This window comes from Mesorhizobium sp. M0751, assembly GCF_040320265.1.
In the GTDB taxonomy this organism is placed as follows: domain Bacteria; phylum Pseudomonadota; class Alphaproteobacteria; order Rhizobiales; family Rhizobiaceae; genus Mesorhizobium.
Genome location: NZ_JAMYPH010000033.1, coordinates 1 through 42222, shown reverse-complemented (window position 1 = coordinate 42222; position 42222 = coordinate 1). Strand labels below are relative to the sequence as shown.

General features: G+C 59.9%; 36 protein-coding genes, 4 pseudogenes and 1 riboswitch. Of the genes and pseudogenes, 17 read left to right on the top strand and 23 right to left on the bottom strand.

The annotated features are described in order from the left end of the window. Positions 1–428 precede the first annotated feature (428 nt). The 4 genes and pseudogenes from NKI19_RS32940 to NKI19_RS30535 all read right to left on the bottom strand — a co-directional run bounded on the left by NKI19_RS32940 (position 429) and on the right by NKI19_RS30535 (position 1818). Complete coding sequence (locus NKI19_RS32940; protein ID WP_502899359.1) at positions 429–569, bottom strand: hypothetical protein; 141 nt, start codon at positions 567–569, stop codon at positions 429–431. Between the two features lie 4 nt (positions 570–573). Continuing rightward, positions 574–693, bottom strand: a pseudogene (locus tag NKI19_RS32935) (DUF1403 family protein); the annotation flags it as partial. Between the two features lie 248 nt (positions 694–941). Next, complete coding sequence (locus NKI19_RS30540; protein ID WP_352567334.1) at positions 942–1532, bottom strand: type II toxin-antitoxin system VapC family toxin; 591 nt, start codon at positions 1530–1532, stop codon at positions 942–944. After that, on the bottom strand, positions 1522–1818 hold the full coding sequence (locus NKI19_RS30535; protein ID WP_352567332.1) for a hypothetical protein: 297 nt from the start codon (positions 1816–1818) through the stop codon (positions 1522–1524). Before NKI19_RS30535 ends, NKI19_RS30540 begins: the two co-directional genes overlap by 11 nt. A gap of 358 nt (positions 1819–2176) precedes the next feature. Here NKI19_RS30535 and NKI19_RS30530 point away from each other — a divergent pair. From NKI19_RS30530 to NKI19_RS30510, 5 genes and pseudogenes are all read left to right on the top strand, one after another. Continuing rightward, a pseudogene (locus NKI19_RS30530) lies at positions 2177–3219 on the top strand (site-specific integrase). A gap of 998 nt (positions 3220–4217) precedes the next feature. Next, positions 4218–5399: a plasmid partitioning protein RepA gene (repA, locus tag NKI19_RS30525; protein WP_024927411.1), complete on the top strand. Its 1182-nt coding sequence runs from the start codon at positions 4218–4220 to the stop codon at positions 5397–5399. Then, positions 5396–6430 carry a plasmid partitioning protein RepB gene (repB, locus tag NKI19_RS30520; protein ID WP_352567330.1) on the top strand — a complete coding sequence of 345 codons (1035 nt, stop codon included), beginning with the start codon at positions 5396–5398 and terminating at the stop codon, positions 6428–6430. The genes repA and repB overlap by 4 nt, the downstream gene beginning before the upstream one ends. Before the next feature lie 154 nt (positions 6431–6584). Continuing rightward, entirely contained in the window at positions 6585–7928 is a 1344-nt protein-coding gene (gene repC / locus NKI19_RS30515) for a plasmid replication protein RepC (protein WP_352567328.1), read from the top strand. Positions 7929–8006: 78 nt separating this feature from the next. Beyond that, positions 8007–8192, top strand: a complete 186-nt coding sequence (locus tag NKI19_RS30510; RefSeq protein ID WP_352567326.1) for a hypothetical protein — start codon at positions 8007–8009, stop codon at positions 8190–8192. A 25-nt stretch (positions 8193–8217) separates the two neighbouring features. Here NKI19_RS30510 and NKI19_RS30505 read toward each other — a convergent pair whose 3' ends face one another. Then, on the bottom strand, positions 8218–9150 hold the full coding sequence (locus tag NKI19_RS30505; protein ID WP_352567324.1) for a recombinase family protein: 933 nt from the start codon (positions 9148–9150) through the stop codon (positions 8218–8220). A 284-nt stretch (positions 9151–9434) separates the two neighbouring features. Between NKI19_RS30505 and NKI19_RS30500 the strand changes: the two genes are divergently transcribed. Continuing rightward, complete coding sequence (locus NKI19_RS30500; RefSeq protein WP_352567322.1) at positions 9435–10628, top strand: RHE_PE00001 family protein; 1194 nt, start codon at positions 9435–9437, stop codon at positions 10626–10628. A 351-nt stretch (positions 10629–10979) separates the two neighbouring features. On the opposite strand, the gene NKI19_RS30495 is transcribed toward NKI19_RS30500, so the two are convergent. Further along, the gene (locus tag NKI19_RS30495) at positions 10980–11387 is read right to left on the bottom strand and encodes a very short patch repair endonuclease (RefSeq protein ID WP_352951271.1); all 408 of its coding nucleotides are present in this window, start codon (positions 11385–11387) and stop codon (positions 10980–10982) included. A 96-nt stretch (positions 11388–11483) separates the two neighbouring features. Here NKI19_RS30495 and NKI19_RS30490 point away from each other — a divergent pair, with 96 nt between their 5' ends. Together NKI19_RS30490 and NKI19_RS30485 are read left to right on the top strand one after the other, a co-directional pair. Then, positions 11484–12683, top strand: a complete 1200-nt coding sequence (locus tag NKI19_RS30490) for a DNA cytosine methyltransferase (protein WP_352567319.1) — start codon at positions 11484–11486, stop codon at positions 12681–12683. Further along, a complete protein-coding gene (locus NKI19_RS30485; protein WP_352567318.1) occupies positions 12613–13365 on the top strand; it encodes a GIY-YIG nuclease family protein in 753 nt (250 codons plus the stop codon). Before NKI19_RS30490 ends, NKI19_RS30485 begins: the two co-directional genes overlap by 71 nt. A gap of 512 nt (positions 13366–13877) precedes the next feature. Here the strand turns inward: NKI19_RS30485 and NKI19_RS30480 are convergent. Both NKI19_RS30480 and NKI19_RS30475 read right to left on the bottom strand, forming a co-directional pair. Further along, positions 13878–16217 carry a Z1 domain-containing protein gene (locus tag NKI19_RS30480; RefSeq protein WP_352567316.1) on the bottom strand — a complete coding sequence of 780 codons (2340 nt, stop codon included), beginning with the start codon at positions 16215–16217 and terminating at the stop codon, positions 13878–13880. Between the two features lie 292 nt (positions 16218–16509). Then, a pseudogene (locus tag NKI19_RS30475) lies at positions 16510–17229 on the bottom strand (IS5 family transposase); the annotation flags it as partial. Positions 17230–17958: 729 nt separating this feature from the next. Here NKI19_RS30475 and NKI19_RS30470 point away from each other — a divergent pair. The 7 genes from NKI19_RS30470 (at position 17959) to NKI19_RS30440 (ending at position 24223) form a co-directional block, all read left to right on the top strand. After that, entirely contained in the window at positions 17959–18816 is an 858-nt protein-coding gene (locus tag NKI19_RS30470) for a hypothetical protein (protein WP_352567314.1), read from the top strand. 308 nt (positions 18817–19124) lie between these two features. Next, on the top strand, positions 19125–19361 hold the full coding sequence (locus NKI19_RS30465) for a multiubiquitin domain-containing protein (protein ID WP_023750596.1): 237 nt from the start codon (positions 19125–19127) through the stop codon (positions 19359–19361). Next, complete coding sequence (locus NKI19_RS30460) at positions 19361–19738, top strand: E2/UBC family protein (protein ID WP_031245464.1); 378 nt, start codon at positions 19361–19363, stop codon at positions 19736–19738. The genes NKI19_RS30465 and NKI19_RS30460 overlap by 1 nt, the downstream gene beginning before the upstream one ends. Beyond that, complete coding sequence (locus NKI19_RS30455; RefSeq protein WP_352567312.1) at positions 19735–21090, top strand: ThiF family adenylyltransferase; 1356 nt, start codon at positions 19735–19737, stop codon at positions 21088–21090. Before NKI19_RS30460 ends, NKI19_RS30455 begins: the two co-directional genes overlap by 4 nt. 10 nt (positions 21091–21100) lie before the next feature. Continuing rightward, positions 21101–22582, top strand: a complete 1482-nt coding sequence (locus NKI19_RS30450; RefSeq protein WP_352567311.1) for a phosphotransferase — start codon at positions 21101–21103, stop codon at positions 22580–22582. 18 nt (positions 22583–22600) lie between these two features. Further along, positions 22601–23122, top strand: coding sequence for a ubiquitination-like system serine protease family protein (locus NKI19_RS30445; RefSeq protein WP_352567309.1), 522 nt, complete (start codon positions 22601–22603; stop codon positions 23120–23122). 6 nt (positions 23123–23128) lie between these two features. Beyond that, a complete protein-coding gene (locus NKI19_RS30440) occupies positions 23129–24223 on the top strand; it encodes a hypothetical protein (RefSeq protein ID WP_352567307.1) in 1095 nt (364 codons plus the stop codon). Between the two features lie 1056 nt (positions 24224–25279). On the opposite strand, the gene NKI19_RS30435 is transcribed toward NKI19_RS30440, so the two are convergent. The 10 genes from NKI19_RS30435 to pmtA all read right to left on the bottom strand — a co-directional run bounded on the left by NKI19_RS30435 (position 25280) and on the right by pmtA (position 36132). Then, a complete protein-coding gene (locus NKI19_RS30435; RefSeq protein ID WP_352567305.1) occupies positions 25280–26974 on the bottom strand; it encodes a hypothetical protein in 1695 nt (564 codons plus the stop codon). Positions 26975–27031: 57 nt separating this feature from the next. Then, positions 27032–28099 carry a dsDNA nuclease domain-containing protein gene (locus NKI19_RS30430; RefSeq protein ID WP_352567303.1) on the bottom strand — a complete coding sequence of 356 codons (1068 nt, stop codon included), beginning with the start codon at positions 28097–28099 and terminating at the stop codon, positions 27032–27034. 336 nt (positions 28100–28435) lie between these two features. Beyond that, positions 28436–29551 carry an alanine dehydrogenase gene (gene ald / locus NKI19_RS30425; protein WP_352567301.1) on the bottom strand — a complete coding sequence of 372 codons (1116 nt, stop codon included), beginning with the start codon at positions 29549–29551 and terminating at the stop codon, positions 28436–28438. A gap of 455 nt (positions 29552–30006) precedes the next feature. Next, positions 30007–30765, bottom strand: coding sequence for a hydroxymethylpyrimidine/phosphomethylpyrimidine kinase (locus NKI19_RS30420; RefSeq protein WP_352567299.1), 759 nt, complete (start codon positions 30763–30765; stop codon positions 30007–30009). Then, positions 30756–31361, bottom strand: coding sequence for a thiamine phosphate synthase (locus tag NKI19_RS30415; protein WP_352567297.1), 606 nt, complete (start codon positions 31359–31361; stop codon positions 30756–30758). Before NKI19_RS30415 ends, NKI19_RS30420 begins: the two co-directional genes overlap by 10 nt. Continuing rightward, positions 31358–32131, bottom strand: coding sequence for a thiazole synthase (locus NKI19_RS30410; protein ID WP_352567295.1), 774 nt, complete (start codon positions 32129–32131; stop codon positions 31358–31360). Before NKI19_RS30410 ends, NKI19_RS30415 begins: the two co-directional genes overlap by 4 nt. Positions 32132–32134: 3 nt before the next feature. Beyond that, positions 32135–32332, bottom strand: a complete 198-nt coding sequence (thiS, locus tag NKI19_RS30405; RefSeq protein WP_352567293.1) for a sulfur carrier protein ThiS — start codon at positions 32330–32332, stop codon at positions 32135–32137. After that, positions 32301–33302 (bottom strand): glycine oxidase ThiO, encoded by a 1002-nt coding sequence (gene thiO / locus NKI19_RS30400; protein ID WP_352567291.1) that lies wholly within the window; start codon positions 33300–33302, stop codon positions 32301–32303. The genes thiS and thiO overlap by 32 nt, the downstream gene beginning before the upstream one ends. Then, positions 33299–35134 carry a phosphomethylpyrimidine synthase ThiC gene (thiC, locus tag NKI19_RS30395; RefSeq protein ID WP_352567289.1) on the bottom strand — a complete coding sequence of 612 codons (1836 nt, stop codon included), beginning with the start codon at positions 35132–35134 and terminating at the stop codon, positions 33299–33301. The genes thiO and thiC overlap by 4 nt, the downstream gene beginning before the upstream one ends. A gap of 103 nt (positions 35135–35237) precedes the next feature. Then, a riboswitch (TPP riboswitch) is annotated at positions 35238–35354 on the bottom strand. A gap of 181 nt (positions 35355–35535) precedes the next feature. Beyond that, positions 35536–36132, bottom strand: a complete 597-nt coding sequence (gene pmtA, locus NKI19_RS30390) for a phospholipid N-methyltransferase PmtA (RefSeq protein ID WP_352567287.1) — start codon at positions 36130–36132, stop codon at positions 35536–35538. A 158-nt stretch (positions 36133–36290) separates the two neighbouring features. Here pmtA and NKI19_RS30385 point away from each other — a divergent pair, with 158 nt between their 5' ends. Beyond that, positions 36291–36830: a DUF309 domain-containing protein gene (locus tag NKI19_RS30385; RefSeq protein WP_352567285.1), complete on the top strand. Its 540-nt coding sequence runs from the start codon at positions 36291–36293 to the stop codon at positions 36828–36830. Positions 36831–37044: 214 nt separating this feature from the next. Here NKI19_RS30385 and NKI19_RS30380 read toward each other — a convergent pair whose 3' ends face one another. Then, positions 37045–38700: an MFS transporter gene (locus NKI19_RS30380; protein ID WP_352951270.1), complete on the bottom strand. Its 1656-nt coding sequence runs from the start codon at positions 38698–38700 to the stop codon at positions 37045–37047. A gap of 336 nt (positions 38701–39036) precedes the next feature. On the opposite strand from NKI19_RS30380, the gene NKI19_RS30375 reads away from it, so the two are divergent. After that, positions 39037–39309, top strand: coding sequence for a hypothetical protein (locus tag NKI19_RS30375; protein ID WP_023762395.1), 273 nt, complete (start codon positions 39037–39039; stop codon positions 39307–39309). A gap of 216 nt (positions 39310–39525) precedes the next feature. On the opposite strand, the gene NKI19_RS30370 is transcribed toward NKI19_RS30375, so the two are convergent. From NKI19_RS30370 to NKI19_RS30355, 4 genes and pseudogenes are all read right to left on the bottom strand, one after another. Beyond that, positions 39526–41001 (bottom strand): NAD-dependent succinate-semialdehyde dehydrogenase, encoded by a 1476-nt coding sequence (locus tag NKI19_RS30370; RefSeq protein WP_352567281.1) that lies wholly within the window; start codon positions 40999–41001, stop codon positions 39526–39528. A 243-nt stretch (positions 41002–41244) separates the two neighbouring features. After that, entirely contained in the window at positions 41245–41445 is a 201-nt protein-coding gene (locus NKI19_RS30365; RefSeq protein WP_352567279.1) for a hypothetical protein, read from the bottom strand. 48 nt (positions 41446–41493) lie between these two features. Further along, positions 41494–42129 (bottom strand): annotated as a pseudogene (nadC, locus tag NKI19_RS30360) (carboxylating nicotinate-nucleotide diphosphorylase); the annotation flags it as partial. Further along, positions 42116–42187, bottom strand: coding sequence for a hypothetical protein (locus NKI19_RS30355; RefSeq protein ID WP_352951272.1), 72 nt, complete (start codon positions 42185–42187; stop codon positions 42116–42118). The pseudogene nadC and the gene NKI19_RS30355, both read right to left, overlap by 14 nt. Positions 42188–42222 lie beyond the last annotated feature (35 nt).

Here is a 42222-nt window from a genome sequence, read left to right as displayed (position 1 = left end):
GGGCCTTGCCGTGCGCCAAGCAGCCAGGGGGTGAGGCATCCCATGGGGCATTCAGGATCGTGACTGCAACCGAGAGCATCAGCACGGTAGCGAGGCCGCGCTCTTAAGGCATCTCTACGAGCGCAGTTAGCAGCACATCATGAGGCATCTGATTTTTGACCGGGTCAGAGCGGCGGCAGCGTTGGACGGAGAGGATCATGCCGAATGGTGGCTGCGGCATTCGTGCTCGGGGTGAACGGTGGCGTCGGTCCGATGTCGCGATGTCGCGACTAGCCTGATATATAAATGGCAGCCCACGTTGAGAGCCCACTGGCGTCCTTGCCGAAGTTGTAGTGCTTCCCGACCTCTCGAGGCCGGCGGCGGGCGGCTGCAGCGCCGCCAAAATCGCGCCGGCGGGTCCCGGGTTGGCCCCGGCCTGGCGCAGATACCTACCAAGCGTCGCGCAAGGCGGCCGCGTCTTCGGCCCGGCCGGCGAGCCGCATCGATGCGTCGGCGGATTTGAGCGCCAGCCGCTGCCGGCCAGGCGCCTGCCCAGGCAGGCTGCGGCCGGGCGAGTGTGTCGAGGACACCTAGGGCGGCGCCGGCCCGGAAGGCGGCGTCGCCGTCGCTCGGCGCGCCGGCGTTTGTGATCGCCCACGCCGGAACGGAGGGCGGCGCAGAGGAGCTGGCCGTCGCGGGATTGAGGCGAATCATGATTTGGAGAGTAAAGCGCGGGTGCGCTTTTTGCCATGATTTTTACGCCAAAACGCACACCCTGTCGGATGCATACAACGAATGATAATGTTGCATTATCGGTCGTTGTTGTCCTTACGTTAGAAATGGCCGTTGTCGCCCGCGTTTCAACGCTCGCAGGAGAGTGTCAGCGACCTTTTTGAAGACGTGCTGGTCATTGAAGAAGGTTGGACGATCACGGTGCACGGGCATATCTGCCACAGACGCTTTCAACCCTGGCGCAAATCTGTCACCGGCCGGTAGAAGATCACACGTGCCGACGGAACAAGCTGGTTGAGGTAATCGAAATCCCGAATATTGCCGGTCAGGACCGTCGCGCCCAGCAGACCGGCCTGGTGAAAGATCAGCGCATTGTTGAGGAAGCGGCGTTCATGCCCCTCCCCTTTCGGCAGGCGACTCAGCCGGAACAGGAGGCCGGCAAGCATGCCGGCGCGTCCCCAGGCGGTGGCGTCGGGTGCGTGCAGCCGGTGCGGTGGAATATCTTCGATCGTGCCTGCAACCACTTTCAGGACCGAACTCGTCGTGGGGTGCGCTGGGTCGAGCCGGCCGAACAGGTGGCTGAGCTCGGCAAGGCAGACGGCCGAGTGCTGACAGAGCCGATAGGTCAAAAGGTCATCGACCACTTCAGGCGTGCGGCCCTGAAGGACATCCAGATAGACGCTCGTGTCGAGAAGCAATGCACCGCCGACAGGCGGCTGATCCCCTGCCCAGGACAGAGCGGAATCCGGCCGCCGTTCCAGCCCTCCGGCACGCCGCTGTGGTTTGAGGGAACGCAGTGCGCTCCCGAGATCAAACGTCAAGATCAAGGTCCGCGGAGATGCTGCCCTTGCGGCCGACGAGCCGGGCGCCAAAGTCGTCCTCGAGGGCTAGCCGCGACAATGCGAGCTCAAGCAGCTCAGTGTCGGAGGTCACATGAGCGCGCTTCTTTGCCGCCTCGATCAATTCCGACGGCACCCTGCCGGAAAGGCGTGTGTTCTTGGCCGCGCCGAGAAGGCCGACCGCCCTCGCCTGCTCAAGCACCAGACGGTTCCGGGTGTGGGCGATCCGCTCCTCGCTTTCGGCTGCCGTTGCGCCACGTTCGCTCATCCTGGATTCTCCTGTTGAACGAAACATAAGGGATGTTGAACATGATGGCAAGGATCGGCACTGAGAAAGAGGGCCTTAGGAGGGTCAACACTGGATCGGACATGGTCCGTCGCCCGGGCATGCTATAGCACGACCCAGCGTGTGGTCGTACGTGACCGGCGCAAATCTCGGGAGCTATTGGGCAAGCACCTCGCGGTGGACAATTGGGCGCTTTGGTCGCACGTTGGGCCCTCAGAATAGCACCACTGTGACATTCAAATGATCGAGAGTTTCGATGGGCAGTCCCCGTAATTTCATGACGCCCATCGACGCGGTCGACACGAGCGACCTGCCTGACATTGTCCACGTCGTCATGGAAATGGGTCACCCGGATGAGGCTCCCTCCCCTCCCACGCAGGTCCTCGACTCGCGACAAGCATCACTGCCTGCGCATCTCGAAAAGCTGGCCGACCGCGCGCGCGATTACGTCGAGGCGGCGAGTTCGGCAAACACCCGTCGCGCCTATGCCGCCGACTGGAAGCATTTTTGCGCCTGGTGCCGGCGCTAGGCGTTTGATCCGCTGCCGCCAGATCCACAAGTCGTCGGCCTCTACATCACGGCCCAGGCCTCAGGATCGGAACGGGACAAAAAGTCTGTGTCGACCATTGAGCGCCGCCTGTCGTCGTTGACCTGGAACTATACGCAACGCGGTCAACCGCTCGAACGGAAGGACCGGCATATCGCCACCGTGCTCGCCGGTATCCGCAATAAACACGCCTCCCCTCCCCGTCAAAAGGAAGCCATCCTGCGCGACGATCTTGTCGCCATGCTGGAAACGCTCGATCGCGGCACGCTGCGCGGTCTGCGCGGCCGCGCCATGTTGCTTTTGGGCTTCGCCGGCGGCTTGCGCCGCTCCGAAATCGTGGGCCTCGATGTTGCGCGCGATCAAACCGAGGACGGCTGTGGCTGGATTGAATTTTTCCCCGACAAGGGCGTGCTGGTTACGCTGCGAGGCAAGACCGGCTGGCGCGAGGTCGAGATTGGCCGCGGCTCGTCCGATGCCACCTCCCCGATCGTCGCCCTGCAGACCTGGCTGAAGCTGGCCCGCATCGCGCATGGCCCCCCTCTTCCGCCGCGTCACGGGGCAGGGCAAAGCTGTGGGCGCTGAGCGGCTCAACGATCAGGAGGTGGCGCGGCTGGTCAAACGCGCGGCCTTGGCCGCCGGCGTGCGCGGATTCCGAGGGCGAGCGCGGCCAAAAGTTTTCGGGCCACTCGCTGCGTGCCGGCCTCGCGTCCTCTGCCGAGGTTGACGAGCGCTACGTGCAGAAGCACCTTGGCCACGCCTCGGCAGAGATGACACGCAAATACCAGCGCCGGCGCGATCGCTTCCGCGTCAATCTAACTAAGGCGTCAGGATTGTAGAGTGCGGTACGCCCCCCAGCCACAGGTGACTCTGGATGCGCCAATCCTCCCCAGCGCCACAGATCCAACCATCAAGTTGATGGGTTTCTAAGGTTTATTGGTGCCGCGCAAGCCTCCAACTTGAAGAGCTGTTCCCAGCTGGGAACTTAGAGTACGGGTTGTGGGGGAAGTTGCTTCTTGATGAGTTCTCCAGGATCCTTCGCCGACACTTGGACTAGCCCCCGAGGGAAGTTGACTGGCGACTGCATGAGCCTCTTGCTCGACGCTGGAGGAAAGTGCGCGTGGACAGGACGCCCACGTGCCAAACTGCTGATTGCTGTCAAATCGCGTGGGACGCCTGGCGACAGATCCTAGCCGCTGAGTTGCCATTTCGCGAGAGTCGCTCGGCCAGGAAGAATGCCTCATTGCAGGGTAGGGGCCGTGGGGCGTCTAACTGATCAGCCTGGGGGGGGGGCGATCACCGGAGTGACATCGGAAGCGGCGCGGCATGGCTGCATCACAAACACAACACCATCGTCCATGACGCAAAGGATGGTGACTCCCCTAGGACTGCGCGAGCTCAGTGCCTCCATCACAACGGCAATTTCGCCGCCGCGCCAATGTGGGGGTATTTGTCCATGCGCCGAAACCTACCTGCGCTTTTGTAGGTCGCTCGCCGCTGTACCAGAAGCCAGAGGCCAACCGGTACACCAACGTCGACTATCTATGAGAACAAAACGGGCAACGGGGCCCGCCCGTGCCCCACCCATGCTACGTGACCAACTTCATAGCTGTCTTTTTCAATGCCTGATGCTTTGACGGCATAGGGAAGCCAGCGCTAGCGAACAGTTCCCAGCTGGGAACTGCCCATGTCCATTTGCTCGAATTCTCCGAATCGGGCATACCTCCAGTAACGGAAAAACCGCGTAATTCGAAAAGTTGGCGTAGTTGGCGTGGCGTTAACAGCTTGTTAACCACAGTCGCTATCAATAGGCGCTGGGTGCAAGAGGAGAATCTGGGTGACGCGGCATCTAAGTAGCCTTCAGTTCATGAATACCTTTTCGACGAAACTCGAGAAGGCACTCAACAATCTTTCGCTGGCTCAGTATCCTCCTGATGCGATTCGTACGATGCGCAAATTCACTTCGACGGAAGTGGCGGCATTGCTAGGAGTGACCGAAGCTTACATACGGCAGGTCTCCTTAAAGGGCCAGGGACCTGAGCCAGAGACAACGACCACCGGAAAGCGCCTATATTCTGTGGAGCAGGTGCTGGACCTTCGGATGCACTTGGCGGAAAAGGCACGGAAGAAATGGATCAATCCTCGTCGTGTTAAAGGCGAGGATTGCCAGATCATCGCGATCACGAACTTCAAAGGTGGATCGTCCAAGACAGCGACCACTATTCACTTGGGTCATTGGTTGGCACTACGTGGATATCGCGTTCTCGCAGTCGACATGGATCCCCAGGCATCGTTAACAAGTCTGCAAGGAGCGTTACCCGGATTTGACTACCGAGAAGGTGACACCCTTTACTCAGCGATTCGGTTTGATGATCCGGTGCCAACGGAAAAGATTATTCATCAGACGCATATCATCGGATTCGACGTCATCTGCGCCGGTCTTGAGCTGACAGAATTCGAAACGGCCGTTACCCTTGAGATGCGCAAGAGCGGTGGAACCAGTTTTCTGCTTCGAGTGTCACAGGCCCTCGAACAGATCGTCGATAGCTACGACATCGTTCTTCTCGACTGTGCGCCGTCACTCAATTTCCTGACACTTTCGTCGCTCACTGCCGCTACCGGAGTCCTAATCCCAGTTCCAGCGCACATGCTCGATGTCGACTCCACAGGGAAGTTTTTGGAGCTGGCCGCATCTTATATGCAAATCCTGGATGAGGCTGGTGCAGGCGCACGTTGGGATTTCGCCAAATTCCTCATCACAAAGTTTGAGGCCAACGACCACCCGCAAGCCAACATGCAGGCCCTAATGCGCCAAGTGTTTGGCGAGGATTTACTTCTGAATTCAGTCTCCAAATCCACTGCGGTTGCGGACGCTCTCACTTGGAAGCAGAGCCTCTATGAAGTGCAACGATCGAGGTTTTCGGCACCTAAAACTTATGATCGTGCAATCGAATCGATCAACGCCGCGAACGCGGAAATAGAAAGCCTCATCACAATGGCATGGAGGCGTGAACAGTGAGCCGTAAAGATTCTAAGGGCATGTTTGCTGCTGTATTGGGGCAACTCGGGGAGGACAATTCGGAGGAGGGCGTCGGCCGCCGCACGTCATCGCCGCACCTGATGAAGGTGGCGGCTGGTGTTCGCCAAATGCAAGAGCGTAGCGATATCGCCGACAAGTTACTGAAGTCAGGCGAACAGATCATTGAACTCGATCCCGACAAAATACGGCCGTCGTCTATCACCGATCGATATGATGACGCCTACGAAATTTCCGCCATTGCTGAGATCACTGAATCCATGCGGGAGCGCGGTCAAATTGTGCCTGGATTGGTTCGGCCAGTACAAGGCAAGGATGGCGAGTTTCAAATCGTCTATGGTCGCAGAAGATTAGCGGCAGCTAAGCAGCTTGGGATCGGATTCAAAGCGGCCGTCCGCGAGTTAACTGATGAACAAGCAGTCATTTTCCAAGGCGAAGAAAACACCGCTCGAGAGGATCTTTCATACATTGAAAAGTGCGCTTTTGCGCTTGCGCAGCAGGAAGCGGGATACAAACGGGACACGATCTGCGCTTCGCTGTCGACAGGAAAATCGCATGTCTCCGAGATGATCAAAATCGCCTCATCGGTCGACAAGGAGATACTGCAATCGATTGGCAAAGCTCCCGGGATTGGTCGGGGACGATGGCAGGAATTCTCGAACCGCTATTCCATAGGCGGCTCACTCGCAAAAGCTTTCGATCTTGTTCGCAAAAACAAATTCCGCGAGGCAACGTCCGACGACAGATTCATTATTCTGCTTGAGACGCTTCCATCGGATCATAATACGATCAAAGAACCTGCGGGTCCGGCCAAGCCATCAAAGCCCAAGATTGCTATGAAATCCTGGGCTGCTCCAGACAAAACAGTCAGCGTCAGCCTCAAAGACAACGGAAAAACTACCATGATTGCCGTGGGAGAGGCTGAAGGATCGCGTTTCGCAGCGTTTATCGCCGGACAACTGGACGACCTGTTTGAGGCCTTTCGGAAGTCCATCACGAAACAAGGAGTCTGAAACCGCAAAAGAAAAAGGCCCCCGAACGGCAAGCCGTGGAAGCCTCTCTCTGAACTAAGCACTCTGAGAATCGCATCTCCACGAATCACTGTCAAGAGCCATTGGCGTCGTTTTGGCGAGCAGGTTTCTTTTGCCTAATCGAGGGTGAAAGAAAATGGAGACGAATATTGCGACGACGCCCTTTGGGCGGCGGCCGATGACGCTTGGCATGATTTCAAGCCAAGTCACCGCAAGGGCCGTGCCGAAGGACGTGACCGTCCACAAATGGCATGTCTTCCAAGATATCAAGGACGCCAGGATCGCTCTGGGCGCCACTGATCGCGCTTTGGCTATTCTCGACGCGCTGTTGTCGTTCCATCCGGACACGGCGCTTTATGGCGACAGCGAACTGGTTGTATGGCCATCCAACGAGCAGCTGATCCGCCGCGCCAATGGCATGCCCCCAACGACCTTACGGCGACACCTGGCCGTTCTGGTCGAGTGTGGATTGATTATCCGTCGGGACAGCCCAAACGGCAAGCGCTTCGCCCGGAAAGGACAGGGGGGCGAGATCGAGCAAGCCTATGGCTTCGACATCTCGCCGATCGTCGCGCGCGCTGAGGAGTTCAAGAATCTTGCGGAAGCGGTCAGATCTGAGAAGAAGGCCTTTCGTCTCGTAAAAGAGCGGCTAACCATATGCCGCCGTGACATCGTCAAGATGATCGACGCCGGTATTGAGGAAGGCGTGCCGGCGAACTGGGGCAGGGTTCAGCAGGCCTACCAGGCGATTGTTGGTCAGATACCTCGCACCGCACCTAGGCAGACTCTCGAGGCGATTGCCGAGGAGCTTGAAGGCCTTTGGGCCGAAGTGCGTGAAGCACTGGAATCATTTGTAAAAACACAGAAAATGGATGCCAATGAGTCCCGAAATGGGCGCCACATACAGAATTCAAAACCAGACTCTAAATTTGAATCTGAAAGCGGCTCAGGAAATAAGGATGAAGCGGGCGGCAACGTTGCGGACACCGACAACGTACGGAGCCTACCGAAACGCGAACTGCCGCTAGGGATCGTGCTGGATGCCTGCCCGAACATGCTTTGGCTGGTGAAGGGCGGCGGCGGAATCAGCAACTGGCGTGAATTTCTGGCCGCGGCCGATGTTGCCCGACCGTCCATGGGCGTCAGCCCGAGCGCCTGGGAGGAAGCGCGAACGGCAATGGGTGAGCAGCAGGCGGCGATTACCATTGCCGCGATCTACCAGCGGCAGGACCAGATCAACAGCGCCGGCGGCTATTTGCGCAGCCTGACAGATCGAGCAAAGGTCGGAAAGTTCTCGGTCTGGCCGATGGTGATGGCCTTGTTGCGGGCCAAGCTTGACGCGTCGAAGACGACCGGAACCGGAGCTGAAGCCGCTGCCGTCGACTTGGAGGCGGCAGGCAAGGTTGTGCGCAGCGAATCCCGGCTGGAAATCAGCGATGCGTTGCGCCGCAGCCTCGAAAAGCCAGGGCGCGGATCATGATCAGCCGGGCGGGTTTCGATCCGTGGACGGTGGCTGCAGCGCTTGTCGGGACGAGCGTCCTATGAGAGCATCCAAGGCATGAAAAACGAACACGACCCGGAACCGACGCCCGATGAAACCGCCGGGATGGTGTGGTGGAATTCGCTTACCGAATCCGATCGAGCGGCTTGGCTGACGCGGGCCGGCAGCGCTGTTCCAGCTGATGCCTGGGCCGCGTACAAGCGGCTCGGGAATGTCGAGCGTCAGCCACAGACTGTAACCTGAGGACTGTTGTGCAGCGGGATGACGGTCAGCTCGCGGGTAGTTCGGCCACGAGTCCAAGCCGGCGGGCTCGATCGAGTAGGTTCTTGACTGAGGAGGCAGACCATTTTGCGCTTCCTCGTGGGGTTCGCTCATGCAGGCGCTCGAGCTGGGCAGCGATGTCGCGGAGCGACAGGTCTGGGTTAGACTGCGAAATCCCTGCCACAAGAGTCATCAGGCGATCTTCGGGAGGCAGAGGAGACGCCCGCTTTAGCAGTGTGGATTCGGCCAGGTGCTCGGTGACGAGCCACCTCACTGCCCGCCGCAGTCGTTCAGGCGTCCAGTCGAGGCCGCGCTGCTTCAGGACCCGAGCGATGTCGTCCCAGTTATGGTCTGGTCGCATCCGGCGGACCGTCGGAAGCCACTGGTTCAGAGTTGATTGTAGCCGTCGGCCATAGGATGCCTTTTGCACCGCGGTCATCTTCGCCAGGGCTTCGGGCCTGCGCTCCCGGATACCAGGATTGCCTGGCAGTCGCCCCTTCGATCGCGCAGCGATGATGCCGGCCTTTGTCCGCTCCGAAATAAGCGCACGCTCGAGCTGGGCAACGGCACCGAGTACCTGTAGCGAAAACATGCCCTGTGGCGTCGACGTGTCGATTGGATCTCGCAGAGATCGGAAATGCGCGCCCTTCTCAGTCAGCTCCTCGATCACCTGAAGAAGATGGCTGACCGAGCGCGCAAGGCGATCGAGACGCACGACGACCAGGACATCGCCGGCGCGGATGTCGCTCATCAACCGCAGTAGGGCCGGGCGAGCCCTCGCCGCACCGGATCCATGTTCCTGAACGACGACGTCACAACCTGCCGATCGCAGCTCAATCTCCTGCGCTTCCGTCGCTTGTTCGTCCGTCGACACGCGCGCGTAGCCGACTTGCCGGCCTCTTGGTCGTCCGGAGCGTCGATCTTGCGCTTCACGGGCCATTTGCGGCGTCTCTCAGCATGGGAAAGAGGCGTTTGTACAAACACCGAAGATATCAGCAAACGATCGTTTGTAAACGTCTCTAGTGGCCCTTTGCGTAGCTCCTACGGCTTCGATGAGGCTGAAAATCAACGTTTTCTAGCCTCCTGACCGCCCCAGGGCGTGATGCTGTACAGTCCCGATATGAGGTCATTATCGATAGTGAGATTTATCGCCGGACATATCGCCTGTGGCGGAAGCGAAAGACGATATAGCTTCTGTTTCACGAATGAGATATAATCGAATCAATGGCTTATGATCTTGCCAATTTGCCCCTGAATAGCCTTATCGGCCCGCTCACCCGCGCCGAAGACCTTCTGGCCCGGCTCGACGAGCGCGTGCGAACAAGTCCGGTCCGCGACGGCTTTGGCGAGCGTTCCCACTTCACCGATGCAGCCGCCGCGCTGTGGCTCGACGGCGAACTCGTCCATGTCGAGGACCTTGTCTTGCACGACGCCCACATGGATATCCGCACCCCGACCCACGAGCTCACCCGGGCGCACGCCGTGCTGCGCGCCCGGCGCCGCATTTTTGCCCAAAAACCGGACTGGGCGCTTTCTCGCGTCGGCCTTTTGGTGCTGCGCGGCCGCGAAGGGCAGGGCGGTCGCAATGGGGCGGAGCCGGGACGGCCAGGCTCGGGACGCGATGCCGCGACGGCGGCCGCCGGGGCGGGCGACGCAGGCGGCGAAAACCTTGCTGAAGACGCCGGCCAGGAGGAGGCGCTTGCCGAAGAAATGGCCGAAATCGACGCGCTGCTGGCCCGCTCCAGCCGGCTGCTGGCCGAAAATTTCGCGCCGCGTGTGGAGGATGTCGATGCTGCAGGGCAGGGGGCAAACGCTCGGGATGCGTTGCCGAACGGTCTCGGGCCGCTGATCCGCGATCTCGACTGGGACGAGGACCAGCGGCTAGCCGACTGGCTCGCCGTCGTCGACAAGCTGCGCGGCGAAAGACTGCCCGCCGTGTTGTCGGCGGCGATCGCCTGGGAGGCGTGGCAGGACATCGAGCCGCTGCAGCATCAGCATTGGCTCGGCCCGTTGCTAGTGGGGGCGCTGCTGCGCCAGACCGGGAAGGTCGGCTCACATCTTTTTTGCCTGTATGCTGGCCTGCGCATTGTTCCACGCGACCGGCGCAAAAGCCCCCTCCGCATCACCCGGTTGGTGGCGGGGCTCGACGCTTTTGCGGAGGCCGCTGCGGCAGGGCTCAAGGAGCATGATCGGCTGGTGATGGGCAAAGGCCAGATGGAGCGCCGGCTCAGGAACCGGCGAAAGAATTCGAGCCTGCCGGCGCTGATCGAGCTCGTCCTGGCGCGGCCGCTGGTGTCGGCCGGTCTCATCGCGGCCGAGCTTAAGGTCAGCCAGCGCGCCGCGCTCGGCCTCATCGCCGAGCTCGGAATCCGCGAGGTGACGGGCCGAGGGCGTTACCGGGCGTGGGGGATCGTGTAGACCATGCCGAACTTGCTCTCGGCATATCCAAATCATGCAGCACCATGCCGTTGAGCTACAAGGATTTCTCATCGTCCCCCGGGACTCATCTTCTGTTCGGACCCTGCCGGTGGTCAGGTTGAGCTTATGGCCGCTTCGACGTCACGGCCGCCTTTTACGATGATATTGGAGGGTTCGAGCGAGCTGACAAGACTTTTGCTGGCCGATACCGTCCCCGGCCAACACTCGCCGCTCGCCTCTGCCCAGTCGGCTATACCGGCCCGAAATACGAGCCCGAAGATTACATTCTTACCCGAAGCAGTATGGCTCATCCAAAGTTGCAAGTGCTACGGCGGCTGCAACCGCGGGCGATCACTGAGGGCCAAGGAATTCCCCCAGCCGCTGCGGTAGATCTCCATCGCGAAGCTGGCATTCCCAGACGACAAGCACCCGCCACCCAGATGCCTCCAGCGCGGCGACGCTGGCGGCATCCCGCGCGACATTCCCAGCGATCTTCGCCGACCAATATTCGGAGTTCGTCTTCGGCATCCGGGCACCGCGTCGGCAGCCGTGGCCGTGCCACCAGCAACCGTTCACGAATACGACTGCTCGGTGCCGCGGGAACACCAAGTCAGGCTTTCCCGGCAGGTCTTTCTGGTGCAGCCGGAAACGGTGGCCGAGGCGGTGTGCGAGCCGGCGGACAATTATCTCGGGCTTCGTGTTGGTCGACCGGATCAGCGCCATCTGGCGGGAACGGTCAGGATCAACTGGTGAGGTCATGGAAGATTCATGTGGAGCATGTTACAGATGAGAACAAAACGTAAACTTGTTTTGCTCATCTGTATGTTACCATCACACGCGAATCGCGGGGAGATCATGCCGACATTTTATGAGTTTTTCGCCGGAGGGGGGATGGCGCGTGCCGGGCTTGGTGCCCGCTGGCACTGTGCGTTCGCGAACGACTTCGACGTTAAGAAGGGCCTCACCTATCAGGCGAACTGGGGGACCGGCGGCGAGTTGACCATAGGCGACATCCGGCAGGTGAAGATCGACAATCTTCCCGGCACTGCCGATTTGGCGTGGGGGTCATTCCCGTGCCAGGACCTGTCGCTTGCCGGAGGTGGAGCCGGACTGAAGGGCCAGAGGTCCGGCACTTTCTACCCGTTCTGGGATGTCATGCACGCGCTGGTCAAGGGTGGCCGCGGTCCGCGCATCATCGCCTTGGAGAACGTCAACGGGACGTTGACGAGCCATAATGGAGCCGACTTCGTGGCGATCGCAACGACGTTCGCGAAAGCCGGGTACCGATACGGCGCCCTTGTGGTCGATGCGAAGCTCTTCGTTCCCCAGAGCCGTCCGAGACTGTTCGTTATTGGTGTCCGGAGCGACGTTCAAGTCGACGAGGCGATGCTGTCGCCGGAAGCCGTGGAACCATTCCATACCCGCGGCCTGCAGAATGCCGTGGCAAGGATTCCTGCGAAAGCGAGGAAGCGGTGGTTGTGGTGGAACTTGCCAACACCCCCTCTCCGGAATTCCTGTTTCGCCGATCTCGTCGAGGAGCATCCGGCCAGCGTGGAGTGGCACACCGCCGAGCAGACCTCCCGGCTCATCGCCCAGATGACCCCGGTGAATCTTGCGAAGCTGGAAGCGGCGAAACGTGCCGGCCGTCGCATGGTTGGCACCGTTTACAAGAGGACGAGGACACAGGCGGACGGCAAGGCCGTGCGCGCTGAGGTTCGCTTCGACGAGATCGCGGGCTGCCTACGCACGCCTTCGGGCGGATCGTCCAGGCAGACGATCCTCGTGATCGATGGCGACCGCGTGCGGTCGCGGCTGATCAGCGCGAGGGAGACGGCGCGGCTCATGGGGTTGCCGGACGACTACAAGCTGCCTCGCGCATACAACGAGGGCTACCACCTTACAGGGGACGGGGTGGCAGTTCCGGTCGTGCGCTGGTTAGCGCAGCACTTGTTCGAGCCAGTCCTCCAAGCTACTGAAGGACGACATGGCCAAAACTCCGAACAGCACGGCGGACAGCACGAAAACGCCGCCGCTAGAAACGGACGAGCTGCGTAAGGCCATCCGGAAGTTCTTCCGGGAGACGCTTTATGATGACCCCTTGGGGGTGAAGCGCCCGGTGGGAGGATACAAGTGGGGGGTCTACGCCTTCTATGACTACGACGGCGAGCCGATCTACGTAGGCCAAACGAAGGAAAAGATCAGTGGTCGCGTTGGGCGCCACCTGACCAACCAGCGCACCGATGCTGTTGCGATGTCCGTCCTCGATCCCTTCGAGGTAGCAGAGATCGAGGCGTGGCCGTTGCCGGAATTCGAAAAGGTAGGCAAAGGGCATCCAAATCTGGCGGCGGCGAACGCTCATCTGAATGCGCTCGAGCACCTCGTCTTCATCCGGCTGCGCAACGAGAGCAAGTTCAAGGCAATCCTGAACGAGAAGGATCCGCCGGCGCCCACGGTTCAGATCACAGAACCGCCGTCAGTGCGCGGATCGATCGTCTCGGACCGAATACGCGAGCTTCGCGGGCATCCAGACACCCGGCTAGCGCGCCGCGCCCTCATCGTATCCAAGCTGTCTCAGGTCATCTCAGAACGTGAGGTCAAGATGGGTCTCCGGCGCGTGCTGCTGGCGCAGACCAGGCGAATGAATTGGCTGGCGGAACGACGCTTCGAGAACCTCGGAGGGGAAAGCCTGGTTGAAACTGGACCCGAGGACGAAGAGGAAAGGTTCGACTCGGACTGATCAAGTTGTAGCGGCAGCACGGAAAGGCCGCGGGGTTGCCATTTCGGCCATAATAAGTTCGCTTCTGGGTGGAACCAGCGCAAGAAAAGACCAAGTACGGACCGCGCGTCATTTCCGGAGCATGAGCCTGTCTCGACGCGTCCCTGCTCAGCAAGCGCGGGCATCGACAACGTCCCGCATTTCCTGTCCTGGACGACCATCCGGACACGCGGTCACGAACAAGCGCGCTCATGGTCGCGCTGGGTCGAACCTTTGGAGCGGGGATGGCAACCGACCCGACCGTGGGACGCTATGCCGTCACCGAGAAGACCTTCTCTTCAACTGACCAGGGATAGCGACAGGAGCGCCACGCCGATATGCGGCTGAAGTCGCCCGAACGCGAGCAGCGGCATACGCGCTCGCGTAAGTCCATCGTCATTGCGAGTCGGTTGCAGTGCGCCAATAAGGGCGAAAATCCCATTTTCCGAGAATCCGATCGACCGCCCGAATGCGGCCGCCGCTATCGTTTGCTCTTAATCTGCAACCTTAGTCGCAAATACGCACGGCTCCGCGTCGGAGGGTGCCACAAAAATCGGCCACCAGAAGCGATGCGCCGTCCATCCGCGCTCCTTCCCGCCCTCCTGCTGGAGCAGGACCAGCAATGGCTTGGATCGCGGCTCATTGGCAACCTTCGCCCGAAGCGCCGGACCGAGGATCGAGCGACCGGATTTGTCGCCTGATCCTTGGCGCGTGAGCTCCCTCCCTGTCTCGACGAGGAGCAGAATGCTGCCGTCGCCGCCATCGTAGGCGTCCGTGTAGTAGGCGATCAAACTGCGCATGGCGTCCCATTCGAATTCTGTATCATCGAACTCCATGCTGCCTTCGATCGTATCGATGATTTCAAGAGCAACCTTCGGGTCCACAGAAATATACTTCCCGGAGTCGCGCCATTCCGGCTTGATCAGCTTCTCAAGTTTTCCCTGGACGGCTCCCATATGTGAGCCGCCGCGCGTATCAAAACCCGATGGAAGCAGCGTTCCATCCGATGACACGGACACCAAATCGCTCAGCAAGACCTTGTTCGGGGCGCATGCCTTGATCCGGCGGCTTGCATCGGTTTGAATGAACACAACGCCTTGCCCGTGAGTCTTGTTCTGAAAAGCCTTACGCAGCGCGTTCTCAACGCCATTGATTGTGTAAAGACGATCGTAGACGCCACGCGACGTGTAGAAGCGGGTCACAGCCATATCGCGCAAATCGCGATTCCCGTACATGCGCGAATGTTGCAAGACGGTGTCGGCTTGCATCGTTTTCGGATTCCGCCCGTAATAGAACGCGATCAGATTTGGGATTGTGATGCCGCGATCCAGAATATTGCCACCGACAAAGACGTTGTACGGCGTACGCAGCCTAAGCTCGGCCTTGCTGTCGAGCAGCGCCAACACGTCCTCGTCCGAATTTACCTTTGCAACGAGGACGTCATCGTCCTGCAGCGCGTCGACAAAGACGTCGAAAGTCTCGTCGCGCGGAGGCATTTTCCCGCCATCTGCCGTTACCGACGCCTCCAGATCATCGTAGGCCTGGTCAAACATCGGCCGAAGCGCATCATGATCATTTTCGGCCGCTTCCCTGACTGCTTGAAAGATCCAATCGAGCACTTGGTCTTGCCAGGCATGCGCGGATTTTTGCGTGTCATTGTGGATGATCATCGCATATTTCTTCTCTTTTTCGCCGGTCTCTCCCTGCTGCCACCGGCGCACGCCAGCGGCGACGACAAAGGTCGTTATGGCCCGTCTAATTCCAGCAGTGTTCGGGCTATTCAGAACGCGATCAGAGCTGATGCGACGTTGATCGGGCTTGCGCAGAGCGTCTTGCTCCTGCTCGGAAACGTAGACGACCAACTTCGAAAGGGGGTCCGAGAGATCATGATCGCCAAAATAGTGATTGCCGCCGACGTATCCATCATGGATAGGCAGCAGTTCAGTGAATGCGGGACGCTTGGGTTTAAATACGCAGTTCGCGCCGCTGGCTGAATCTTCATAATCTTCGGGCTGAAGATAGAGCGAGTACGGGGTAGCAGTCACTTGCAAGAAGGCCACGCCCACGTTGTCCGCCAGGTCTCGAAGTTCATCAAGCTGCCCCGCGATGGTGCCTTGATTGATGGTTGACTCGCCGCGCTTGCGAACGAATCTGACGCTTGCGAGATCAGCCTCGTCGTCGACGAGCAGCACTTTGCGGTTGTGTAGGCTCTTTTCCGTTTTCATAAACTCGATGAGTTTTTCCAAGTTGCGCTTTTGCTTCTTGGCGACGACCACGATCTTCCGGGACAGTTCGCTGCGCGTTAACTTCCCAGGAATCTTCATGATGTCGAGCACCATCACTTCGTCTTCCTCGACAAACTCCGCAAAATCAGCGGTCAGGCGTGAGACGGTTTGCGCGGACAGCGTTTTCGTGCCCTTGGTGACCACCAACGCAATGTCAAAACCCCGATCAAACGCAGCGGCGATGACGCCGACAAAGCCGCGCGTCTTTCCAGACTGAATTTGGCCCAGCAGCATGCCGGGCTTGCTCGAATGGGTGGGGCTATCGAGTTTGTCGGCGACCTTCTTGATGCAATCCGCCAGTTCATCAGTGTCGTTCCGAAAATTTTTCAATCGCGCGTAGTAGGAGGAGCTTCCATCAAACGAGGCGAGCTTGCGTTTGTTCTTTCTCATCCAAGCGCGCACCTGAGAGCGGCGAAACACAGGACCCGACGCAAGCTCGCTCATCGGTTTGGGGAAATCTGACGCGCGCGAACGCCAGTTCGCCACCGCCTGACTAGAGACCCCTGCCATCGCTGCAATTTCGTTAATCCCCAGAATCTCGTGTTCCATCTTCCAAGTCCTCTGTGAACGTTATACACAGTCTTATGAGCTGATACTGTTAAGTCTGTCAACAAGAATCGTATCTTGAGGCCAAGGCTGCCGTTTATAACGTTTCGTGAGGTCCGCCCGAAGGGCAGCGGAACCGCGTTGAAGCGAAAGAACCAAGCAGCCGTAGGAGTGTCAGTGACTGAGCCGCCTATCCTGCCTCCGCCTATCCTGCCTCTGCCTACCTTCATCTTTGAAAGACAAGGTCAGCGTTTCGTGCAACTTGCCGAGTGTGCCGTCCTTGCGAAAACGCTTCCCTACCCAGCCATGCGAAGGTCCGCTCAACGACCCATCGGCGCGGCAGGATCTCGAAGCCTTTGGCGCTGTCCGATCGCTTGACGATCTCCATTGTGAACGTGCCGGTCTTTTGCAGGGCACCCCGCAGTTTCGGCCCTGCATAGCCGCCGTCGGCGAAGACGTGGCGCAGCCAGGGCCAGCGCTTGAGGATGGTCTTCAGCACGGCCGGCGCGCCGTCGCGATCCTGGATGTCGGCGGCGTGGACGACGACGCCGACCAGCAGGCCCAGCGTATCGACGACGATGTGGCGCTTGCGGCCCATGATCTTCTTGCCAGCATCGAAGCCCCGGAGTCCGCCGCTTTCGGTGGTTTTCACGCTCTGGCTGTCGATGACGCCGGCCGAAGGGCTCGCTTCCCGGCCTTCCCGTTCGCGTGCCGCCATGACGAGTTCATTGTTGATGGCGCGCAGCAATCCTTCGTCGCGCCAGCGCCAGAAGTACTTCTGCACCGTCGAGAACGGTGGGAAGTCCTTCGGTAGAAGCCGCCATGCCCCGCCCGACGAAGCCATGTAAAGCAGCGCGTTCACGACCTCGCGCAGGTCCGCCTTGCGGGGCCGGCCGATCCGGTTCGGCGCCGGCATCAGCGGCTCGATCAGCGCCCACTCCGCGTCCGTCAGGTCGCTTGCATAGCGCGGGCAGCGCCGTTCATAGTGAGGGCGAGTGGTTTCGGTCCAGGGCATCGTGATCTCCGTCGAATCTCAGCAATCCGACTGAATCACAACCCGCCGAAATCACTCACTTCTTTTTGGAGCAGACACTTAGGAGTTAAGAAGTCCTTCTCTAGGCGATCTATCGTAGCTGTCGTGGCAACAAAGTACTCTCCGAGCTTTTCTGGCAAAATCGTAAAAAGCAAACCATAGAGAGGTGAAAGCCCTCTACCTCTATTAGCACATCGTCCGATTGACTCGCCGGGGCGATATAAGTGGGCGTAAATCTTGTGACCACCGGCTTCGACGAGGAAATCGCTAGGTTGCTGATCTCTACGTTGAGGTCCTGGACTGCCTGCAGGCCTTCCTGAACATCGCCGTGAATCCATCGCTGGTTTTGGTTCACTAGGACACGCAGATCATCAGAGGCTTTCCGTTGCTGCGCGTCGAGCTGACCAAACGTCTTGTCGAGAGAATCGGCGTATTGAGCGACAAGGTCGCTGGTTAGGGCCTGGGAAGAGAGGCGCGCGGGCCGTCTCTCCTCGGCAAGCCGCCGCGGGCGGGTTCCCTCATTCGTTGCGTTGCTTTGCTTTGTGTTGGTCGCCGCCGAATGGACACTAGGTGACCCCTGGGCCTCAACTTGGTAGGGTGTGGTTCTCAATCAGCAGCTAGAATAATTTCGTCTCACCAATATTATCTGTGGAAAGTCTAGTTTTACCATTTCATCTTCGTAGTAGGCATGATCCCTGTGGAGGTGGGAAGATGGGGGAAATCATGAAGGTTTTCGTTCGGGGCTCGCTAGGAGTTTGCTTTGCTCTTTCGAGTTGCGCCAGCGTTCCGAAGTTGCCAACCGAAGTCGGTCTACTTCGCATCTCAGACATTGTCGACAACATCCGGTGCGACCTGAAAGACGGACGCGACGGGCGGCCCAAGGCAAAGCCTCCAATCGGGCCTGCTACCTTCCTGACCGACAAGGGAAAGTGGAACGCGGCAGTTGAACTGTCGCTGAATGTCGTAGCGACGGGCGGCGGAGACGGCAGTGCCGGAAACGAGGTACCCTACATTCCGCAGACAGGCACGTTTGCATTGGCGACAAACGCCACCGGAACCGCAGACAGGATGGTGGGCTACAAGTTCACCATAGGCTTGGGTCAAAAGGACGACATCAAGTGCGACACACCAACCGTCAACGACAGGCGCGCGCACGGTTCTCGGCTTACCGGAAACCTGGGAATCGCGAACTGGCTTGCACAGGTCCAGGATTCTTACGCGGATACAAAGACGCCGCCAGATTCAGTTTCGTACGTGATGGGTTTTACGCTGGATGAAGGCGCGTCGGCGAGCGTGAAGATCATCACGATACCATTCGACACAGGGCAGGCCAGCCTGGGCATCGGCTGGAAAACTACGTGGAAGGACGTCAATAAAATTTCTATCGTGTTCGCTCCCAAGCCCGAAGAGAAGCCTAAAGCCGCGCCGGCGCCCGCGCGCGCGACCAAGCTGCCTGAAGGCCAGCACGAGAAGAATCCTCCTGCTCCGCCGCCGGTCGATCCTGCTGCCAAGGAGAAACTGCTAAACGACCTGAACTTGCTTCTGCTCCAGAAAAGCTTGGGTCAATAGGTGGGGCATTCGGGCTGAGGAACTGCAAAATTTACCCTCTAAGCTGCCGGTCCGCCGATTTGGGCACCGACCGGTGTCGGGCCGGCATCCCACATTGGGTCGCATGGCTCGCAGTATCTGCAATAAGCCAAAGGATGAGAAACCCTCAGGTAGTTCCTATATCGGGATCACGAAGCGGTGCAGTCAGCGAGCAGGGGAAGGCGGCGATTCGTGCTTCTGCGGCGGTATGTTTCAAGGTAAGTAACGCTTGTACCTCAATTCCTTAGGGGCGGGTTCTCGCGATCACACGCACATTTGCAGAGGAAACGATGGCTAAAGACGATCATCCGAAATTTTCCATCAATATCGATGGTGTACATTTTGAGGCGGCCAGTGAAAGCATGACCGGGGCTGAACTGAAACAGCTTGCCGGAAAAGATCAGCAATATCAGTTGTTCCTTGAGGGGCACGGCCATGACGCCGACCGGCAGATCGGCGACGGCGAGGGAGTCGCGCTGAAGAACGGCATGCACTTCTATACGGTTCCGCCTGCGACGTTTGGCTGATGTCCATCCTCGCCCGTCATTTCGAAGACTTCAATAAAAGATACCCCAATGCGACCCTTGAGGAGCAAGCGGGTGGGACGGCGGTCGTCAGTTTGCCGGCGGTGCGCCTTCCACCGGGGTGGAACAAGGCCGCGGTCGATGTGAAGTTCGTGGTTCCCGGCGGATATCCGCAGGCGGCACCTGACTGTTTTTGGACGGAGCCGGCTCTCGCGCTCGCTCACGGTGGAGCTCCGCAAAATACCGGCCAGCAGGCGACTCCAGGAATACCGTCAGAGTGGCTCTGGTTTTCCTGGCATCCTTCCACGTGGCAACCCAACAGCGATAACCTGCACACCTATTTGAACGTGATCCGGCGGCGACTCGGCGAGGCCAAATGAATCGGCTGGTCTTTGCCGCAGGCGGGTGGTCGGCGCTTCGCGACGACCTTCTTGCGCATTCCCCGATTGAGACAGCGGCTGCGCTGATCGTCGCGGGTGGCCGCTTCGATGGCGGCATGCGACTGGTTGTCCGGGACGTCATCCTCCCCGGCCCGGACGACTATATGACCCGTAGTTCGGTCGAGGCGACTTTGACGCCCGCGTTTCTTGCCAGTGTGCTCAAACGGGCGCGCCAGGACCGTGTCGGCGTTATTCTGGCTCATTCGCATCCGATGCAAGAGGAACTCGCCTTCTCGCGGGTCGACGATGCGTCGCAGAAGATTTTGGCGCCCGTCCAGCATTTTCGATGCCCATCCGGGCCGCATGGTTTCCTCGTCGCCGGGCCGACAGGGTTCCGGGGAAGATTATTTGATGCCGAGGGGGAAACCCTATTTACGATCGACCGCATCCAAGAAGTCGACCGCGATCTCCGCACATACGAAAGGGAATCCGGTGTTCGCAATCAGGCGCCCCTGTCGGACGTGTTCGACCGCAATGTTCGGGCCTTCGGCCTTGAGGGTCAACGGATACTCAACGGCCTTACTGTCGCCATCGTCGGCGTCGGCGGCACCGGATCCGTGGTGGTTGAAGAACTCGCGCGGCTGGGTGTTGGCCGCTTCCTCCTGATAGACCCGGAGGAAGTGGAACCGACCAATCTCAACCGTCTGCTCGGAGCCACGCCGGGCGATGTTGGCCAGCCGAAGGTCTTGATAGCGCGCGCTGCCGTGCAACGTGCGCAAGGCGAGATGGCCGTTGAGGCGATCGCAGATACGATCATAGATGAACCCGTCGCAAGAGCTTTGCTCGATAGCGATTTCGTGATGTGCTGCACAGACTCCCATGGCAGCCGGGCTGTCCTGAACCAAATGGCCTACCAGTATCGCCTTCCTATGATCGATGTCGGCGTACGTATCGACGCCCGCGATGAGATCGTCACGGCAATGTCGACTCGCGTGCAGATGCTCGCCGAGCCGCTCGCCTGCCTCAACTGCCATCCTCTTCTCAATCCCGTTTCCGTGCGCCGCGACCTTCTGACTGACGTTCGGTCTGATCCGTATTTTGTCGGCCATTTTGAACCGCAACCGGCCGTAATCTCTCTCAATGCCGCAACGTCTTCGATGGCTGTCTCAATGTTCCTATCGGCGGTCACCGGCTTTCCTGGCTCGGCACGCCACCTAGTCGGACGACCCATCGATGGATCGGTGCGGCCCGTCAGTTCGGTACCGGACCCGAACTGCATCGTTTGTTCCCGGGGCAACGCGCTGGCCAAAGGAGATAGTTGGCCCATGATCTGGCGTCGTCATGAAGGCTGAGGAGCGCACAATGGTCCTGGTCGATGGCGGAACGGTCGACAGGCGGCCCTTTGACAGCCGACAACTCGCGCTCAAGAAGCTACAATCGCCCGCGGATCTTACCGACGGCAGCGCCCGTGCATTAATCGTGCTCGCCGGTGCGTTATCGTCGCAGACGGATCGACAAGATCTTGTTAAGCGCTTGCGTCTTCTCGCCGCTCCTGCCGCAGCGCGGGGTGTTTTCATCGTTGTCGTGGCGAAGTCGGGCGACGAGGCGAGCGCAATGGCTGTCGCGAGGTCAGGTGCAGGTCAGCTGGCGCAGTGGGCCCAGCCTCCCGGAGTCGTGTTGCAGCAACTGGTCGTGCTTGCGGATTCTCATGGGGATCGGATCGCGGAACTCTGTGCTCGCTGCCGTTGCGGGCCCTCGAGCAATGACAGTCTTGCGATCCGCAGCAAGAACGGTGCCCCGCTACTAGAACCATTGTCGCTCGAGCTCGAGTTGCTATTCCGACGTGCTTTTCACGACTACCCGGCGATACACATCTCTAAGGAGAATGGCGGCAAATCCTCAGCGTCCGTGTGGAAGGTCGAAACACAGGGTCTGGAGCAGCACACGCCGTTCATCGTCAAATCGGGCGGCGCGGCGGAGATGGAGGAGCATATCAAGACCTACAGGGATGTCGTCGCCGACCGAATTCCCTTTCGAGGATGCGCCCCTTTATGCCTGGAGCGATGCGTGTTGGGGGCCAGTTCACAGTTGGCTGTGTCCCGCTTCGTCGAACATGCTGTGCGCCTAGACTATGTCGTGCCGGAAAGGGACGTCAACGCCGTCGTCCAGGCAATCTATCAAACAGTGTTGGGCCGGTGGCGAGACCGGCCCGAAAAGAAGAAGCTCGATTTGCTTCCGGAGTTCCTGCCCGTGATACGGCAGGAGCAATACCTGAAGGGGCTCGAACGCACCTACAAAGATCTCAGCGATGCCGGTTACGGAGGCCCTTCGCCGCATGATTTCTTTGACCGCCTCGCCAACTTGCCGGTAGAGGACCACTTGATGTGCCGGGCCCATGACGATCTCAATCTGCGCAACGTGTTCGTATGCGGCCAGGACGCCGAGGCGGTTCTGATCGATTTCACACGAGCGGCCAAGCGCCCGCTTTCGCACGACGTTGCGCGCTTGGAGTTGGGCCTTGGCTTCGATCCCGACCTGCAGGCAACTCAACGGATTCCGACCGATGTGCTCGAAGATTTCTATAGCGGTAACCTGTTCGCTGTCTCGCTCGAACATCTTCTCAAGGGCAAGGCCGCGTCCCATCGGCTCAATGCGATCACGGCCTTGCGCTCGACAATCCTCGATGAGGGGCAGGTCCACTCCGTCGACCTGCGACGGGAGTATACAATAGCGATCTGCGTAGGGCTGCTTTATTATGCGAAAGCCAAGAACGGGGACGCCAGCACTGCCTACCAGTGCGCCGGCAACCTTCTCGAACGTGTAACAAACCCCTCGCTTTGGTAAGGGTCTGGAGTTCCATTGTTGCTCAGGAAATCGCACGCGGTCCATTTCAAAGGCTCGGTTGAACGCCAGTCTGAGGCCATCAACTTGGTCGAACGGCCGGGCGATGTCGTGCTGGTGGAACGTGGCGTCCCGCGTGCCTTCGTAATGAAGTGCCCTGATGGTTGCGGAGACGTGTTAACAGTCAATCTCGATCGTCGTGCAGGGCCTGCTTGGCGTTTCTACCGGCGCCAAGATGGCTTGACTTTGTTCCCCTCGGTCTGGAGGGACACCGGCTGCGGCGCCCATTTCATCGTCTGGGACGACACTATACACTGGACCAACGACAAATGGTCTCTTCGGCGCAATCCATCCCTTGAAGCCGTCGTGGAAGCTGTCCTGACCAACGAGCTGGTGAGCTTCGTCGACATAGCTGCAGTGCTCGACGAAGTGCCTTGGTCGGTTCTTGATGCGTGCCGGTCGCTTGTGGATGCTGGCAAAGCGATCGAAGAAACCAAGCAGAGCCAGGCAAGCTTCCGGCGGGCGCCCGCGACGGCAGGCTGACGGACCATGGCCGACCAAGAGCCGACTGCTGTCGAAGATAAAAAGCCTGTGCAGGTGTCGCCCAAGCGCCGGGAAGCCGCTGAGACCGAGAGCAACGGCCACGCGGAGAGCACGGTATCAGAAGGGTTCATCACGGTCGCCGACCTGGCGCGCGGCCTCTACGACCATGAGGGGCACGAATCCTTGCGAGACCGTGGGCGGCGGCGGTATCACCCGTTTGCCTATGATTTCGACTCCACTCCGATGAGTCTCGACGATCCGAGCGAGCACTGGGAGGAGAAAGTGAAGGCGCTCCATATCGAGAACCGCAACAAGGCGATTGAGAGGCTCAAGGCTGAGTACGGCGAACGCCGCCATGCGCAAGTGATCCAGGACACTAAGGACCTTGGCGCAAAGGCGTTCTCCATCGTCAGTTATCATAACCTGATGCATGAACAGGCGCGCCGCGCCTTTGTATCAGGGCTCTACTTCCCAGCCTTGGTCGCTGCGTGCGCCCTCGGCGAGCGCATCCTGAACCACCTCATCCTGGACCTTCGGGATTACTACAAAGCGTCGCCGCACTACCGCCGTGTCTATCGCAGCGAGTCTTTCGATGACTGGCGGTTCGCCGTGCGCGTGCTGGAAGACTGGGGCGTGCTCTTGCCTGATGTTGGGATAGCTTTCATGGGGCTCGCGACGCTGCGCAACCGCTCGGTCCACTTTAACCCCGCGACCTACTCCACAATGCGGGAGGACGCTCTATCGGCATTAAAAACGCTCGGCCGCGTCATCCAACTGCAGTTTGGCGGGTTCGGCCGGCAACCATGGTTTATCGAAAATACGCCCGGCGCGCAGTTCATCAAGCGGACATCCGAGGACGTTCCCTTCGTAAAGACTTATATCGTGCCCTTGAGCGGATTTGTCGGCGTAGAATACGGCATGGACCTCACCGAACGGGGTTGGCGTCATCTCGACTACCATGACTATGGCCCGGGCGATGTCGACGACTCCGAGTATGCGCATCTCTACCGTGAGCGGGATCACAGCAAAGTCGTGACGCGCGAGATGGTGGAGCGCGCTGCACGGGCGCAGACAACGGCCGCGGCCGAGGAAGGGGCGTAAAGCGCTCGTCCCGAAGGCTGCCGCGCCCGAGGTATAATCTCTACAGCGGTCGGTTCCGCCGCGATTTGGCGCTTCGGAGTGGAGCCCGAAATCGCTGCGCATGCGCAGCGAAGCGAATTGACCTTATTACGGGCAATGACCGTTATCGGGGTTTCGCTATTTACGAGCGGCCGAAAGGGCGTCGGTTCCATATAGGCAGCTTTCCATCCAATCGCGGCCGAAACCGGACGGACCGCAGTCGTCCCCAATGCGGTCATTTCGGAACATGCAAGCCTACTAAGTGGCGATTGGAAATCAATAACCACGCGGCCGCAGTGTTCATGGTTTGTGCTTCGAAAGTCGCATAAATGGCATTGTGGAGTGCGGGACCTCAAGAGACCAGAGCGGATAGCCTTGTTTCCTGAGACTATGCCAGAATTGTCTACTTCCCGTTGCCGCCGTGGCAAGGTGTCGTTGGAGCGATCAAGCCAGGCGACGGCCGCTGCCTAACGTTCGCCTACCGTGCACCAGAACCTCGAATGGAGCGCCGACAATTTTGAGGGGCTGTACTGGATCGATGTGCAGGAAAGCTGCATTGCAGTCGGTTCGGCCCTGGTCCAGGAGGTCTCCGACGACGACACCTGAAACTACTTTAAGATTGGTCGAAACACCTTGGCCAAGTTGACGAGCTACCTACATCGAGATCGGCTTGATGCACCCCGAGGGCCATGACCGCCCATTCCCGGAACTGGCGAACAAGATCGCCCGGAGGCATCAGTTCGCCAATATGACGGGGCCTCAATTCATCTTACGGCGTGGAACGACCGAGGTCCACGAAATCGATTCCGATCAGCCTTCGGATCACATTCCGTTCTAGAATCAGGCCGGTGGGCGGCCCATCGGCTTTCGGTTGGTAGAGGCCCAATCCCCAGACCGATCTTTCCACAGCAGCGCTCGCGCATGATTGAAGCACGGCAACGCGAAAGAACAAGGGCGCAGACAGTCTGGCTTCGGTTGGTACTATCGACGCGGGCGTATCAGGGCGCCTACGTTTCGTCGCTACATTAACGACGATAGTTAGGTCGTCATCTGATCCATCAATGGCTGCATCGAACTGAGAACACCCTCGTATTCGTCCTCGCTGAGGACCGAGAGCTTTCTGGTAAACTGAATCACTGATCCTTCCTTGATATCGTGCCCGTGCAGAGAAACGGTACCTAGTATGGTCTGGGCATCGTCCGGTCGGGATTCGACGATCAGGTCGATCATTGCGGCGACGTTCTTCGGATCCTGATCTTGCTGGTTCGGACTGTCGATCACGATGGGCGCGAACAAGGCCGTCGAATGCTGGTGGATCGTCCTTAGTATCGCGAGGAAATAAGCGAGGATGGCGCGAGGCAGATCGCTCCCCGTCTCGGCCACCCTCGCTGGTATCTTGGTGTAGTCGTCCGCTGTGTAATTCGTGACGTCAAGGCGGTCGAGATAGGGGATTATGTGCCTTGCATAGAAGGCGACGATGTCTTCCCGCCGTTTCTTGTCCTTCAACTCCTTTAGGCGTTCCTCGATCTTGCCGATTTCGCCGAAAAGGGTCGCGATCTTAACGTCCAACTCCTCCAGTTGGCTGTCGAACATGTTGGCGGCGATGCGACGACCACGACTTTCGATGACCTCAAGCAGGCTGACTTCGCCGCGCTTGGTGTCGAGCGTAGTCTGGATCTCCTGCAAAGTCTGATCAGCATCACGTACATCAGCTTCTGCCTTGCCGGCCTGGGCAGCAAGTACACGGATTCTTTGCTGGGCTTCCGTGAGGAATTCGAAGCAGGACTCGCGGTCCTGAACGATGCTGAACCTGTTGGCGAAATCGTTGCGGTGGACGGTGCCGCAGGTCGGGCAGAAAACTTCGACCTCGTCCAGCTCGCCGGCAAACTTGGCGTCTTTCTCGAGTTCGCCGATGGCGGAACGTACGACTGCGGTCTGTTGGTCCAGGATCATGCGTTGGTCGAGAATGTCGGCCAGTTTACCGGCGCGTTCCTGCCGGACCTGCTTGACCTGTTGGAGGCGTTGTAGCAATTGCTCGATGGCCTGCTCATGGCCCTCGGTCGAAAGCTCTAATCCATCGAACGACGCCTGCAGGTCGAAACGGGCGATCGCCTTGCGGACGACACCGCGATCTGCCTCGAACGTCTTCTGCTCGAACTCGAGCCCGCGTCGCTCCGCACTGAGTTCATAATACTCATTAGGCAGGATGCCTGTGTGGTATTCTAAAAGATCCTTTCGGAAATCGACGTACTGAGTGAGAGAGGCGAATGAGTCCAGCGGCTTTCGCCACCCGGCATCCTGATCAATGTAGAAGGGCAGGAAGGCGTAGGCTGGAGGCGGGGATTCCGAAGTCTGTTCGCGGTTGGTAAAAACCAGTTTGAAGTCGATTAGCTTGGCGATGAAGGGGGCCAGTTCCTTGGTGACTTGGCTGGTCGACAGAAGCATTTTGCCGCTCGAGTCGAAGACCCCGAAATTTTCCTGATTGCGGAGGATACGATAGCGGATGCCATCGACCGTGAAGATGACGAGCGCCTTTACGTTGGCCCTGGCCCATTGGGGATGGATTTTCGGCGGGGTCGCGCCGAAAGCCCAATACAGGCTCTTGATGACCGACGACTTTCCAACGTCATTCTCCCCCTGAATCACCGTCAGAAACGGGTGAAACTGTACCGTCAGAGCTTTCCGTTCCTTCAGGGACAGCAACTCCAAACTTTCGAAGCGCAGTTTTTTCATCGTTCTTTTTTCGCAGGTTTCTTATCAGAAGTCGGTAGCGTCGGTCGTCGTTGGAGGTCATGGGCTGAACTCGTAAAGTATGGCCGCCTTGACGAAGTGATCGCTGGCGTCCGCCTTCCATGCGCGGACGACGGGTTTGGCGAGAGCGAACACCGCGTCAACGAAAGCAACCAGGTCTTCCATCCCTGCGTCGGCGCCGTCGATCGTGTCGTCGATCAGCTTTCGCAGTCGCTCGTTCATGGCAACCGTCGCCGCGTTTGGCCTGGCGCGCATGGCTACCTCGTAAGCGCTCCACTCCCGCTGAATCTTTGTCTTTTCGATGAAGGGAAGGTTGAGCTGGTTGGATACGGATCCCCAATCCGGGCGGCGCTCGTGTTGGTCGCAGATATGAGTGAGCCACTGCGTCACCTCCGCACGCGTCACGAACTTTGAGGCCTTTAGCTCGTCAAAACTTGAGAAGTCGGCGAGTTTCTTCGAACGCCGCCTGCAATAGTCGTTCAACATCAGGGCGAACGGCTTAGGCGGGATGTGCGATCCAACCCCATTCGCGAGGAACGATGCGATCCGACCGAGTATGGCATTTTCGTAGCCGGCCAGATTGAGCTCCGAGAATGCGAAGAAAAACAAGCTCGTATGCTCGGGATCCTTGAAGCCCCCCGCCTCCTCGGAAAGCTTTGCGACAAATTTCTTGAGCTTTTCCTTTTCGGCCAACGAGAAGCCGTTCTCCCCGTGCACCAGGATGACTTCCGGGAGCGGTTGGTTGCTGACGAAAACGAGGCGTTCGACAACGGCGCCGAAGCGGAGGAAATTGTCGTACATCTTGCCGGCAAACGACGCCTGCTTGACCCCCTTGACCATAGTCCTGTTCGCGATGCGTGCGAATGACCAGTTGCCTGTCTGCTTGGTTTTGACCTGATAAAAGATCACCTTCGTCGGGTCGTCGGCGTCGTCAAGCGAGACGACATCGTCGTGGAATTCGAAGCCAACGGCATAGTTCAGCCCAGCATCATGTAGATCGAGAAGCTTCGAGATGCCCCAAGCCGTCTGGTAGTCGAAACGTTCGTAAGCCGTTCGCCCGCCGTCCTCGCGTTCGTCCACGGTCAATAGTTTCTCTTTGACGCCCATGCTGCCTCCCGCGGCCCGCCGTATTCTCCCGGGCCGGCATGTCTAAAAGAGAACCGCGCCCCCTCGTAGGCATAAATCTAACCCAAATCAATGAGCCAAATGAATAGACGACGTCCAGGTTGACAGAAGACTTTCATGACTTTCCATCAGCCTGCGGTTCCAAAATGATCGATTATGGGTTGCGGTATAGCTCAAGCAAGAATGCACGGAGCACCCGGAGGCGCCAAAGCGCTTGCTCACGGGAGGAGGACGGCAAGAGCCTTTGGCCAATCGTCGCCAAGAAAAGCCCGCCGGAACGAACCCGGCGGGCAAGACAGGAGGAATTCGTTGTCCGCGTCAGGCGGCCAGGACCGCCTTGGGTTCGACCAGCTCGTAGCCGAGGGCTTCGGCGACAGCGCGATTGGTGATCTTGCCCCTGTGCACATTGAGGCCATTGCGCAAATGGTGATCGTCGATCAGCGCCTTCAGGCCCTTGTCGGCGAGCTGCAGGCCGTAATGCAGCGTCGCGTTGTTGAGCGCGTGGGCCGAGGTGACCGGCACGGCGCCTGGCATGTTGGCGACGCAATAATGGATGACGCCGTCGACCTCATAGGTCGGATCGGCATGGGTGGTGGCGTGCGAGGTCTCGAAGCAGCCGCCCTGGTCGATGGCGACGTCGACCAGCACCGAGCCCTTCTTCATGCCCGACAGCATTTCGCGGGTCACCAGCTTGGGGGCCGCGGCGCCCGGGATGAGCACGGCGCCGACTACGATGTCGGCCGAGAAGCATTCTTCCTCCAGCGCCTCGACGGTGGAGTAGCGGGTGTGGACGCGGCCGGTAAAGAGGTCGTCGAGCTGGCGCAGGCGCGGGATCGAGCGGTCGATGATGGTAACGTCGGCGCCCAGGCCGACCGCCATGCGGGCCGCATGCAGGCCGACGACGCCGCCGCCGAGCACGGTGACCTTGCCGGGCAGCACGCCGGGCACGCCGCCGAGCAACACGCCGCGGCCGCCATTGGCCTTCTGCAGCGCCGTGGCGCCGGCCTGGATCGACAGGCGGCCGGCGACTTCCGACATCGGCGCCAGCAGCGGCAGGCCGCCACGGTCGTCGGTCACTGTCTCGTAGGCAATCGCGGTGACGCCGGAGGCGAGCAGGCCCTTGGTCTGCTCCGGATCGGGAGCCAGGTGAAGATAGGTGTAGAGTATCTGGCCGTCGCGCAGCTGCGCCCACTCGTTGGGCTGCGGCTCCTTGACCTTGACGATCATGTCCGACTTGGCAAACACGTCGGCAGCCGTCTTGGCAATCGTGGCACCGGCGGCGCGATAGGCGTTGTCATCGGCCCCGATGCCGGCCCCGGCGCCGGTCTCGACCAGCACTTCGTGGCCATGCGCCACATACTCGCGGACCGAGCCGGGTGTGAGGCCGACGCGATATTCGTGGTTCTTGATTTCCTTGGGGCAGCCGATGCGCATTTTTCTTCTCCTGATCAGGCCCTTTTGGGCTGGCTCCCTGTATTGCTGGAGTGAACCACGAATCGGTGCGCAGGTGTTTGCGAATGCGCATGCGCGAGAGGGCGCGATTCGATAATCGTTGCGCGAAATGGCTAAATAGTCGCAGGACTCACGAAAAATGCCGCTCGATAGGATCGATATCGCCATTCTCGAGGCCTTGCAGAAGGATGCGCCGGATCCAGTCTGACTCGGACGCCCTCCCCAATGACATGACGGCGTGGCAAAACGAATGGGCGATCGCGCCGCGCTGCTGTAAAACCACCGCCTGCCGCCAATATCCCGCTGCCAAATGGTCTCGAGCTATGCGCGGGGGCACCTGCCGGTCTTCTCCCCGCCGGCAGGGCGCTCTCTGCATAACCGCTGGATGGATTTGATCGCTGCGCGGTCGCATTAGAGTGACTGAGGCAGCGTCGCTGTCATTCGGCTGCCTTCTGAAGCTTCCCGAACACAAACAGCTTGCCTTTGCGCACGCTTTCTTCGAGTGGGCTCGCATTGGCCATATACGCCGCAATCGCGCTGGCCAGTATGCAGCCCGTCCCGCGCATCGATACGGCAAGGCGCGGCATGTCAAAGCGGATTGGTCCTTGATCCAAGCGCAACAGAATATCGGTCGATCGCGGTCCCGCCGCGTGGCCGCCCTTGATCAGCAGGGCCTGCATCCCGGCTGCCAGCAATTCCTGGCCTTGCCACACTGCGCCGCCTTCATCCACCGCTGGCTCTAAGCCAACAAGAAGCGCCAGCTCCATGAGATTGGGCGTGACGAGGCGGCAAAGGGGCATCAGGTCGCATTTCATGGCGGCGATGGCCCTTGCGTCCAGCAGCGCCCGGCCTGACGTCGAGGCCAGCACCGGGTCGAGTACTGCCGGCACCTGTGGATTTTCGCGTAGCACAGCCGCGACGGCAACGACGATCTCGGCCGTTGCAAGCATGCCGATCTTAATTGCCGCCACCTCGTTGGCCTGCAGCGCGGCGCGCATCTGATCGGCCACAAGATCGGGCTGCGAAGGATGGATTTCCATCACGGCGTCGTGCGTCTGCACCGTCACCGCTGTGACAGCCAGGCAGGTGCGCACGCCAATCGAAGAGATCGTCTCAATATCGCGCGCAATTCCGGCACCCCCGCTGGAGTCCGAGCCACCGACGACAAGCACATGCGGTTCTGGCCTCAGCGCCATCGGGCTGTCTTTTCGATCCATTCTCGCGTGCGCGCTTCGGGATCGGCATTCAATGTGATGTCGGTGACCATTGCCGCGCTGTCCGCACCGGCCGCAAAGACACCGTCGAGTCGGTCCGGGTTGAGGCCACCAATGGCGACCAGAGGAATCGGTGCTACCCGGCGCTTCCACTCGTTAATCCGTTCGAGCCCTTGCGGCGCCCATTTCATCGTCTTCAGGATGGTCGGGTAGATGGGGCCGAGCGCGATGTAGTCGGGCTCGGCGGCCAGAGCCGTTTCCAGTTCGATATCATCATGGGTGCTCAGTCCGAGCCTCACGCCGGCTGCCCGTATCGCCAAGAGGTCGGCGGTTTGCAGATCCTCCTGGCCGAGATGGACGAAGTCACAGCCTTCCTCGATTACCAGGCGCCAGTGGTCGTTGACGATGAGCTGGCATTCGTGTTGGGCGCAAAAGGCCTTCGCCTTGCGGATCTCCGCGCGCAACCCGGCTTCATCCATGGTCTTGATACGGAGTTGCACCAGCTTGACGCCAAGCGGCACCAACCGCTCGATCCAGGCAGCGCTGTCGACGATCAGGTAGAAGGGATCGAGCTTCATGAAAAAACTGCCCTGCCGATCGTCGGTGTCGATGGCACGGCGACGTCGCGCGGTTCGAGCATTCCCGAACTGAAAGCTTCACGACCGGCCTCGACCGCCTTGCCGAACGCACGTGCCATGCCGACCGGATCGGCCGCCTTGGCGACCGCCGTGTTCAGGAGTACGGCGTCAAAGCCGAGCTCCATAACGGTTGCCGCGTGCGACGGCCGTCCGAGCCCCGCATCCACGATCAGCGGAACGCCTGGGAAATGTCTGCGCATCGAGCGCAGCGCCGTGATGTTGACCGGCCCGAGGGCGGAGCCGATCGGTGCGCACCACGGCATCAAGACCTTGCAGCCCGCCGCAAGCAGCCGCTCGGCAACGACAAGGTCGTCGGTGGTATAGGGGAATACCGTAAAACCGTCCTCGCACAGGATGCGGGCGGCTTCGACCAGACCGAACACATCCGGCTGCAGCGTGTCGTGGTTGCCGATCACTTCGAGCTTGATCCAGCTCGTACCGAAGACTTCGCGCGCCATTTTCGCGGTCATGACCGCCTCCTTGACGGAGTGGCAGCCGGCAGTATTGGGCAGGATTTTCACGCCCAGCGAACGGATCAACGACCAGAATTGTTCGCCGGCCCTGCCGCCTGCCATCTCACGGCGTAACGAGACGGTTACCGCCGAAGCGCCCGACGCCTTGACGGCCTCGGCAAGGATGGCCGGCGATGGATATTGAGCCGTGCCGAGAAGCAGGCGGGAGGCAAGCGACGTTCCGAGAACATCGAACATGGCCTAGCCTCCCTGCATCGGCGAGAGGATTTCGATCCGGTCGCCGTCGTTCAACTGGAATTCCGCCCGGTTGGCTTTGTGCACGAGGTCGTTGTTGACGGCGGTCGCGAGCCAATCGCCCTCATAGTCAAGCGCGGCAAGCAGCTCGGCCAGCGTGGTGGCGGCAACCTCATGCGCTTCGCCGTTGACGGTCAGTTTCATGAGCAAGCTCCTTCGTTCTGTCTTGAGTGAAAACCAGGTCGGCAGCCTGGCGCGCCATGGCGGGAGCCAGGAGAAAACCGTGACGATAGAGCCCGTTGATCGCGATGATTTCACCCTTGGTTTCGACGCGCGGCAAATTGTCGGGAAAGGCTGGGCGGACGCCGACACCGGTTTCAACGATCTCAGCCTCGCCAAAGGCCGGGTGGAGGGCATAGGCGGTACCCAGCAGCTCCATCATGGAGCGCGCCGTGACCGGTCCGCCGGACTGGCTTTCAATCATCGTCGCACCAATCATGAAACAGTGGTCGGTGCGCGGCACTGCATAGAGTGGAAAGCGCGGATGCAGCAGCCTGACGGGGCGCGACAGCGAGATATCAGGGATACGCAGGGTGAGCATTTCGCCGCGAACGCCACGCAACCTGCTATCGGCGGCTGCCATTCCCGTGCAATCGATCTGACGATCGAAACCAAAAACATGCTGGGCGTCGGCGCCGAAGTGGAATTCAACACCCATGGCCGCGAGCTTGTCATGAAGTGCTGCCATCGCCTGGCGCGGATCAAGATGGCCCTCAGCGGGGAAGAGCAATCCGCGGCGGTAGCGGCCGGCTAAGTCGGGCTCCAGCAAGGCAATTTCATCTTCCTCGACACGCCGATAGCCCGTCGTGCGGCTGGCGAACCGGTCGAGCTCGCCCGCATCGCGCGGCGCGGCCAAGACCAGCGTTCCCCGTCGTGCTACCAAGCCTGGCGTTGCGGCGTCCCACCAGTCGGCGGCGTCGCGTCCGAGATCCAGCACCGGCTGCTCGGCGCTTTCACGCTCGCACCACGGCGCCAGCATGCCACCGGCGAACCACGACGCATTGCCCCCAAGGGCAGGCCTTGTCTCGGCAACGGTAACCGCCGCGCCGCGTGCGGCGAATTCGAAGGCGGCGGTGAGGCCGGCAACGCCGGCCCCTTTGACCAAGACCTTCATGATGGCTCACGTGGCTGAGGTATGAGCGGTGCGCCGGTCTCGTCCGCCGGCAGGTAGAGATCGCCGCCCTCGCGGTATTTCGCCGCCATCGCCGCCATGCCCTCTTTCTGTGCCTCGGCGCGGATGTCGTGAGAGATACGCATGGAGCAGAATTTCGGTCCGCACATCGAGCAGAAATGCGCCACCTTGTGCGCCTCCTTGGGCAAGGTCTGGTCGTGGAAGGACCGCGCGGTTTCCGGGTCGAGCGACAGGTTGAACTGGTCCTCCCAGCGGAACTCGAAGCGCGCGCGCGAAAGCGCATCATCCCTGACTTTCGCTGCCGGATGGCCCTTCGCCAGGTCGGCGGCGTGGGCGGCTATCTTGTATGTGATCACGCCGATCTTGACGTCGCTGCGATCGGGAAGGCCGAGATGCTCCTTGGGCGTGACGTAGCAGAGCATGGCGGTGCCGAACCAGCCGATCATCGCGGCGCCAATGCCTGAGGTGATGTGGTCGTAGCCCGGCGCGATGTCGGTCGTCAGCGGTCCAAGCGTATAGAACGGCGCCTCGCCGCAGACAGCGAGCTGCTTGTCCATGTTCTGCTTGATCTTGTGCATCGGCACGTGGCCGGGGCCCTCGATCATCACCTGGCAATCCTTCGCCCAGGCGATCTGCGTCAGCTCGCCAAGCGTTTCCAGCTCGGCGAACTGCGCCGCGTCGTTGGCATCGGCGATCGAGCCCGGACGAAGGCCGTCGCCGAGCGAGAAGGAGACGTCGTAGGCTCTGGCGATGTCGCAGATCTCGGCGAAATGCTCGTAGAGGAAGCTCTCCCGGTGATGGTGCAGGCACCATTTGGCCATGATCGAGCCGCCGCGCGAGACGATGCCCGTCACCCGGTCAACGGTCAGCGGGATGTAATGCAGCCGCACGCCGGCGTGGATGGTGAAATAGTCGACGCCCTGTTCGGCCTGTTCGATCAGCGTGTCGCGGTAGACCTCCCAGGTCAGATTCTCGGCAATGCCGCCGACCTTTTCGAGCGCCTGATAGAGCGGCACCGTGCCGATCGGCACCGGCGCATTACGCACGATCCAGTCGCGGATGTTGTGGATGTTGCGGCCGGTCGAGAGGTCCATCACCGTGTCGGCGCCCCAGCGGATGGCCCAGACCATCTTTTCCACTTCCTCGGCCATCGACGAGGTGACCGCCGAGTTGCCAATATTGGCGTTGATCTTCACCAGGAAATTGCGGCCGATGATCATCGGCTCACTCTCGGGATGATTGATATTGGCGGGAATGATCGCCCGTCCGCGAGCCACCTCGTCGCGCACGAATTCCGGCGTGACGAAATCGGGCAGCGTCGCGCCGAAAGCCTCGCCGTCGCGCTCAAGCTTGCCGCGCAGCATCTCGCGGCCAAGGTTCTCGCGGATGGCGACGAACTCCATTTCAGGCGTGATGATGCCGGCGCGCGCATAGGCAATCTGGGTCACTGCCTTACCGGCCTTAGCTCTGAGCGGCCGGTTGCGTATGGGAAATTCCGGTGTCAGGCGCTCGCCAGTCGCAAATCCATTGTCTTCCGGCTGGACATGACGGCCGTCATAGGCTTCGACATCGCCGCGTGCCGTAATCCATTCATGGCGAAGTCGGGCCAGGCCTTTTTCGATACTGGTTTCGACAGTCGGGTCGGTATAGGGGCCGGACGGATCGTAGACGGTGATGGGCGGCTCGCCGGCCGTCGGGTGGACGGAGATTTCGCGCATCGGCACCTTGATCTGCGGATGGAGGACGCCAGACTTGTGGATTTTCCGTGAGGCAGCCAGCGGCCCTGTCGACACGGCGGGGGTGAGGGCATTCATCTTGAGGCTCCTTTGCTCATGCATTGGAGACCCAGTTCTGTGCCGGAAGGATGAAAAGACGCTTCTGTGGACCTGCCGAAACAGGACCTCGGGCGTGAACTCCCGCAGAGCGCTTGCACCGTCCCTACGCCAGTATGAACTGGATCAGGTTCAACGGGTCACTGCGCCGCGAAAGCCAGCAGTATCTCAGCCCCTTGCCGGGACTCCCCTGGTGAATGCCTCAGGTTGAACGGGCCGGCGCGGCTTTGTCAAGCGCATTTGGCCCGGCCACTGTCAATCAACCAGGACCGCGTCGTCTTCTTGGCAATCTGGCATCTGCCCCTGCTCTGTTCCACATCCTATTTGGGTGCAAGGCCACCACTCAGCGGAACCCTCAGAGAAGGAAAACCGTCCAGATTTGGCTAGACTGCTCGACGATAAGTCCAGAGCTGTGCCGGCGGTATGTTGCGGACGACGAAGTCATAGTGGGAAACCACGTAACGGTCTGGCATCTTGATCACCGGCGACAGAGGTCCGTATGTGATCTGAATCACGGGCCGGCCGGCAGGAATACGGGCAAGCAGATCCTCAACCAGCGCGACACGCTGTTGCATTGGAAAGCTCAACAGCGGGACTGCACTTATAACACAATCGAACTGTTCACCTTTGCGCTCACCCAGCGCTTCGTCCAGCGCAAATGCGTCGCCCAATCTGAAGTCCACATTCGGGAAGCGTTGCACCAGGCCGTCGTAGAAAATCCTGGAATATTCGACTGAAACCAGCTGGCGCGGCTTGATTCCCCTGGCCAGGATCGCCTTTGTGATGACACCGGTTCCCGCGCCAAGCTCCAGAATCGGCAATCCTGACGGTGGGTTCACCACGCTTGCCATCCGGCGTGCCGCATAAACCGAAGTGGGAATAAGGGCTCCCACGCCCTTCTTGTCCTTCTGCCAGCCTTTGAAGAATTGGACTTCTTCCTCAAACCTTTTGCCGAGCCGCTCCTTCAGTCGCAAAATCATACCTTCTCCTTGCGTCAGCCGCTTACCCAACGTCATCATTTGGCAAAGCGCGTTTTGGCCAATCTCGGCACCCTTTACAAGCCCGTTAAGACTGCTTGCGTGTCACGAGGCGGTCAGCATGAATTGCCCCTTAACGCACTTTCATGTTTGGTGGGTCTATGTTTCGCCCTCGCTTGCTGCCCGAAAAAAGTTTCCCGAGCTATGCGTATCTGCCCGGCAAATATCCGCATCCGGTGCGCGATCCCTTGGGCCACAGTTACCGATCAGATCCGGTGACCGTCGCCGTTGGCGAAGCGCTCGGCTCAGATGTGTTTCGATGGGGAATCGACCTTTTCAATCACGGCTACTACTGGGAAGCCCATGAAGCCTGGGAGCCTCTCTGGCAGGCTGCGAAACACAGCGCTCAGCACCGCATGTTCTTCAAGGGACTGATCCTGTTAGCGGCGGCCGGGGTGAAGATCCGCGAGGGCAAGCGGGTCGCAGCGGCGCGCCATGCGACAAGAGCTGCAGGGCTTTTTCGTCAGGTGGTGAGAGTGCCGGGCGGCCTGTGGGAGAAAGCGCTGGGAATGACACCCGCCGCGCTCGCTGAACATGCCCAAGCGATCGTAGCTTACCCGGTTGTTCCGCGGGAGCCAAAGCCTGCCCAGCCTGAGCCCGTGTTTGATTTCATACTCGCACCAGTATCCGAGAGCGTTTGATCGGCATTCAGTGGTTCAAGTGTCCAAGCTAACTTTGTCAGCAGGAAACGGGGCCTTTGAAAACCGCTCACCACCCGCATGCGTCACAAACAATAAGAGTGCAGTAAGGTTTTATAGGCAACTCGCGGCCGCTTCGATGTCGATGGTCTTGAGGGTCGGGGGCGACCGGTCGCGCTCGTAGCCAATCGATTGATGACAGAGATGCCGGCAGGCTTCAATGACGGGGATGGCGAAAAGCTGAGTGCTCGGGCTTGCGGGCCGAGCTTGTCGGCCGCTCGATGGAAAGCGTCGTTTGAGGTGGGGTCTCGGCCGCGTGCAGCTGAAAGACACGCTCGTCCAGTTCCTTGTCCACTTCCGTCAGACGATGATTGAGGCGAAGGTAGTCCGTCCAGGTCGGCGTGCGGAACGTTTCTGTCCAATGCATAGGCTTCTGCAAGTTCCGCTGGAGCGTCCAGTTCCGAGCACCGACGCGGCTGTGTACATGGCGCCGCTGCCGCATGAGGTCGAGGAAGGCCTCGAGATTTCTCTCGGCTATCAGATATTCGACCTTGACCACGATCGGGCCGCTCCTCGGCTTCAAATTGAGAGAGACAGCTGGGGCATCAAATTCCTCCAAGGGATCGGGCTCGGAGTCGCGGCGCTCTCGAAGCGGAAAGAGAACGCCGGCTGCAGCGACGATCAACAGGGCTCCAGCGGAACCCTCTAGCGCCCAGGTCAGCGAATGGTTTTCGGCCACCGTGCCCCACACCCAGCTGCCGAGCGCGATGCCGCCGTCTATCAAAGCATAGTAGATCGAGATGGTGCGCCCCACGACCCAGCGCGGGCTCGCTAGTTGCACGCTCACGCCAACCCCCGACCAGGCGGTGACCCAGCCGGCGCCACCCAAGGCGAGTGCAATTGCCGCCACGGCAATCGAAGAGGTCAGTGCCAGGGAGAGAGAACACGCCGCACAGGCCACGCAGGAGAGCCTCATCAGCCTTTCTTGCGACAAGCTCCGTCTGAACAGGCTGTTGGAGAGGCCGGCGAAGACGGCACCGGTCCCGAAGCCGGCCATGAGCGCGCCATAGGCAAGCGGGCCTCCTCCCAGCTGGTCGCGGACAACCACCGGCAGCAGCGCGAGTATGGCGATGCTCGCCAGGCCAAAGAGGGTTCCGCGCGCGATCGCTGCCTTGATCTCCGATGACATCGCCGTGAAGCGCAGCCCGTCATAAATTGCCGTCCTCATCGACTCGCGGGGAAGAGGGGAAGAACGAACCTTCCACTTGCAGCGCCAAATGGCAGCCAAGGGTACGAAATAGGTGAGCGTGGTCACCGCGAATGCCGCCATAAGGCCAAATGAGGCAACCACAATGCCGCCGAGCGCCGGACCCACAGTCCGGACGGTGTTGAAGCCAACAGAAAGCAGGGTGACGGCAGCGGGAACATCGCGTCGATCCACGATATCGCCAACCGACGCTTGCCAGGCCGGATCATTGAGAGCACCGCCGCTTGCGATCAAGAAGCTGAAGCCGAGGATCATCCACGGACTGACAAAGCCCAGCGCCACGGACGCGGTCAGCATCGCGGACGCAATCACCATTAGGCACCGACCGGCGAACATGACCCGGCGCCGGCTGAAATTATCGGCGAGAGCCCCGGCAAAGACGGACAAGACGAAAGCGGGCAGGTTCGATGAAGCCTGCACCAACGCAACCATCAGATCGGAAGTGGAGATCGTTGCCATCAGCCAGCTGATGGCGACAGTCTGCATCAACCAGCCGAGGCTTGAAACCTGCGTCGCGAGCCAGATCGAACGAAAGGTGGATTGCAGAAGTGGCCCAAAGGTCGTTGGTGCAGCCAAATCTTCGTTTGATCCAGCTACCCTACTCATTTTGCGAACCTTTGCTTTCCGTTATTGTCGTTTCCCATGTAATCTAGGCTGAACCGTGGCGGCCGGAAGAAGAGAGAGGAACTGTTTGCCTCCGACGAGTGCAGCACAGTTTCCTCGGCATTGAGGGTCGCGGCACACGGGGCGTGGGCCGGCTCACTCGCGTTCGAAGATGTCTTGTTAAGGTCGGATTCACTTGTCGCTTAACGCACCAGGCTTCATCAACGCGCACTTTGCGGAGCGATGCCTTTTCGCGAAACGCGATCCTGTTCTTTGTTGAAGACTCATTCATCAGCGGCGTTCGATGCGCTGCGTGTGGCTTAGGGAGAGTGAGGACGCTTGCAGATCTTCGACAGGATCGATTCACTGATAGGCGCAGACGATTGCCGGGCCGCGATCGAAGAGGCGCGCGCCTTGCTACTTCGATTCGAACAAAGGTCTGATGCCCTCACGCATGCGATAGACGACTTTCTGCTCGACCTGATAACGCTGGCTTTCATTGTTGAATGTTACGGACGCGGCTTTGAACTTTTGGCGCGAACGCTGGCCCGTAGAAGACTGGCAAAGGTCAGGCTTTTGTCGGAAGGGGTCGATTCCGCCAGAGAGAAATGACGCCCAAAGCTTGTTGCTAACCGGCTATCGCGCCGCGTTCCGCCACAGTGACGAAGGCAATTGACGACGTTTGACCACCAAAAAATAGGCGGAAAACCGGGGCCCTTTATGAGGCAGACTGGGTGTGGATTGTTCCGCGAATCTGAAAACTGCGGGTCCATTTCGTGGCGTCCGGCCGTCCGCTGGCCTTCATCGCGGCAATCGCCGCCCGCCGCCTCAGATGCCGCCCATGCAGAGGTACTTCATTTCAAGATAGTCTTCGAGGCCGTGGCGGGAACCTTCCCGCCCGATGCCGGACTGTTTTATCCCACCAAAAGGCGCGGCTTCTGAGGACATCCGTCCTGTGTTGATCCCCACCATGCCGTATTCCAGCGCCTCGGCCACACGCCAGACACGCGCCAGGTTCGAAGCATAGAAGTAGGCGGCGAGGCCGTATATCGTATCGTTGGCCTCACGCACGGCCTGATCAGCATCCTCAAAGCGAATGATCGGCGCCAAGGGTCCAAAGGTCTCTTCTTGCGCCACGATCATTTCCCTTGAGACGTTGCTGAGGATCGTCGGCTGGAAAAAGTTGCCATCGCTGCCGATCCGGCCGCCGCCACATCGGATCGCGCCACCTTTGGCCAAGGCATCGGCAATGTGAAGTTCGATCTTGGCCAGTGCATGCCCGTCGATCAGCGGACCGATGGCGACACCTGGGTCGAAGCCGTCGCCGACCTGAAGCTCACGGACACGCTCCACGAATTTGGCGACGAATTCGTCATGAACGCCCGACTGGACGTAAAGCCGGTTGGCGGAAACGCAGGTCTGGCCGGCATTGCGGAACTTGGCCTGGATCGCGCCGTCGACGGCAGCATCGACGTCGGCATCATCAAAGACGATGAAAGGCGCATTGCCACCCAACTCTAGACCGACTTTCTTTATCTGGTCCGAGCACTGGCGCATGAGCAACCGGCCGACCTCGGTCGAACCGGTGAAACTGATCTTGCGGACCTTGGCGTTCGAGCAGAGTTCGCGGCCGACCGTATCGCCTTCGGAGGCGTAGATGAGGTTGACGACGCCTTCGGGAAAGCCGGCAAGATGGGCCAGAGCAAACATTGCACCTGCCACCAGGGGCGTCTGTTCAGCAGGTTTGAGCACAATAGTGCAGCCGGCGGCGAGAGCCGGCGAAATCTTGCGCGCAACCATTGAAGCCGGAAAGTTCCAGGGCGTAATCGTACCAACAACGCCGATTGGCTGTTTGATAACCAGCATGCGACGGTCTGCGGAGGGCGCCGAGATCGTCTCGCCGTAGATGCGATTGGCCTCTTCGGCGTACCATTGCAGATACGCGGCCGCATGCGCCACCTCAGACTTCGCTTCGGCTAGCGGCTTGCCCATCTCCGCAGTGAGAACCGCAGCGAGATCGTCGGTGTGGTCGACGATCAGTTGATGCCAGCGCCAGAGAATGTCGCTGCGTTCGCGCGCTGTCAGTGCACTCCATCCAGGTTGCGCCACGTAGGCCTTGTCGATCGCCGCGCGCGTCTCCTCAACACGCATGTCGGGCAATTCCGCCAGCACCTCGCCGGTCGAAGGGTTTGATACCTCGAAGGTCCGCTCACTTGCTGGCGTGCCAAAAGCCGGCACCCGGTCAATGGCTCCGAACAGCTCGCGCGACTTCAGGTGGCGAAGCAGTGGCTCGTACAGGGGCAACGCGTATCTCCTCGATGCGGTTAACGCGACGTATTTGGGTTGATTCGCGCGCCTCAGCTTCGCATAGGGCCTCGGTGAAGTGCCACTAGACCCACTCGATTCCACTCTATACAGGCATCGCAACCACGCAGACAAAGTAGCCTGCCGCGCGGTCAAATACTCCAACTGATCGTTACGGCCAAACCGCTCAAGGTTGGATCGTGTGAGCTGAAGCTGCCGCAGGGCTCAGTTCGCAGCGCGGCGCTATCCCTGATCTACGTTCTTGCTCTGACGATAAGAGCGCTCTTTGCGGACCATGTCGTACGACTCGATATACGCCATCTCCAGAAGGTATCCTAGGAACTGCAGCCTGTGAGACCCCGCGATCTGATTCAGCTCGCTGAGCATTGCGCTGATGAAGGCAAGCGCCTTGGCCCGGTCGGATCTCAGTACCTTGTCGATCATCGTACGTCCCCACTTCCGTAGATTGCTCCTATATGGAGCGCGCTCTATTCAGTTCAGATGCTTCTGGATGCATGCTTCGATAGGCACGTCCATGCCGATGTCGAGGATCGGCGCGCTGTGCGTAAGCCACCCAATAGAGATGAGGTCGACCCCGGTTGCCGCTACGGCTGCTGCCGTTGTCGGCGTTATGCGACCCGAGGCCTCCGTGATCGCACGGCCGTCGACCATTGCGACCGCCTGGGTGAGTTGCTTGACGGACATATTGTCCAGCAGGATGGCGTCCACCCCGGCGGCTAGCGCGATCTCGAGCTGGTCGAGCGTGTCGACCTCGACCTCGACCTTGACCATATGCCCGACGGCAGCGCGCGCCCGCTCAATGGCCGTGCGGATGTCGCCGGCAATGGCGATGTGATTGTCCTTGATGAGCACCGCATCATCGAGCCCGAAGCGGTGGTTGGCGCCGCCGCCAGCGCGGACAGCGTATTTTTCCAGCGCGCGCAGGCCGGGCGTTGTCTTTCGCGTGCACACGATCCTTGCTTTCTGTCCGCGCACCGCTTCGACGATCTCGGCCGTTGCCGTCGCAATGCCGCTGAGATGGCAGAGAAAATTGAGTGCAGTGCGCTCGGCCGCAAGCATGCCACGCGCCGGTCCACTCACCCTTGCAATGGTCTCACCCGCCGCCAGCGCGGACAGCGTATTTTTCCAGCGCGCGCAGGCCGGGCGTTGTCTTTCGCGTGCACACGATCCTTGCTTTCTGTCCGCGCACCGCTTCGACGA

Excerpts from the sequence above, each read along its gene's own strand:
- NKI19_RS30450 (WP_352567311.1), top strand. The coding sequence starts at position 21,101 with ATGGTCCTGGTCGATGGCGGAACGGTCGACAGGCGGCCCTTTGACAGC.
- NKI19_RS30510 (WP_352567326.1), top strand. The coding sequence starts at position 8,007 with ATGAAAAACGAACACGACCCGGAACCGACGCCCGATGAAACCGCCGGG.
- NKI19_RS30505 (WP_352567324.1), bottom strand. The coding sequence starts at position 9,150 with ATGGCCCGTGAAGCGCAAGATCGACGCTCCGGACGACCAAGAGGCCGG.
- NKI19_RS30430 (WP_352567303.1), bottom strand. The coding sequence starts at position 28,099 with ATGGGCGTCAAAGAGAAACTATTGACCGTGGACGAACGCGAGGACGGC.
- NKI19_RS30485 (WP_352567318.1), top strand. The coding sequence starts at position 12,613 with ATGGCCAAAACTCCGAACAGCACGGCGGACAGCACGAAAACGCCGCCG.
- NKI19_RS30385 (WP_352567285.1), top strand. The coding sequence starts at position 36,291 with ATGTTTCGCCCTCGCTTGCTGCCCGAAAAAAGTTTCCCGAGCTATGCG.
- NKI19_RS30420 (WP_352567299.1), bottom strand. The coding sequence starts at position 30,765 with ATGGCGCTGAGGCCAGAACCGCATGTGCTTGTCGTCGGTGGCTCGGAC.
- NKI19_RS30460 (WP_031245464.1), top strand. The coding sequence starts at position 19,361 with ATGTCCATCCTCGCCCGTCATTTCGAAGACTTCAATAAAAGATACCCC.
- NKI19_RS30380 (WP_352951270.1), bottom strand. The coding sequence starts at position 38,700 with ATGAGTAGGGTAGCTGGATCAAACGAAGATTTGGCTGCACCAACGACC.
- thiS (WP_352567293.1), bottom strand. The coding sequence starts at position 32,332 with ATGAAACTGACCGTCAACGGCGAAGCGCATGAGGTTGCCGCCACCACG.
- NKI19_RS30455 (WP_352567312.1), top strand. The coding sequence starts at position 19,735 with ATGAATCGGCTGGTCTTTGCCGCAGGCGGGTGGTCGGCGCTTCGCGAC.
- NKI19_RS30365 (WP_352567279.1), bottom strand. The coding sequence starts at position 41,445 with ATGATCGACAAGGTACTGAGATCCGACCGGGCCAAGGCGCTTGCCTTC.
- thiO (WP_352567291.1), bottom strand. The coding sequence starts at position 33,302 with ATGAAGGTCTTGGTCAAAGGGGCCGGCGTTGCCGGCCTCACCGCCGCC.
- NKI19_RS30415 (WP_352567297.1), bottom strand. The coding sequence starts at position 31,361 with ATGAAGCTCGATCCCTTCTACCTGATCGTCGACAGCGCTGCCTGGATC.
- NKI19_RS30490 (WP_352567319.1), top strand. The coding sequence starts at position 11,484 with ATGCCGACATTTTATGAGTTTTTCGCCGGAGGGGGGATGGCGCGTGCC.
- pmtA (WP_352567287.1), bottom strand. The coding sequence starts at position 36,132 with ATGATTTTGCGACTGAAGGAGCGGCTCGGCAAAAGGTTTGAGGAAGAA.
- thiC (WP_352567289.1), bottom strand. The coding sequence starts at position 35,134 with ATGAATGCCCTCACCCCCGCCGTGTCGACAGGGCCGCTGGCTGCCTCA.
- NKI19_RS30500 (WP_352567322.1), top strand. The coding sequence starts at position 9,435 with ATGGCTTATGATCTTGCCAATTTGCCCCTGAATAGCCTTATCGGCCCG.
- NKI19_RS30495 (WP_352951271.1), bottom strand. The coding sequence starts at position 11,387 with ATGACCTCACCAGTTGATCCTGACCGTTCCCGCCAGATGGCGCTGATC.
- NKI19_RS30440 (WP_352567307.1), top strand. The coding sequence starts at position 23,129 with ATGGCCGACCAAGAGCCGACTGCTGTCGAAGATAAAAAGCCTGTGCAG.
- repC (WP_352567328.1), top strand. The coding sequence starts at position 6,585 with ATGGAGACGAATATTGCGACGACGCCCTTTGGGCGGCGGCCGATGACG.
- NKI19_RS30465 (WP_023750596.1), top strand. The coding sequence starts at position 19,125 with ATGGCTAAAGACGATCATCCGAAATTTTCCATCAATATCGATGGTGTA.
- NKI19_RS30410 (WP_352567295.1), bottom strand. The coding sequence starts at position 32,131 with ATGTTCGATGTTCTCGGAACGTCGCTTGCCTCCCGCCTGCTTCTCGGC.
- NKI19_RS30535 (WP_352567332.1), bottom strand. The coding sequence starts at position 1,818 with ATGAGCGAACGTGGCGCAACGGCAGCCGAAAGCGAGGAGCGGATCGCC.
- NKI19_RS30435 (WP_352567305.1), bottom strand. The coding sequence starts at position 26,974 with ATGAAAAAACTGCGCTTCGAAAGTTTGGAGTTGCTGTCCCTGAAGGAA.
- ald (WP_352567301.1), bottom strand. The coding sequence starts at position 29,551 with ATGCGCATCGGCTGCCCCAAGGAAATCAAGAACCACGAATATCGCGTC.
- NKI19_RS30480 (WP_352567316.1), bottom strand. The coding sequence starts at position 16,217 with ATGGAACACGAGATTCTGGGGATTAACGAAATTGCAGCGATGGCAGGG.
- NKI19_RS30470 (WP_352567314.1), top strand. The coding sequence starts at position 17,959 with ATGGGGGAAATCATGAAGGTTTTCGTTCGGGGCTCGCTAGGAGTTTGC.